A 57,671-nucleotide genomic window follows, 5' to 3' on the forward strand; every position below is an offset into this window, starting at 1 on the left:
GTGCAAGCTACTGTGAACTGGCGTTTCAGTGTCACCGATGCACGGGTCAATCTCAAGGACTTATATCCCTGTGTTAACCTGTCATAATCTTTGTGGCGGACTACTAGATGCGGCTGGCTTTGCCGAACGAATTCGCCAGCACTGGCACATTGAAAATCGGCTGCATTGGTCTAAAGACGCGGTTCTCCAGGAGGATGAGGCTCCTTTGTGCGATGGCTATGCCCCTGCTAATTTCGCCATTGTGCGGACAATCGTACTGAATTTGTTTCGTCAAGCGGGTTTCCCTTCTATCACTAAAGGGCTTCGACATTTATCTCATGATGTACATCGTTTATTTTCCTTTTTTCAATGAATCAGCCCTGCCCGCAGGCAGGGGAAAGGTAAAGAAAAACTTTTTTTCATGGGGAAGTAGAATTTCAGGATTTCGCCTTCCCCATACCCCCTCTATTCCCTCGCAAGTGGAGGAAGATAAGGAATAAATTTTGTTCACGAGGGTTGAGGTGGAGTTCTGAACTACGGTGTATTAATTTCTCAATATGGCTAAAGCAAATTTTAATTTTTACGCAGAATTGAATGATTTCTTGCCACGAAAAAAGCGGGACGTAACCATTACTCATGTTTTTGAGGAACGAGCCTCGATTAAGGACACGATCGAATCTTTTGGCGTCCCTCATCCGGAAGTGGATTATATCGAAGTTAACGGTAAACCCGTCGATTTTTCCTATATTGTGGCTGATAGCGATCGCATCCATGTTTATCCAATTTCTGCGGCGACTGAAAAGACATCTAGCGTCTCTCTCGTTCGTCCTCAACCGCTACAATTTCCTCGTTTCGTTCTCGATATTCATTTAGGGAAACTAGCAACATCTTTACGAATGTTGGGTTTTGATACCCTGTATCGAAATGACTATGACGATCTAGAGTTAGCCCAAATTTCGGCATCTGAAGAACGAATTCTCTTGACTCGCGATAAGGGTCTATTGATGCGTAGTTTGGTAACACATGGATATTATGTCAGAGAAACTAATCCAGAGCGACAGGTGGACGAGATAATGGGACGCTTTGCTCTAATTGAATTCGTCAAACCATTGCAACGATGTTTGCGTTGCAATGGTTTATTAGAACCTGTGGATAAGGAATCGATTCTTGACCAAGTGCCACCCAATATCCAACAATCTATTGATGAATTTAGCCGCTGTCGTGAATGCGCTCATGTTTATTGGAAAGGCACGCATTATGAACAAATGCAGCAATTTATCCAAGGAATAATCTTCTCGAAGCCAGTTGAATCGAATTGGGTATAAAAGCTGGCTTTTTGCGATTCGCATTGATTATTTTAAGGCAAATTTTAACAATTTATTTCATTTTTTAAATAATTATTTCTTGGGTATTTGTGCCTAAAAATATATTTTGAACATACATTATTCTAGACTGCGATACAACAATTAAACTTTTGTATGTGTTAAAATCAATAAACATAATAACTGTTTGATAAATGAGTTGTACTGACTATTTTTTTCGCCTGATCTCCCGCCGAGATTACAGTGCTTACGAACTTTTAAAGAAAGGACAATTAAAGGGGTTTGATCCAAATGAAATCTCCGAGGCTATCAATTATTTGCAAGAGAGAGACTATCAATCCGACACGCGCTTAGTCGCCAACTTGATTGCCTACTCTCAAGGCAAATATGGGAAATCTATGGTAAGGCGCAAATGTATGGAAAAAGGGATTTCCTCCGAGGTATTCGAGCAAGTTTGGAACGAACAAATCGAAGCAGAGGGAAGTGAGGAAACGGACGCTCTGGATGGTTTAAAGACAAAGATCATGCGAAAGTATAAAATTGATGATTTTCAAATTATCGACCAAAAAACCAAAGCCAAGCTATTAAATTACTTGCAATATAGAGGTTTTAATGCTTTTGAAGTTTTGAAGCAATGGCAGAGACAACAAGTAGAAAATGAGTAACGGAGCGGTTTGGTAATTTGGTATTGCTAGATTATCTTAAAAACTTTTAATTTGCATTTTTTTATCACCTTTAGTTTGTATCTACTATGAAAGATATTGTCACCTTGTTTTTTGGGTTGGGTATGGTGTTTAACGCCAGCTTATTTATTCCACAAGCCTTAAGGATTGTTCAAACGAAGAGTTCTAAAAATTTGTCTTTAATTACTTTTCTCGGTTTTAATTTTATTCAGCTTAATGGGGTTCTCTATGGGTATTATCGAAACGATTTGGTTTTGATGTATGGAAACTTAATTAGTTTTATGAGTTGTGCAAGCGTAACAATTTTGGCAATTATATACCGAGGTAAGGAACCTAGGTAAAAAGTAAAGAGTAGGGGTGTAGAATTCTACACCCCTACATTCGGGTTCATTTATATTCAGCTCTGGAGACAAGCAATATTTAGTAGAGACGCGATGAATCGCATCTCTACATTTCGGTGTTAATCGCCAGAGAATTTATCTCCTAGCGGGTATGGAAGACTTCGCTGCCAATATGTAGGCAACAGCAAGAGGTGTTAATTTCTCTGTAACTGTGGTCATAATAGAGCGGTCTTCCGGCGTCCAAACTCTAGGCTGACCAAAGACACAAGGTTGCAGAATTCCCCACAACAAATTATCTTGGCACAGGTGAGCGTGAACTAATGCTCGATGTCCAAATTCTTTTTGTTCAAAAGCTTTGTTAACGACTTCCGGATTCGCTGTCTCTACATCTTCGACAAAGACAGAAGGTTTTGTATGCAGTGCCGCAGCAAAGAGTGGATCTTCTTTTGGCAAAGATTCTGGTTCTTTCTTCCAGTCAGCGTCAAGAATGTTGGGATATTCTTGAGTGCGACGCCAACAGTAAGGAACTTTCCCGATGGATGTATGCGGATCGCGCAGGTAGAGAAAAATGCGATCGCACTGCAACACTTCACCCAAAGCTGGCAGCAAGGCGGAAAAGACAGTATCAGGTGTACTGTCCTCGCTGAAAATTTTATCGAGAATTGGTGGTATTGGGTTGTTCATACGCTTATTTTCTCAGCCGTCTGTTCGTTTCACTACAAAAGTAGCGATTTTCCAGGGCTGGATGCTGGCTATTTGCCCAGAAGCGAACATTTCGGGTGCATCGATGGGACGCTCTAACAAATCAACTGGGTGCGCGATCGCTAAATCCAAGTCGCTATTCAACTGCATCTGTGCCTCTTCCCCGTGACACTCATAACAGCGCAAAATCCACTGCCGCAAGTTATCTTCTGACTGCTTCAATGCGATCAGAATTAGATTTTCAGCATGTAAGTCTAACAATTGACCCACGGGGGGTAAGGACGCCATATTTCTCGCATCGGGTTCTTCCACCCCCCTTTTTAAGGGGGGTAAGGGGGGATCGAGACTCTTTGGGGGAGAGATTAACCGAGAAGTATTGGGTAAGGACGAATTCTGTTCGCCGACCGAAGGCAGCAGCATCACTTGTAGCGGTAAATTTAGCTCGTAGCCTCGGCGCACAGTATGCGCTGACTGCCAGCCACATTGATGAGGATAGAGGGCATAGGTGAATTGATGCCAACCTTGGTCTGCATCTGGATCGGGCCAAGTAGAACCTCGTAACAGGGTGAGGCGTAATTGAGAAGGTTCGGCATCGTAACCGTATTTACAATCATTTAGCAAACTAACGCCATAGCCATTGTCAGCTAAATCTGCCCAGTGCAAGGCAGGAACTTCCCATTTGGCGGTTTCTGCGGGTGTTTGAGGCTGAGTAGTTCGCTCGTTAGCGTCGCGTGTGCTTCGCACAATCGCGCCGCAAGGAATTTCGTAAGTAGCAGAATCCGCCGTCAAGGTAAGCGGGAAAGCGGCTTTTACGAGTACGTGGCGTTCTTGCCAGTCTACAGTCGTGACGATTTTCAGTAGCGGCGAATCTGCTTGCAGGACGTAATCTTGGCAAAATTTCGACTCGCCTAGCTGCCGCACAACGCGCAGACGAGTTTGCACCGCCCCCTGTTCTACCCATTCAATTGACTTTAGCTGGGTGGGAGGTAAGGGGTGTTGGGCATAGTTGGGGTCAATGTTCCAAGCATCCCAATATTGACCGCTATCTTGGAAGGCTTGGAGTTGATTTCCTCCGACTTGAGAGAGGATCTCTCGATGATTAATTTTGTCAAAAACACTGCTTAAATCGCCTGTTTGAGAATCAACGATTACCCGCAGTAAGTCATTTTCTAAAATGCAATTTTTTTCGCTAAATCTGATATTATCTCGATTATGTGCATTAGAATCCGGAAAGCTAGTGCTATGCTGCCCGTGTTCTTGCCTTTTTGAGGGTAATTCCTCTTGAGGATCTAGGTTTTGAGGATATAGCCAGAAGAGACGATAACCCACTGATGGGATATTCTCAGCGAGAAATAACAGCGTCGTGCCTTCAGAAAGCTGGGATGGTAGCAGTTTCCCTTCTAAGTTGTAAACTTGCCAGTGATGTTTAGACGCCGGTAAGGGAACGGCAACGACTTCCGAGCGTTGCCAGTTCAGGGAGTTGAAGACGATAACCGGGAGGGCGTCTGGTTGCGGCGGTGGGGGAAGGGCAATAGAAGTTGCGATCGCTCTTAAGGCTTGCTGTACGATTTCCGAACCCACTTGTTCCACCTCTTGCCAAGCTCGATTCGCATCTACAAAAACTTGGGGAATGGAGGAACCGGGGAGAATATCGTGAAATTGATTAAATAGCACCTTTTTCCACGCAGATTCTAAGGCTTGCTTGGGATAAGGCGCACCGATGCTGATACTCGCCAAGGAAGCGAAAAGTTCTGCTTGGTACAATAAGCCTTCACTGCGACGCTGAAAGCGCTTTTGATCGGCGTGGGTGGTGTAGCAACCCCGATGGAATTCTAGATAGAGTTCATCGTCCCAAACCGGGAACAGTCTTGAGTTTTGAGTTTCGTTGGAGTTGGGATTTTGAGTGCTAATCTGCTGCAAATAACGCTCAGATGTCGTGAATTCTAGACGAGGAAAGAAGGGGGATTTTTCCCAACGATGGGCGACTTCCAACATATCGCGGGTAGGGCCACCGCCATGATCCCCCACACCTGGAAGCCAGAGGCATTCTTTTAAACTGGTTTGGGTTTCCCAATCACAGGCATAAGACGCCATCTTCATCGGGTCAATGCCTTCACCAATCGGAGCAGACATGAGGCTGAAGATTTGGGAACCATCGGGCGATCGCCACCAAAATGCTTCATAGGGAAACTTGGTGGTATCGTTCCAGCGCAATTTTTGGGTGACAAAGTATTCAATCCCGCCAGATTTCAGAAATTGGGGCAACGTGGCACAAAAGCCAAAACTATCTGGCAACCAGGCAACTGTACTCAATTGCCCAAATTTTTCTAAGACGTAACGCTGACCGTAGAGCAACTGGCGGATAATCGATTCGCCATTAATAATATTTAGTTCCGGTTCCACCCACATTCCGCCGACAACTTCCCAGCGTCCAGCCGCAACTTGTTGTTGAATGGCGGCAAATAAATCCGGGCGATGTTGCTCAATCCAAGCATAAAGTGCGGGTGTAGAATGGCAAAAAATCAGCTTGGGAAATTCTTGCAAGAGTTTCAGAACCGATTCAAAAGTGCGTTGAGCAGCTTCCCAGGTATCGCTGACAGGCCATAGCCAAGCTAAGTCTAAGTGAGCATGACCGAGCAAACAGATTTGAGATTTGAGATTTTGGATTTTAGATTCTGTTGACCCTAGCGTGTCGAGCAGATTTTCACGGAGGGCGGAAAGCGATCGCTCAAACTTTTGTCCATCAGGCAGCGCTGTCCAGTCAATCTCAGCTACAGCAGATGCCAAAATATCCAGTTTTTCCGGTTCAAAGGTTTTTAAATACCGCTGTAAGACAGCTAACTCATCAGCAACAAAACCGGGTTCAATCCGCTCGTCGGTGGTAAATTCGTATACGCAGAGCGATCGCACTAACGCCCCATCATCATGTCCGGGACTTACCAGGCGCAAGGCAACGGTAATCTCCTCACCCGGCGTGACAGCGGGACTCAGCAGTACCCTCGTTGAGCAATCGAATAAATCTCCCGCTTGCACTTTGACGCCATTGACAAAAATTTGCGCGTCTTCTGCCCACCAAGTTAGCACCAGCCGCAACGCCAACCCTGATAAAGGATACAGGTGTAAATCTTGGGGAATAATCAATTTTTGACTAAGCCATAACACCTTTTGCCCCGCTTCCCAAGCAATATGTCCCCTCGCATTCAACTCCACAGATAACCAATCAGTCCCGAAATCAGATTGGCGAACTGTATCTGCTGTCAGGTCTGCGGCACAGTAGCGCCAGCGGGTCTGAACGTTAACCTGAGTCATCGCGGAGAGTTTTTCAATCGCTTCGCTCAGGAGGCTGGATGAGGGCGTTACAAAAGGTGTCTTGGAATCGGTCATCTTTTCGATAAAATCAGGGCATCTACTATTTTTAGCAATTAGCAATTAACATTTAGCATTTAGCAAAATGTCCTCCCCTCCCAATGGTCGGTATAAAAGCAAATTATTTAATTTCCTCTCCCGAAAATCTCGCCAGTTGAAGGATGAGAGCGATCGCGCTGTGCGAAATCTGAAAGTCGCAGCGGTTTGGGGAGCGCAAATCCTCCTCTATCCGGTGTATCTGCTGGCTCAAACTTCCCAATTAGCTGGGCGTCAGTTACAACAAGCGACGCAAGAAAAATTCCCACAATTACATTCTGGTAAAAAAGACCGAACAAAACGTCCTAACTCGCCGCCAACGCCGCCACCGACAGACGCGCCAATTCAGGAAGTGCTACGAGCGATCGCGGGTCAGGAAGAATCAGAATTCGCTTTAAATCCATCGGCAAATTCTGTTGCTGCTGCTAGTAACAAAGCAGGAATTTTCAGTCAAGTTGCAGATGCGATTAATCGTGTCTCTACGACATATTTTGGATTCCAATTTTTCGATCGTAGCGCTGCGGGCGGATCGAGTCATTCAATCTCCTCAAATTTAACCCTTCCCCCGCTCAATCTCCCGGAAACTGTTGTCGTGCAAACGCTACAGCCCAAAGCGGCGGCGGGAACCAGCAACGGACAATCCTTAGCGGCGGCATTACGCAATCAAATTGTCGTTCGGGGAGTTGCGACACAACTCGCTACCCGTTCCGTGGTACTCGTCACCGCTGACAATCAAATTTTAGATATTCTTACCCCTGAACAACAGCAAAAATTACAACAGCGAATTCGTTGGGAATTGGCAAACTACTGGCGTCAGTGGCGGTTAGTGCAAGCGTCGGCGAAAGGAATTGCAGCACAACTTCGCCCTCCTGTCAATCAGCGCCATCTGTTACCACCCGTGCGTCTGTTCTGGGGAGTCATCGCCTGGGTGCAACAAGGGCCGGTTGCGATCGCTGCCAATCTCTTCCAAGAGTCAACGCTGGTGCAAGGGCAAGAAACAACCGGAGAAGCGGAAATTGGAAGGCGATTGAGCGCATCTAGAGAAGAAATTGGAACCATCCCGCATCCTTCTTCATCCCTCCTGCTTCAGCCATTAATCTTCCTCGATCGGACGATGGTTGCAATCGAAGTCCGGCAAAAAGACTTTTTAGCGAAGCTAACGCCCCGTTCTGGGGAAATGGAGGTCGTTGCGCGATCGCCTTTACAACGGATACAAGCTGTATTCAGCCAACCAATGCGACAACCGGCGTCTCCCGATGTTACAGACGCTCAAGCACCCAATATTCAAGCGCTGATTCAGGCAGCAATTGACTACTTTTTTGGCAGGCGCAATGGAAAATTACCTTGGGAATCTACCCCAGAAATTGATTCTGATTCCTACAGCCAAACAAATCGGATATCAGGTGGCGCTTCTGCCTCCTTAGCCTCTGCTCAAAGGAAGAATCCCGCATTAAGCGCAACAGGTGTTGCAGATCCCTGGCTGACCATGAATGATTTATTCGGTCAGCCAGATGCACCCACCAGCAAGCAGCCAACGCGAACCGCCCCTCATCGCCCTTTACCAAGGGTGGCAGGCAAAGCGCAACCGTCAGCTCATCTGCCGGGAAAGAAGACCCGGACTGCCCTCCCCGGAGCCAACCAGCCGGATATGCCTGCTGAGAATTCTGTTTGGAAGTCGATTAAGCTTCGCCTGAGTTTCAAACAAACGATTTTGACGCCCCGCAAACCCACTGCGCCTGAGCCAATGGCGGCGCGTCCAACACCAACTCCTTCTACAACCAAAAAATCTCGCAAAAAAGACGGCAAAATTACCAAAGCGCCTACTTTCCAGACGCCAAGAGTGGAAGCCGAAGGGACGCTTTCAAATCTATCGCCAGCGATCGCGCAAAGCAATCGGACAAGCTTTGCCACCCATTCGCCCGACTGGATTGAGGCTGAGGTGACTCCAGCCGGATACGTCAAACACCCCCTAGAATATTTGCTGGAATGGCTGGATAAGGCGATGCTATGGCTGGAGAATTTCTTCGTGAAAGTGTGGCACTGGGTGAAAAAATTCTAAGGGTTATAGAGGCGGAATCTTAGCGTCCCTACTCTGTGCGTGCCCCTCTCCTACGGTCTAAATTGGCAAATTAGATGCTTCGCATTTTTCCGAAGCAAGTGCCAAATTATTTTGGATTGTCGCCCATTCGTCGGGACTCGCTTCGCGGGTATAGATTTCCGATGCTTGCCTGTAACACGCGATCGCTCGTTCTAGATTATCAGCGCGATTTCCCCGTATCCGGTCGCGGTAAGCATTTCCGAGATTATTTTGCGTCATTGCCCAATCTTGGGGAAAGGCTTGGCGGGTATAAATTTGTAATGCCTGTTCGTAACACGCGATCGCTCGTTCCAGACGATCGGCGCGTACCGCCATATCTTTGTCAGCGAAATCGTCCTGTATCCGATTGCGGTAGGCATTACCGAGATTATTTTGAGTCGTTGCCCATTCCTCGGGACTCGCTTCGCGGGTAAAAACTGTAACCACGATTTCGTAGCCAGAGATAGCAATCTCCGAGTTGTTCGCCTTGTCTCCCTGCGGAAATTGCGCCATCAGGTTGCTGAATCCGCCGATAGTCGCCGCAATAAATTTTGCTTCTTGGGGTTCAACTTGCGGCAGAATTCCCATTGCCCAACGGTGCAATATCTCAGCCAGTTTCTCATTCAGTTGGTCGAGATTTGCTTGTAACAGCGGATACACGACTTTGCGATCGCCATTGCTATCTGCGGTTGCTTGCAATACCTCAGTTAAGAATTCTAGAGGCGATGCGGGAATCCTCTTAACAACGGTGGGTGCCGATAATAACCCCATTTCTGTAACCATCGGCGCTGCTACATTCCGCAACCACTCCGCCGCGTCTCCATCGCCCCGATCTGCCAGCATTGCGGCTACGGCTTCCATGGTCTGCACCAACCCGGCATCAATGAGCGCTTGGTTCGTCTGCAAAATCTCCATTTCCTCGCCGCTGGAAGAACTGAGTAGCACTTGAATGAGATTGAGATAGGCTTCGAGACGTTCTTCTCTCATAGAGCGATTCATCTATCAATAGATGGATTTATTGTTGCCTAATTCTCCTCTGCACTGCCACATAAAAATCGGTTCTTTTTGGGGGTTAATGCTAAAAATACAGGTAAATCCGCACAATATCTTGAATTTTCAGGCTTTACAAATCTTGTACTATGTCAGCAAAGCTATATATAGCGGTTCGCACTTGCAAAATAGGAACCTCACCCCTGCCTTTCATCAAGAATTGCTAGATTAATTTGTTAGAAAACAAAAAAAACCAGGTTTTTTAAAACCCGGTTTCTCAAAAATTCGATTTTTCTCAATCAGCAACCCACTTAAGGTTCCTGAAACGTTTCCACCTTGCCATCGGGGCCAAGAACTACCCGGATGTGGGCGTTGCGCTCGCCTTCGATGGGAGAAACAAACGGTTTCCCCGGTACTGGCATCCCCGTACGGTCAATATACTTGACTGACGCTTCTCCTAGGGGTTGAATGCGCTCGATGGAGCCATCTGGATTCAGCCGGAGATAGTATTGCAGTGTTTGGGTCAAATCGGCGGGTGGTTTCCATTGCTGTTGAAAATAGTCCCGCACTTGTGCGACTTGGGGAATCGTGTCAAATAGCCGGTCATTCCGGGCGCGATCGCTACTGGTTTGGGCGCGATCGCTTCCAGATTCGCTCCCGCGTTTCGCCGCGGGTGGGGCAACGCTGCCGCGAGTCGCACCGGGACTCAGTTCGCGGTTATTTGCCGCCTCGCTTTCCGCAGGAAGGCTGGCAAGCGACGGCAGATTTGGAAGCGGAGGAGGCGCGGCAGGAATGCCGGGGGCATTGGGGGATGCAGACTGGTTTGCACCCTCAGAACTGGAGGCGATGGAACCGGGAGCCGGTTGTCCGGTTCGGGGCGCTGTCACCCCGCCGCTACTGGGGATCGGCTCGAAGGGAAGATTGTTGCGAATCGCCTGTCTTGGCTGTTCAGCCGGGGGTTTCGGGATGGGAGGGAAGTTACTGGGAGGAGGGGGCTGGAAAACAGCTCTTCCCTCTGGGGCAGAACGTTGTTGAATCGGGGGCAGATTGCTGAAAACGGGGCTGGAATTTCCAGGAGGATTCCGAGGAACAACGACGACCCCTGGGCTTGTGGCATTGAAAGGCGTCGGCGTACTCAGAGGAGTCGGAGATAACAAAATGGACGAAGGAGACCCCGTCGGCGTCGGCGACGCAGAGGACAAAGGAGGAGGCGTCGGCACTCCCGTCGTTGGGGTTGGTGTTGTCGGCACCGGCAACACCTCGGTGGAACCGGGCACGGGTGCCGGGGTGGTGGGCAATGGCGTGGGTGCCGGTGCAGAGGAGATGACAGTCGGACTCGGCTGGTTTAACAGCTTGAGCGTGGCTGCTGTTATACCCACCCCCAACAGAAAGATGGCTGCCGTCCGAGTCCAGATGGGTGGATTTTTCAACCACTGGGTGCGGCTCAAGGGAGGCAATGCCACCAATTCCGCCTTGTATTCATCCAAAGCCGTGGCTAAGTCGAAGAGTTGCAGCGCACTCAGCGTTACCACGGGTCCCGTTTCTTCAGTCGCCAAATGCCCCAAAAATAGGTCATGGGACAAAAGTCCCCTCGGTTGCAGATAAGGGACAAAGGTTTGAGGATGGGGAGATTCGGGCGGGGAAAGAATGGTTGCCGCTTGGGCGGGGGCAGCAGCCGCGACCATCGGCTCGCCTACGGGCATTTGATGTGCCACCGGCTGCGATCGCGGGGATTGCTGAAGGAAGTCCTGCACGTAAATGCTAACGGTTTCGCACAGGCTTTCTAATTGAGCGCGATTTCCGCCGATCGTCACTCGTCGATCTTCTGGCTGTCGCGGATCGTCAAAGCTTAGCTCAAATCGTAGATGCTTCAGCACGGGTTGGCCTGCCCAGCGAGACAGGGGCGAATCTTTCGCCTGGATTTCCAACGTGCAAGTAGGGGGTGTATAGCGACGCAAAACCATTTTGCTAATTGAGAGGATTGCTAATTGCTAAGTGTGAATTGCTAGCGGGCGCGATCCAAAAGTGCTAACCAGAGACGCCGATGACCATTGGGGCTACTGTAGAACAGGAGATCGATGAGAAGTTTCAAAGCCAAGTGGCTCAGAGCGTCGGACGATACATTTTCTTCTTCGTCCATGCGTTCCTGGTAAGTGTTGCTGAAGGCATCAAGATAATCTCCCAGTAAAGAAGCTTCGTGGGGTTCCCGGTTTTGCTCGGCTAGCTGTTCGAGCAAGGCAACGGCACGTCGGATTAGCTCTTGCTGCTGTCCGGCAAGGTGACAGATGATTAAAACAAGCGATCGCGCTTCCTCCACATCTAACTTTTTCCGCCCTCCCGAACTCTTCCGCATGGGGTTGGACTGGCGCAATCGCCACAAAGCCACCCGATCTGCCACCATTGACTCTAAATTCAATTGTGCTGCGGCTTGGAGTATCGCGTCGGAACCGATGCCTGCCAATGCTTCGAGTGCCAATAAAATTAAATCCAGTTGGGCTTTGATATTGTCCAACTGTACGGGATCTGGCGCGGAAGCAAGAGGTAAATCCTCCCAGTGGGGGGTTGGCGTCGTTGGTGTCTTCACGATGGAGGGCATATTTTTAGCTTAGGTGACGCAACTGGTTATAACTTCGCCGTTACGAGTCTTGAAACCAGACTATCGCGGTTTTGAGTAAGTTTCCGGTCGTCGCTCATGGCGAATGGCTGACTGTTTTTAAACAATAAACCATTAGTAATTCGCTACTTAATATAGGCGATTGTGACCCCCGTGCCACCTTCTGGAGTGCCAGCTAATTCAAAACGCTCGATGAGAGGATGCTGTTTCAAGAATTCATGAACCCCTTCTCGCAGCCGTCCAGTTCCCTTGCCGTGGATAATCCAGACACATCCCGCATCCATTGCTTGGGCGATCGCTTTTTCTAATGCCATCTCGGCATCAGGCACTCGACTCCCCCGAATATCGACGGTATTTTTGGAGGTGCGAATCGTGGGTTGGGGTTTGGGGGGTGCGGGTGGCTCTTTTGGAGTCGCCGCCGGTTTGGCTTTGGCGATGGGATCGGGTTTTTGACCGTCCAAAGATTCGATATCTTCCAGGGAGACGGTCATTTTCATTAACCCAAATCGCACGCTCATCTGACCCTCTTCGTCTGGATTGCTCAGCACTTCGGCGGTTTGTCCCAAGCGGGGAATCCGGACGCGATCGCCCATTTTTGGTTTAAATCCCGGCTTGGGTTTCGGCGGCGGCGAGGGCAAATAACGTTCGGCAATTTCATTCAAGGCGTTGGTTGCACTTTGGGCATCTTGAGCGGTGGCTGAGCCTTGCTGTAACCGCCGAATGACTTGGGCGATTTCTCCTTTGGCTTGAATTAAGGCTTCCTGTACAGCGCGTTCTTGGGACAGTTTGAGCTGCTGTTCCCGTTCCTGCAAAGCGGCAGCTTTTCTGGACACCTCCTGATAAAAACGCTCGGCTTGCTGCAACAACTGACTCGCTTGGGCGGCTTTGGTTTCTTGATTGCGCCGTTGTGCTTCGAGTCCAGCAATCACTTGGTTGATGTCTTCTGAAGCACCTCCCACATAAGTTTGCGCTTGTTCGACAATTTCCCCCTTCAATCCCAAGCGTCGCGCAATCGTCAGGGCGTTAGAACGTCCCGGAATTCCCCACAACAGTCGATAAGTGGGGCTGAGGGTTCGATCGTCAAATTCTACCGAGGCATTTTCAAACCGCTCGTCTTCATATTTGAGCGCTTTGAGTTCGCCGAAGTGAGTGGTTGCAATGCTGAGATTGGCATGGTCTGCCAGATATTGTAAAAGCGCGATCGCTAAAGCACTCCCTTCTGCCGGATCGGTTCCCGCTCCCACTTCATCTAGCAAAACTAGGGAATTTGGGGTCATTCCCTCGGTAATTCGGCTGATGCGACGAATATGCCCAGAAAAAGTCGATAAACTCTGCTCTAAAGATTGCTCATCCCCAATATCTGCCAGCACCAAATCAAACCAAGGCAATTCTACCGGCTCCCGCGCCGGGACAAATAACCCCACCTTTGCCATCAGTGCGGCTAATCCCAGCGTTTTTAGGGTAACGGTTTTGCCGCCGGTATTCGGCCCTGTTATCGTTACGACCCGAATCTCCGGCTGAATCAGTAAATCTACGGGTACGACTGCCCCTCCGTTTTCGTGTCGTTGTTGCCATACCAATAAAGGATGGCGCAACTGGCGCAGGGTGATAGAATTTTCGATTTTCGATTTTGAATTTTGAGTTGGGGATTCGCCATCCTCCTCTTCCCGGTTCCCCTGCCGCTCTGGGGGAGTGCGTTCGATAAATCTGGGAGGATTCGCTTCTAACCAATAGCTGTATCGTGCCCTAGCGGTTGCCAAATCCAAAGTGGTCGCCACTGCCAACAACTGCTCTAAATCGGGCTTCACGGCTGCTACTTGTGCCGTCAGCGCTTGGCGGATGGCTTCCTCTTCCACTTGTTCTTGACGGCGCAACTGCCGCAATTGATTGCCCAATTGCACGATCGCATTCGGTTCGATAAATAGCGTCGCGCCGCTACTGGAAGTATCGTGGACGATGCCGGGAATAGCGTCTTTTTGCGGTGCTTTGACGGGAATCACGAAGCGATCGCCCCGTTGTTTGATCGTCTGTTCCTGCACTGCATTGGCTTGGCGCTGCAAGATCCCCTGCAATATCTGATAAATGCGACCGCGCAGCTGCCGCAGTTGGATGCGAATCCCGCCCAGCTTGGCACTTGCCCTATCGGCTACGTCTCCCCGCTCATCGATACAATGGTTAATTTCCTGCTCTAATTCTGGATAGGTGCGGATATCGGCAACCAGCGCTTCCAGCACTGGCACGTCTTCTTGATCGTCAATAATGCGCCGCAGACGCCTGACTCCAGCCAGGGTGGTCGCGATCGCGAGCAACTCTTCCCCTGCTAAAATTCCCTGAAGTTCTGCCCGCTCCAAAGAATCTCCGATATCCTGAATTCCTTCAAAACTCAACCCTGGAGAAATACGATTCTCCAACTGGTAAACTTCCTGAGTTTGGGCGATCAGTTGCAGGCTCTCTGGCTGAGTCGCTGGGATTTGCAGATGATTGGCAGCGATCGCGCCCAACTTAGTGGCAGCAAAGGTAGACAAATGCTGACACAGGCGGGGCCATTCGAGTAATTCTAAGGTCTCAGATTGAATCAAAGCTTAAAAGCTATATCTAAATATTCAAGTGCTTATCTATATTAATTTTAAGCTCTGATTAACTGACCGCGCGAGAACTGACCGCGCAAGAACAAACATCCGCCAGCACCGCTTTGTTTACGCAAGGGCACCTTCCAACTCATACTGGCTTTCGGGAAGTGTCACCCACCCGGTTTCCTCCCAAGGTTCCAAAAATCCGGCTGACTCTAAGGGAGCGATCGCATCCAAGTGCATCAGCTCCTCTGTGTCAAAATCATCAAATATGTCAGTAAGTGCTTGCAAATCGCGCTGCCTCATCGGCATTTGCATCACTGTGAAATAGCAAGCCAGAGTTGACTTGTTCGTAGATGCAGACATTTGCGTTCCTGATGAAGATAGTTGTTTCAACCTAAAACAGGCTTTAGCGACCCGCCTCTATCCCGTTACTGAAGTTTATTGCTTTCAACATCTTTCTTTAGAGGGATGTTATTTATAGATTATTTGAATTTAGACCCTAAAATTCTCTTCTTAGAGAATACAAATTAAACAAAGTTATCGTTTTTCCGGTTTTTCTGGAATTGCGGCTAGGCTGGTGATGTTTTATCTCAGTTCACCCAATGTGCAACTTTAAGAAAGCTGTTTGATCAAGGCTAGGGATTACCCAGATTAGGTGAAACCTACAGTTTCAGCTTCAGGCAGACTGAGCCAATGAGTGAGCCAACAACTGAGCCAACAACTGAGCTGAATCGCCAATACCGCTCTGAGATGATCGAAGTGCAGTCAGTTTAATTAATCAATGAAGCGCAAAGACGAACTTCTCCATTAAGGACTTTCCTCCGTAAGTCTTGAAACGATGGAATTTCTAACTCAACTCAATTAAGGACACTAGGCATTCATGCTGTTTAATTCAGCCAACCTACCCTACTGGATGTTGCTAGGGATGGGAGTCCTTTTATTCCTATTGGTGATTGTTTCCGGTGGAGGAGACTCCGACATAGATGCCGATATAGACGCTGACATAGATACCGACGTAGATGTTATAGACGTAGACACCGACACGGATGGTAGCTTCAACTCTTTGGAAATTTTGGGATGGTTAGGCATTGGCAAAGCGCCGCTAATCCTATTATTAGGAACTGACTTTAGTCTCTGGGGTGTCATCGGCTGGATGCTTAATGTCTGGGTTGGCAGCCTCACAGGTGGCATCCCCTATCGTTTTTTTGGGTTAGGGGGAGTGGTGTTATTAAGTTCAATGGCGATCAGCCTATTTCTAGGGGGGTTGATTGCTCGACCTCTAGGTAAAATCTTTGCCGCCTTTGGGGAAGATGCCAGTAGCGATCGCTTAATTGGTTGCTTCGGCACCGTGAGTTCTGCCTTTATTCCCCATAAACACAGAGGCAAAATTGGTCAGGTAGATGTCATCGATTCAGCGCGAAATCTTGTCACCATCAGCGCCACTTTACCTGATTGGGCAACGGTTCTCCCGCGTCGCAATGAAAAAGTCTTAGTCATTGAACGTTTGGAACACCATTATTTAGTCGTCGCCAAAGATAGTCTCGACCAAGAACATTGGCTAGAAAATGCATACAAAATTAAGTAATCAATCCCTGAAGAATAAAATTCACCGCTATACAAACAAAGTCCGCCTATGCGCTTACGCGCACGCGACGCTAACGCCGATAGAAGTTCAACCTGTGTAGGTAGGTTTCCTGTGTATAGCCGCGACTTCCAAACGCCAGAAAAACTAACAACTAACCAACTACTTCTTCAAAATCATGCTATTTTGGCTTACATTCATTCAATCCTTACCGATTGCCACCACATCTGAACTTTCTCAGAAACAATGGCAAAGTGAGACAAATTTATCCAAAAATGAGTCTACTTTAATCGCTCAAACACTGCCATCCCCAGTACAACCAACGGTTGCCCAACTGGGAAGTGGGATTGTCTTCCCTGGAATTATTGGTGCTTTGGTTTTATTACTGCTATTTAGCATTTGGGCGTATACGCGAGTTTATGTTGTTACACCCAACAACGAAGCTTTTGTGAGAACTGGCGGCGTTTTCATTAAAAGTAAATCCGTCATACTCTATGGCGGTTGCGTTGTACTACCAGGATTTCATCAGCTTACCCGCGTCCCTTTGCGAGAAATTTCTATTGATGTTGAACGTACAGGGAAGTTGGCAGTTCGTACTCAAGATTACCTGCGGGCAAATATGCGGGTGACATTCTATGTCTGCATCAATGCTGATGAACAAGATGTTTTAACGGCGGCAGCTAGGCTATCTAGAGCTGGGAAAATTACGCCGGAAGATATTAAAGATGCTTTGGAAAAACGGGCGGATGATGCGATTCGGGCAGCGGCGAAAAATAAGAGTCTAGCCGAGATTGATTCAGACAAGATTGGGTTTGCTGATGCTGTTTTAAATTTAGTTCAGCAAGATTTGAAGAAAGTAGGTTTGACGCTAAACAATATTGCCATTTCAGAAATTGAAGAAAGCGATACCTACGATACGAATAACTTTTTCGATGCTCAAGGTGTGCGACTGCGGACTGAAACGATTCAACGCTCGATTCAACAAAAACGAGAAGTTGAATTAACCACTCAAGTTACCATTGAGCAAAAAGAACTGGATGCCCAAAAGCGATCGCTCCAAATTGAGCAAGAGAAAGAAAACGCCAAACAAGAGCAACAGTTACAAGTAGAAGCACTCAAAGCTCAAAAACAGCGGGAAATACAAGAATCGAAAGACAGAGAAGCCGCCACGGTGCAGCGTACCAAGATTTTGCAGCTTAAATCCGTTGAAGAAGAAGAAATTCGCAAGAAATTGGGAGTACAACAAAGCCAAATTGAGGCAGATATTTCCCTAGAGGAACGCAATAAACAGCTCAAGGTGGCGCAAGCACTGCAAAAACAAGAAGCGGAAGTTGCGGAAATAACCCGCCAACGCATCATTCAAGAGGAAGAAATTAACAAAAAACTGGCAGTACAACAAAGCCAAATTGAGGCAGATATTTCCCTAGAGGAACGCAATAAACAATTCAAGGTGGCGCAAACACTGCAAAAACAAGAAGCAGAAATGGCGGAAATTATTCGTCTACAGACAGTAGAATCCTCGAAATTGCAAGCGCAAGTGCAGGTAGCGGAGTCAGAAAAACTGTCAAGAATTGCCCAAGAAGAGGTAGCGATCGCAGTCGCGAACAAAAAACGGGAAAGCTTTGTCGCGGAGGCACAACAAGCGAGAGCAGAATCATCTGTGACAACGGCAAGTGCTGTTGAGAAAGCCGAACGGGACAAACAGCTTTCCATTATTGCTGCCGAACGAGAAGCCCAAGAGAAGAGTATTAGCGATCGCAACGTTGTCGAAATTGACGCTTTCCGACGCAGAAGGCAAGCCGAAATCGCCCAACAAGCAGCAGAACTAGAAGCCGAAGCAATTCGTACCCTAGCCGATGCCAACCGCGACAGAGCTTTAGCCGAAGCTGAAGGGATTCAAGCCCAAATTAGTGCCCAAAATACGATTAGCGACGCTAACCTCACTGCCAAGATTATCACCACAGTTTGGCCCGATCTAGCAGATAAACTGCCAGAAATTGTCAAGGCATTGGCACCTCAACCAGGAGTTATCGGCGATGCCCGAATTTACTCCTTCCCCGGTGCAAATGGCAGCAACGGCAACGGTGCCGGTGACATCAACAAAATGTTACTATCCACCAGCGGTTTAGCCTTAATTAACACCTTGCTAGAAGATGGCAAATTAGGCTCATTAATTGGTCAAGTTAGTAATCTGGTTCGTAGCAACAACGGTAGTATTCCCACTGAGGTGATAACAGGCGATTCCTCCCAAAAACCAACGCCTAGTATTCCCCAGACACCCCCTAAAAAAGAGCCATCAGTCCAAACGCTGGTAACAATGCCAACGCCTCCCCCACCGCTACCCAAGCCTCTAGGGAATTTAGAAACTGGAAAAGACGATCGCAAAAACAGCGGAAATTAGATTGTCGGTTGAGTAGAGCCGGAACCCCACCCCGCCATCGCCTGTGGCTCCGGCTCCCCTCCCCGCAAGCGGGGAGGGGTTGGGGGTGGGGTTCCTTGCAACAACCCAAGCAAGGCGAATACTGCTCTACTTTGGGAAGATGCCACTCACGAACGGCTGAGCCAAGTTTGAATAGAATTTTACCCAGGCGAATCCAGCCACACGACAATGAGACGGTTAATGCTCCCCCTAATTGGGTTGCTGGCGCTTTTCACCTCTAGCTGTAGTTCTGAGCGTGTGGCAGCTACCCCAGAACAAGTTGTACGCCAAAACAACCTCTGTCCCTCTCCCACAACCCACGCTCAGGACTTCCGCGTACTGGGTACCCGCCAATGGTCGCAGGGTGTAGTGGTACTCTATAGCGCCATCTGCCCGAACAGCGATCGCAAGCAAGCGCCGCCACAGATATTTGGTCACAGCGTGCTTGTGCGTAAAGGAAGTGGCTGGGAACAGATTGGGAATGGCAGTGCTGAATTCTTTCTGGATCGCCCACCGTTACCGCCAGAGGAGCTGGTGTGGTATGGAGGCAGCAACTACTCGAACGATAAAGGTGAGACTTACTCCCTCTCTTACGGTAAGGTACTCTCACCAGAAGTCGCTGCTGTCGAAATAACTTTTGATAACGGGAAGATTCTGCACGACGAAGCTACTAACGGTGTTTTTGTCCTCATATCACCAGGCGCTAATCATTCTTGCCAAATGCGGGTACTAGGGAAAAATGACAAAATACTGCGGCGCATTAATGATGTGAACTTTGTACAAAATAATCGGTGCTGAGCGCTTTTTTGGGAATGCGATCGCCTCCTACCAGTCTCGCCTTGCGCGGACGAAAGTTTGTGTAGCCGCGATCGCGATCGCCCAACCTAACTTGACCACCCGCCCCAAACAAATTCCCCATTGAATTTGATACTCTAACTTAAATAGTCTTGGGAACGGGAAGTTAAGAGTGGATATTCAAATTGGGCGGGGTAAGACAGCTCGCCGAGCTTATGGCATCGATGAAATCGCGCTAGTGCCTGGAAATCGGACACTAGACCCCAGTTTGGCAGATACCCGCTGGCGCATCGGCGGCATTGAGCGAGAAATACCGATTATTGCCAGTGCGATGGATGGGGTAGTAGATGTCCGCATGGCAGTTTTACTCTCTCAACTGGGGGCGTTAGGCGTCCTCAATTTAGAAGGAATTCAAACTCGCTATGAAAACCCAGAGCCGATTTTAGATCGCATCGCCTCCGTGGGTAAAGAAGAGTTTGTGGCGCTAATGCAAGAACTCTATGCAGAACCCGTTAAGGAAGAATTAATCGAACGACGGATTCAAGAAATTAAACAACAAGGCGGCATCGCAGCCGTCAGCGCCACACCAGCGGGAGCGACAAAGTACGGCTCGGCGGTGGCAAAAGCGGGTGCTGACTTGTTCTTTGTACAAGCGACGGTGGTTTCTACCGCTCACCTCTCGCCTGAGTCTGTAACGCCTTTGGATTTGGCTCAATTCTGTCAAGAAATGCCCATCCCGGTCATTTTAGGGAACTGCGTCACCTACGATGTGACGCTGAACTTAATGAAGGCGGGTGCTGCTGGCGTGCTGGTGGGGATTGGTCCCGGTGCCGCTTGTACCTCTCGCGGTGTTTTGGGCGTAGGGATTCCCCAAGCAACCGCGGTTGCCGACTGTGCAGCCGCTCGCGATGACTATTTCCACGAAACGGGCAACTATGTCCCCGTGATTGCCGATGGCGGTTTAATCACTGGCGGCGATATCTGCAAGTCCCTCGCCTGCGGTGCTGACGGCGTGATGATTGGTTCTCCATTTGCCAGAGCCAAAGAAGCACCCGGACGGGGGTATCATTGGGGGATGGCAACCCCTAGCCCTGTTCTCCCCCGTGGTACTCGCATTCGCGTCGGCACGACGGGGACGTGCGAACAAATCCTGCGCGGTCCCGCTGGTCTGGATGATGGCACCCATAACCTGCTCGGAGCCTTGAGAACCAGTATGGGCACCCTGGGAGCGAAAGATATCAAGGAGATGCAGCAAGTTGAAGTCGTTATAGCACCCTCTTTGCTGACCGAAGGGAAGGTTTACCAAAAAGCACAGCAGTTGGGAATGGGTAAATAGACCCACTGCCTCATTTGCTTCCTTAAAAAATTCCGGACTCCTGCTCAAAGGACTGGAAAATCTAAAGCTGTCGCTTAGAATAGAGAAAGCGGAGACGAATGTTTCCGTTCACTCCTCACACCACACTCCGCCCGGACTACTGTTCGGGCGGTTCCTTATTTGTGGTTAAAATAATCGCCAGCCAGTCAGCAGTTAAACCCACTGATTCGTCAATTATGTCTAAATGTATACCTTTTGAGTCAGAAGATGTCTGTTTTGCCTATGGTAGAATTTGCTAAAAATTAGAAACAGTTACGCTAAGGATTTCTAGGCATGTCATCAGCCGCACAAGTTACAGACGCTTCGTTTAAACAAGAAGTACTTGACAGTGAAGTTCCCGTTCTAGTAGATTTCTGGGCACCCTGGTGCGGACCTTGCCGGATGGTTGCGCCTGTAGTGGATGAAATTGCCCAGCAGTACGACGGTCAAATAAAAGTAGTCAAACTCAATACTGATGAAAACCCTAACGTTGCCAGCCAGTATGGGATTCGCAGCATTCCCACGCTCATGATTTTCAAAGGCGGTCAACGGGTGGATATGGTGGTGGGTGCGGTTCCCAAAACCACTTTGGCAAATACTTTGGAAAAGTATCTCTAACCTCTTTTTCCAAGCAAGATTTTCCAAGCAAGAATGGATAAGCCGTCAAAATAGTTACCGATTTTTGGGATAACTACCCGCTCATTAACCCAGACGCTCTGTTCTGGCTGGGGAGTTATGCTTATCGTTTGTCTTTTTTACTCGCCTTCTTGAACCATTCAGTCGGTTGTTTTAAATCACGAAAGATATGCACGCTCTGAAAAAACCCGTTTTCTTATAGAAAACGGGTTTTTTTTAGGAGTTCTGCCCCATTAATGGAAACTTTAACCTTTCTGTTAGACAGGCGTTGAAAGCCGGTTGGGGAGAAAATCGTATAGGATGATACCAGTAGCGGCGATGCTGGGGCGAATCTCGTTAGAATAAAGTGCCGCTGGTGCTTGCATAATATTATGACCATCACACCTTCTTCTAATGCCCTTGAGTCCCTGCAATCAGACGTAGCCGAGCTAATTCACCAGCTGCCAAACCTGAAACATGGAAAATGGATACAACGGGCGCTGTCAGTACTGGTACGGCTAGCTGGAGAGGAGATCGACCGGCTGGACTGGAAAATCTTGAGCGCTTCTTTGCAAGATATGGAGCGGGCATTTCAGGTTTTTTATCCTTATCGGCACGTCCGCAAAGTAACGATTTTTGGTTCGGCTCGCCTTGCGACTGATAGTCCCGAATACCTGATGGCGGCTGAGTTTGCTCGTCGTGTCACCCAGCTGGGTTATATGGTGATGACGGGTGCCGGTGGGGGGATTATGCAGGCGGGAAACGAAGGCGCGGGAGCTGAAAAATCGTTTGGTTTGAATATTCAGCTACCTTTTGAGCAGGGAGCAAACCCGTTTATTGAAGGCGACCCCAAGCTGATTCCGTTTAAGTATTTTTTCACTCGGAAGCTGTTTTTCCTGCGAGAAAGCGATGCGATCGCGCTGTTTCCAGGTGGGTTTGGCACCCAGGATGAAGCTTTGGAGTGTTTGACGCTTTGCCAGACGGGAAGATATGGTCCTGTGCCGATGGTATTAATTGACCGTCCTGGCGGCGATTACTGGTCGTCCTGGGATGCTTATGTTCGCAAGCATTTAGTCGAACCCGGTTTAGTGAGTCATGACGATCCCAACCTGTATACCATTACAGATAACTTAGATGTCGCTTGTGAAGCGATCAATCGCTTTTATCGGGTTTATCACTCCAGCCGCTATGTTGAGGATAAATTTGTCCTCCGTCTTAAGTCTGAAATATCGGATGCAGCGGTTGAACAGCTGAATGCAGACTTCAGCGACATCTTGGTGAAGGGAAGAATTGAAAAGACTCAGGCATTACCCCAAGAGGCGGTGGATGAAACATTGGATTTGCCTCGTCTGGTTTTGTACTTCAACCAACGGGATTTGGGGCGCTTGTACCAAATGATTTCTACGATCAACCAGATGGTGACTCCTCCACCTTCTGTGGCAGCGCATCCAGAGCGCAAGTAACAAGTCAAGTAACAAGTTCAGTCAACCCAAATGTTGATTACTTGTGGATGCTACCATCGGGCATTCTAGTATTTGTCAGGTCAGTCTGATGCAGCTTAGTCTGGTTTAAGTTGGCACGGCTCAAGTTGGTCTGTTTTAGGTTAGCGTAACTCAGGTCAGCATACTCCAAGTTCGCTTGGCTGAGGTTCGCCTGACTCAGATTAACTTGGTTGAGATTGGCACCCCTCAGATTAGACTGCGTCAGAGTGGCATAACTCAAATTAGCAAACTTTAGGTTGGCGCGGCTGAGGTTTGAGCTACTCATCTTAGCAAAACTCAAATCAGCCGACTCTAGGTTTACACCGATTAAAGTGGCACCGCCGAGGTTGACTTCGCTCAGATTAGCTGTACTGAGGTTGGCATGACTAAGATTGGCATCTGTAAGGTTGGCACCACTGAGGTTGGCACCATATAAGCTGGCACCCACTAAAGCTGCATCATTGAGATTGGCACTACTTAAGTTAGCGCTTCTTAAGTTGGCACCGCCTAAGTCAGCACCGCTCAAGTTAGCATCTATGAGGCTGGCACTGCCTAGATTAGCAGTCTGGAGACGCACCAGCTTCAGAGTTGCTCCTCTCAAATTGCCATGCCTCAGGTCAACTCCTGTTAAATCTGCACTGCCGAGTTCGGCACTGCTCAGGTTGGCATTGTATAGGGAGGCACATCCCAGATTGGCCTTACTTAAGTTAGCTTGGCTCAGGTTGGCATCTTTAAAATCGGCACAATCACTCCAACTTGACTGCACTTCAGCTAAACTGGCTCCCCTGAGGTCAGCACTGCTTAGGGATACACCTGCGAGGTTAGCCTGATTCAACTTTGCATTTCTGAGTTCAGCACCCTTCAGGTTTGCTTTGATCAACTTGGCTTCGCTTAAGTCGGCACCATTCAGACTTGCTCCAGCTAAGTTGGCACCGCTTAAGTCGCATCCTCGACACTGTTTTGTTTTGAGCAACTGCCGAAGGTGCTGTTTTCTCAACTGCGTGATTTGGTGTTCTTGGAATAGACGAGTCACGGTGTTGAGAGTGACAAAACTTAGGGTCAGTAATGCTACAGCTGCGAGTACACTTTGTTTTGTAGGACGCAGGAGAATCTTGGGAATTGTGGCACGGCGGACTACATCAATCGGCTTGAGTGCTTCCAGAGCAGTGACCGCATTAGGATAGCGATTTTTGCAGTTGGGTGCCGTCATTTTTTCCAACCAGCCGCTAAACTGTGGATTCAGATGCCGCACCCTGGGCTTAAAATTGATCCGAAAAGCTTCATCAACTAAATTGCCAATTTCAGTGGATTTGGTTTGGGTGAGCAAGCAAATCAGCGTCGCACCGAGACTATATAAGTCAGATGCTTGGGTGAGTTGGCGATTGAATACCTGTTCTGGCGGCATAAATCCCAACGTGCCTTTGACGGTGCTGCTGGCGGCGACTTCCCCACCTCCGATACGAGCCAAGCCAAAATCTACCAGGTAAACCTTCAGTTGTTCATCCACTAAGATATTTTCCGGCTTAATATCCCGATGGATAATCGGGGGATTTTGCTGTTGTAAGTAAACTAAAACTTCTAATAGGGAAACGGCGATTCGCTTCACTTCCTGTGGGGTAAAGTGACGTGACGCAGACAGGGAGGAAGCGGGTTTATATTCTTGAACTAGGCAAAAGCCACTTGGGGTTTCAAAGGAATCGAGGTATTGGGGAATACTGGGATGATTCAGACAGCGCAGTAGCTGAATTTCTTGCTCGTAAGCATCATAATCTGACCAGCTGGTACCAGATTGGGCAAACTGAAATTGCTTAATCACAACGTGCTGCTGGGTTTTGGCACTCGTTGCCAGGTAAGTGACTCGACCCCCGGCGCGATTTTGTCCTAGCTCTCGTTCTACTTGATAGCCTTGGCTAGAAAAGTCTGCTAAATTACCCATGAGCCTACCTATCGATAGATGTCGGGGATGAGTCTTTTATAACAGATGGTTGCAAAAGTAACGGATGCGATCGCTCTGCTCTTACGATTAGCGCATCCATATCGCTCATTGAGAAACCCACTTGCAGGGAGCTATCGATGAATCGAGCCATCGGGCATGATAGTGTCGGTCAGCTTGGCTCCGGTTATCGTGACACCCTCTAAGTTGGCATTTTTGAGGTTCGCACCCCGGAGGTCGGCACCCGTGAGGTCGGCACCCTCCAGGTCAGCCCCTGCCAAATTGGCACCCTTGAGTTTGACCCCTCTGAGGTCGGCACTCCCCAAGAAAGCGTCTCGGAGGTCGGCACCTTTGAGGTTGGCACCCCTGAAGTTAACAATGGTTAAATCGGCAACTACCAGGTAAGCATTCCGGAGGTCAGCACCCGTCAAGTCGGCACCGATGAGATTCGCACCCCTAAGATAGGCTTCCCGAAGGTTGGCACCCGTTAGATAGGCGTTACTCAAATCGGCTCGACTCAGATGAGCATGGCTTAAGTCGCATCTGTCACAGTGGTTAGTTTCCAACAACTGCCTGACGAGATCCGCTTTGACTAAACTGGGTCTGTCTTTGACCGTGGCAAACCCCAGAGATGTTACTAATAACCCGGCTGCCAGAATCTTGGTTTTTGCAGGACGGTCTAGCGTTCCGAATGTCGTGGCATAGCGGACAATATCTATTGGCTTGAGTACGTGGCGATGAACATCAATCGACTTCAGAGCTTCTAGAGCATCCGCTGCACGCTCGAAGCGATTTTTGAGGCTGGGTGCCGTCATTTTTGAGAGCCAGTCCAGAAATTGCCGACTTAGATGCGGCACCATTTGCTTAAAATTAATCCGATAAGCTTCATCAATTAAATTGCCAATCTCCGTAGATTTAGTTTGGGTGAGCAAGCAAATCAGCGTTGCACCGAGACTATATAAGTCAGATGCTTGGGTTAGCTGGCGATTGAATACCTGTTCTGGCGGCATAAATCCCAACGTACCTTTGACGGTGCTGCTGGCGGCGACTTCCCCACCTCCGATGCGAGCCAAGCCAAAATCTACCAGGTAAACCTTCAGTTGTTCATCGACTAAGATATTTTCCGGCTTAATATCTCGATGGATAATCGGGGGATTTTGCTGTTGTAAGTAGACTAAAACTTCTAATAGGGAAACGGCAATTTGCTGAATTTCCTCTGGGGTCAAGTGACGGGATGTAGAGACAGAGGAAGCGGGTTTATATTCTTGAACCAGGCAAAAGCCACTTGGGGTTTCAAAGGAATCAAGGTACTGGGGAATGCTGGGTGAGTTCAGCTGCTGTAGCACCTTAATTTCTTGCTCGTAAGCTTGGTAGTCTGACCAACGGGCACCCGAATGGGCAAACTGAAATTGCTTGATAACGACGCGCTGCTGTGTACTGCTACGGCTTGCCAGGTAAGTCACTCGACCCCCGCAAGGGTTGTGCCCTAGCTGCTTTTCGACTTGATAGCCTAAATCGGAAAAATCTGGGAATTCGCTCATGATGGTTAGGCGGCGAGAACCCCTACAAGTATCGCTACACGGTAAGCGCAGCGTTCTGTAGGCATTGGCACTTTTCTCACTATAGCTGCCTGGAAAAGCAGATGATGGGACATCGCTCCGGCTTACTGGCGGCAGCATCTAATAAAGCAATAGAAACTTCTTTCCTTGGCTGAGTTCCCCAGCGCCTGCTTATGCCATCCGTAAAAACACGGAGAGTTGATAGTTAATGCGGTAGAATCTGGATTTGCTCTTGCGATCGCTATAAAAGAAAATTTTGCTTTTATGCTGTAATCCAGTCCGATGAAGGGAGAGAGGCTTGCTGGGAGCTTTACGAAAACTCTAAGAATAGTTTCCGGAATCTGCATTATCTTCACCTTATCTTGATACTTTGTCCAAAAGAATTGTTTAAAATAAGCGTTTATACGGATAATTTTTTTCGCAAGTTCCCTTGTCTACGAGGTTATCCAAGTATTTTTACGTAGACAAAAATCAAAGAATTCATCCCTCTAAGGGCTGAAAAAGTAAAATAACGGATTGGCAAAGAGTACCTAGCTTTTATGGCTTAGGTAGAAAGTTGCATTGCGGAATAACAAATAACTTAACTTTATACAGCTTAGGAGATGCTTTGCGCGATGAAATTTAGCATCGTAATTACGACCTATAATCGTTTACCCTTGCTGCGACGGGCGATTGAATCGGCGTTGGCGCAGACTTTGCCCTGCGAAGTGGTAGTAGCAGATGACTGTTCCTCGGATGGGACAGAAGAATACGTCCGCAGCTTGGGCGATCGCGTGGTTTACTACCGCAACCCAGTCAATAGCGGTCACTCTGCGACGGTGAATGCTGGGGTTGGTGTGGCAACGGGAGACTGGATCAAACCGCTGGATGATGATGACTATCTGGCACCCAACTGCGTCTGGGAAATGGTAAAAGCGATCGCGCAACGCCCCCAAGCAGCAATTTGTTCGTGCCAAGCCGTTCAAGTTGATGTCAACGGTGAAGAAGTTACCCGCACCAAGCCGAGCGGTCCTGGCAAATTATTTTACGTGAAACAAGAGGACATCCACTACGGAATGTTGATGGAAGTGGTTCCTTTTGGGACACCCGTTCAAGTTGCTTTCAAAAAAGATGCCTTTCTCAAGTCAGGTGGTTGGGATTCAGCTTTAGATGGCAACTGCGACGACATCGACTCTTGGGTGAAAATTGCCCAATATGGGGATGCTGCATTTGTTAATCAGTATCTGACCTTCCGGACATTATGGCCGGGTGGATGCAATCAGAAGTTTTCACTGCAAAAACGGTTAGAAACAAATATTTTAATTAAGGAAAGAATCTACCCGTTAGTGCATGAAAAATATCGCTCATCCATTCCGAAACTTGAGGAAATCAAGGCATTTCTTAAACTCCATTGGAGTTTAGTCGGACTGAAGCAAGGAAAAATCTTAACGGCAGTGAAGATGGCATATCCAGCCATTTTTTCACCTGCCGCTTGGAGTTCTTTAGCCAGAGTTACTTATTCCAAAAAAATCAATTCTCTGGCTCCGTGTGTTCCCCAAGAAAATGCAACATACATGACAGCTTCTACCTAATGTCCACGGTAGCTAAAAAAGGGGGGATACCCGAGAAGGATGCGCTCTGTTTGCGGGGTTTAAGCGTCTTGATTATGGCTTTTTAGACCTTCTCTTAGGAATCAAGAGGGGAAATTGATTGGAATTAGGATGCAGATTCACTTACTTAATAAAGTCTGGCAAGAGAGTAAGAAGCAAATAGAAGCCGATCGCGCTATCCTCTTCTTGAATGGCGGAACTGTATTAGTATTGCTGGTGCTGTCAGTTTACGCCAAATTTTTCGGGAAAGGTCAAGGAATTGAATTTCTTTTTGCCGATCCCTTCTCTATCCGGCGACCCTACTACGGCTTATTAACTAGTGTCTCTGAAGTGTTATGGTGCCTTTCAGGTACAGTTTGTTTGTTTAGCTTTACCTTGCTAAACACAATTTATCCCAACCGCAAAGCAAATCTATTTGTCTTATGCTCTGCGATTGGGATTTTTGTTTTATTAGCCGATGATTTATTTCGGATTACCTTAATTTTGAGAGATGTGGCTAGGATACCCAAAGGAGTGATGTACTTAGTGTACGGTACTGGTGCGATCGCTTATGGTTTATGCTTCTGGCGCAAACTCTTATCGACACCTTATGTTTTGCTGATAGTTGCGAGTATCTTATTTGGCATTTCTGGTCTTGTGGACACCTTACACATCCAAGGTCATGGCGCTCCGGTAATGCTAGAAGATGGAACGAAGTTATTGGGAATCCTCAATATCGCCTTTTACTTTTGGCACGTTTGTCGCCAGGAAATTATCAAGAGGAAGTATGGCATCAGTTGAGCAGCAGTAAGTCTGGCATTAAATAATTACCTCATGTAGAGCCTTCAACAACTCTTCTGTCGTGTATGGTTTTGACAAAAAGTTTTTGACCCCAGTGCGAGCTAGGTCATTTACCCTATCGTTCGATAAGAGTCCGCTAACCGCAATAATTTTAACTTGCGGGTTAATTTTTTGTAGTGTGCGAATCGTTGTTGGCCCGTCCATAGATGGCATCATCATATCGAGGAGTACAACACTAATTTCCTGTTTGTGCTGGGCATACAGTACGACTGCCTCAATCCCATCGCTAGCAGTTAAAACTTTATAACCATAGGTTTCTAGAGAAGCTTGGGTCACTTGAGAAATTGAAGCTTCATCATCAACAACCAGAATACACTCGCCGTTTCCAGTCAACAGATTAGATTTATTTTCTATAACTTGTGGGGTTGATTTTCCCTCGACTGCTGGCAAGTAAACCTTAAATTCTGTGCCTTTTCCGACTTCGCTATAGACATTCAAAAAACCACCGTGGCTTTTGATGATGCCAAGCACAGTTGAAAGACCTAGACCCGTCCCTTTGCCAATTTCTTTAGTGGTGAAAAATGGCTCAAAGATTCTATCAAGCATCTCAGAAGGCATTCCCACTCCACTATCAGAGACACTAATTACAATATGGGAACCCACGTTTGCAGATGGGGTCATCCTGGCATAGTTTTCATCAATGACTGTATTGTTCGCAGAAATCTGCAACGTCCCGCCCTCTGGCATGGCATCACGAGCATTGACGCAAAGATTTATGAGTACCTGATGGAGTTGTGTGGCATCGCCAGAAACGGTCCAAAGTTCTCTTGTCTGGATATCAGTGTGAATCTCAATTGATTTAGGAAAGGTTTCATTGGCGATCTTCGCAATTTCAACTATCAGGTGCCCAACTTGGAGATTTGTGCGTTCCCCTTCCATGCCCCGTGCAAATGAAAGCACTTGTTTAACTAAATCAGCTCCGCGTTTGGCATTCGTTTCGAGGATGGAAAGGAGCTGTTGACCCTGAGGATCTCGGATCTTGATTTGCAGAAGTTGAACTGACATCAAGATAGGCGCTAGCACGTTGTTTAGATCGTGGGCAATGCCGCTAGCCAGCGTTCCTAAACTCTCCATTCGCTGAGCGCGGAGAAACTGCCTTTCCAGTTGTTTTTTTTCGGTAATATTGGTGTTAACAATCAGAATGGCTTTTGGTTTTTCCGCCTCATCGCGCACAAGCGTCCAGCGACTTTCAACGATGATTTCCCGACCAGATTGGGTGATTTGATACAACTCCCCATACCACTCTCCTTCTTCAATGAGAGTTTTTTGGGCGACTTGAAGTTTTAGTGAAATTTGCTTATGCAACAGCTCAGCAGTGTTCTTGCCGAGGGCTTCTTCTTGCTTCCAGCCATAGAGACGTTCCGCACCTTGGTTCCAAAATAAGATTTGGTTGTCTAGATTTTGAACCAGAATTGCGTCTGTGCCGATATCTAGTAGAGCCGCTTGCTCGCGAATTTTTTGTTCCGAGTCCTTGCGCTCGGTGATGTCCATGTTGATGCCGTTCATACGGATGGGTTTGCCGGTATGGTCGTAATAAACTTGACCTTTGCTGGCTATCCAATGAACGCTACCATCCGACCAAATAATCCGGTATTCGATATCATAGGTCGCCCCTTCTTCCACGGTGCGTACCAAAGCTTGAGTGACTAATTCTAGGTCTTGAGGATGGATTTTGGTGAGGAAGCTTTGATAGGTGCCATCAAAGGAACCTGGGGGAAGACCAAAATTCGCTTCTGCCGTCGTGGAGAAAACAACTTTGCCGCTATGGATGTTCCAGTCCCAGGTGCCCATGTGGGCAGCTTCTAGGGCTAACCTTAGTCGCTCCTCGCTCAGTTGCGCCCGCTCAGTTTGCTGTCGCAATTCCTCTGTTGCTTGGCTAGCTTGGAGGACACGACGCACGCGCTGGCGTAGGACAGCCCAGTGAATTGGCTTGGTAATGTAATCGATGGCACCCGCCTCAAATGCTTGATCGACCGATTCTTGATCTTCAAGAGCCGTAATCATCAATACGGGTGTATTCCGCAATCCTCCAGAGGGGCGACTTTTTTCAGCAGTTCCCGTCGCTGTACCAGAATCGCCAAACTTCTCTGCACGAGAATCCCCCTCTGGAAGTGTACGCAATAGATGACAGCAGGTAAAACCATCCATCACTGGCATCATGGCATCCAGCAGCACAATATCTGGGTGTAGGCGCGTGTAGGCAGCTAAACCCTCTTCTCCGTCGCTTGCTTCTGCTACCTCGTATCCGGCTTGTTCCATCGCTCGACGAAGTTGAAGCCGCATGAATTTGTCGTCATCTACGACGAGGATGAGGGGAGTATGTTGATCAGCGTCGGTGGTGTTCATAGCTAATTTGGCTGGCGTTGAGATTGCAAATCCGCCTTAACTCGTTCATACTCAGCTTCAAGCTGCGGCAATTTGTCTAATGCATTTTGAATATTTCCAGTCCGAGCCATGATTTCTAACTCTTTACAGAGTTGGGCGAGGGTTGTGGCACCTAGGGTGGCACTGCTTGACTTGAGGGTGTGAGCGGTGCGTTGCAACTGGGGTGCATTTGCTTGGGCAACTGCGATCGCGATCGCTTTCAAGAGTTTGGGCGTATCGTCGAGATAGCAATCGATCATCTCGGCTAAAATCGCCTCGGCATCTTCACCGATCATTTTGCGAAATGATTGCAACACTTTGGCATCAACGGAAGTGCTGAGGACGGAGGGCTGAGGACTGAGTTGGGGAGTCGGAAGGGAGGGGTGAGGGGGTGACGGGATGACGGGGGGAATTCTTCTATTGTCTATTTCTTCCTCAGTCTGCACTAAGGCGCGATCGCTCTTGGCTTCGCTAACGTGCTGCTTCCCTAACAATCCTGGTTCCTCAACCTCGCTTAAGGGCTGACACTTGCTCAAAGCTTGGATGAGTTCCTCGGTTCGGATCGGTTTGCTCAGGTAGTCATCCATGCCTGCCTTGAGACATTCTTCCCGATCTCCTTGCATCGCATTCGCTGTCATGGCAACGATCCGGGGACGAGAAGCAGGCAACCATTCCCCAATGATGCGGCGAGTCGCTGTCAATCCATCCATTTCTGGCATCTGCACATCCATCAGTACCACGTCATAGGATTGGCGATGTAAAGCTTCTAGCACTTCTAATCCATTACTGGCAATATCTGCTTGATAGCCCATCTGTGATAGTAAATACAAGGCTACCTTTTGATTCACGATATTGTCTTCTGCTAACAGAATCCGCAGGGGAAATTGTGCCGCTCGTTGGGGATTTATTTCCGGTATATTTGGGCGCGAGGGCTTTACCGGGATCGGCTGTTCGCCCAAGATATGGCTCAAGACATTATAGAGATGGGATTGTTTAACGGGTTTGGTGAGGAATGCCGCGAAATCGACAGCTTGGACATCATGACTCCTTTCTGGTCTGTCGATGGAGGTCAACACAATTAAGGGTAATTTTTCGTAGTTACGCATCTGACGGATTTTAGCCGCTAAAGTCAGACCATCCATGTGTGGCATTTGCATATCTAGAATGGCGATATCAAACGGTTCCCCTAAGTTCAACCAGTCGAGGGCTTCAGAACCAGATTCAGCGGCCCAAGTCAGCATTCCCCAAGATTGGGCTTGTAGCGTCAATATTTGGCGATTTGTAGCGTTATCATCCACGATTAGGAGCCGCTTTTCATCTAACTGAGGTTGAGGATTTTGAGAAGCGATCGCAGAGACATTGGGAGCTGATGCCGCAACAATGGTGAAATAAAAAGTAGAGCCTACGTCTGGATGAAGGCTGTTAGCGACCGAAAGCGTAGCAGGGGATGTAGGCCCTAGCGGCTTTGCCGCCGCAACGCTTTCGCCTTCTTGAAGGGGGGGAGGAAGGGGAGAATAAAATTCAGGGTTGCTCCTTGCACCCGGATCTTTTTTGATTGTAGGTTGCCAGTTAGAAGGAGGATTTCCCGCGATCGCTCCCAGGCTCTCGACCCACATCTGACCGCCCATCATTTCGCTCAGATGATTGCTAATCGCGAGTCCTAACCCGGTTCCTCCATACTGGCGAGTTGTAGAAGCATCGACCTGGCTGAAAGATTTGAACAGGCGGTCTATCCGGTTGGCGGGAATCCCAATGCCGGTGTCTTTAACCGCAAATTGGATTTGGTAATCGGGTAATGAGTGGGTTGGCTCATGACCGATTTCCGATTCTTCCTGAGCGATCGCCTCTTTTGCACTGACCGATACAATCACTTCGCCAGTTTGAGTAAACTTGACCGCATTACTGAGCAAATTCACTAAAATTTGGCGCAACCGGCTGGCATCTCCCACAATCGAGAGTGGGGTTCCTGGATGAATTAAATATGCTAATTCCAGATTTTTTTCGGCTGCTTTGAAAGCTAATAAATCCAGGGCTTCTTCAACACAAACTCGCAAATTAAAAGAATGCTTTTCTAATTCCAGCTTGCCTGACTCAATTTTAGAAAGGTCAAGAATATCGTTGATCAGCGTTAGCAATGCATCGCCACTACTTTGGGTTGTTTCCACAAAATCTCGCTGCTGAGGAGTTAACTCAGTATTGAGTAGCAGTCCCGTCATGCCGATAATTGCATTCATCGGGGTGCGGATTTCGTGGCTCATATTGGCGAGGAATTGGCTCTTAATGCGAGTCGCTGCTTCAGCAGCTGCTTTTGCCTTTTCCAGTTCCAGATTCGCCTGGGATAATTCCTGAGTACGCTCGACAAGCGCCACTTGAGCGAAATACCGCTCGGTAATATCATCGAATATCCAGAGGCGACCGGGCACGTCGTGTACCCGCGTCGCCGTGCTAGAGATACTCAGCGTTTTTGGCGTGTCGCCTTTGAACACCCAGATCCAGTTGCGAATAACTGCTTGGGGTTGGGAAAAAAACTTTGCTGCCTGCGCCACGATTTCCTGTTGATTATCAGCGCTAGTGCGTAGCAATGCCATCGCCTGAGCTAGGACGGGGGGTTCTACAGCCCCTGGGGTGAGTCCCAGTTGCTCGGCAGCGGCTTGATTGATCCATCCTTGCTCCCCACTTTCATCTACGAATACCACTCCCTGATGGATTGTCTCTAACATGGCACCAAAGCGGGCTTGTAGATTCTCCAGCCGTAAGGTGATATCGCTGAACTGTAGAAGGGTGCGTAACTCGCCAAGTAGCGACTCAATAAATTGACGCAGACGTGGGGAGATATTTATCTGGCGATGCCAGATCAGCAAAATTGCACCGCTATGGGGTGCTGATAAGGTCGTGCCCCTACCGGGATACTGAAATGGAAGGATGGCGAGGGATTGAGTCCCTTTGGCGACCAAGACATGAGAAGCACCGGGAGTCGCGGGATAGTTTGGATAGTAGAGACAGCGATTTTGAGCGATCGCTTTCTCAAACAAGGTGGGCGTTGTCAGTTGATCTGGCAGCGCCTGCTGGGGAATACACACCAAGGCTTCAGCGGTGACATCATCAAGTTGGCGTAGCGCGATCGCTGCGTCGGCACAAACAAACTCCCGCAGTAAAATCAGGGCTTGCCGGATCGGTATATCGGGAGAATTTCTGGTATCGGTATTGGTAAGAGTACTCAGCACCGATTGGGACGCCAACCGCCACTCGATTCCCCGCAGGAAAGAGCCTACAAGCGTTCCGAACACAGCCACACTGCCCAGCTCAAGTGACTGGCGGGTTAGCCGCCAATCACCATGTAGCAGTCCCAAGAACAGAATGCAAAGCCCTGCGGCGGGTGCGACTTGCACCGCTGGTAGGGGCAGAAGCGTGCATATTATCAAAATGACTGGGGCGACCATCTGCATAGGCTTCCATCCATCCAGCACGCCCAGTCCAATGAAAAAGAGGGTTAGCCAGATTAGGACAGCTCTAAATGTCGGTAGTCGGTCAGGAGGACAAAGCAGCAACCGCGATCGAAGAAGATTTAAGTTTAAGCGGCGATACATTGGGCAATTGCACTCGTTACCACGTCGGGGGCACTGATATGCGGTAAGTGTCCTCTAGCAGCGATATTCATCAGCTTACCTTGAGGAATTTTATCTGCCATGTACTGACCAACCTGAGGCGGTACGGCAATATCATCACTTGCCTGTAAAATCACAGTCGGTACATTCAATCGCGGTAAATCATCTCGGTGATCGGACTGGAAAATCACTTTAGCGACCGCTTGTGCGATATCCGGACGGATGGCGGCTAGCGTATTGGCAAACTCTGCTGCCAATTCAGGGTTATCCTGAGTAGCCATTGCGATCGGCGCAAAACCGCTTGCCCAAGCATAGTAATTAGTTGACATAGCTGCGTAGAGTGCATCTAGGTCAGACTGCTCGAAGCCACCAACATATCCGACATCGTTGAGATAACGGGGGGACGCATCTAGAAAGATCAGTTGGCTAAAACAATCAGGCTCAACTAAGGCTGCCAGTAAACTAACCATCCCGCTGACCGAGTGCCCCACCAAGATGCTCTTGGTTAACTTTAACTCGGCACATAAATCCAGCAAATCCTCAGCATAGCTGTATAAACTGCTGTAGCGGCGAGGACTATAGGCAGAAAAATCTGACTTACCTCCCCCTACATGGTCGAACAGTACAATGCGAAAATTAGGCGCGAAGGCTGCTACCTGATGTCGCCAAGCCGTCTGATCCGAGCCAAAACCGTGGGCAAAGATGATTGTCTGGCTGCCATCACCCAGCATCTGGACATTATTACGCTGCATGATGCTCGTTGCCATAGGTAGTTACTCCTTCTCTTTATTACCTTAATCTAAGACAACAACTGTACCGAAACAAAACTAAAAGACTTACCTCATTGAGGTTATATTTTAGCGTTCCCTAAAAGCTCAGACATGTAACGCCAGTCATCCAAGAAGCTGTCAGTTACTGCGCCGACTTTCTGAACGCGGTTCCCAAGCCGGAGCTAAAGACAATAACCTCATGACCCTTTAAATATTTTAGGTTGAGTCACACTAAGCCTCATGCAAAAATAAACAGTAACGATAAAACAAACATGAATTAAGCTGACGCAATTACTAGATTACAGGATTCTGTTTGATTGTATACCAAACCCTTTGTAGCTTCAACTCTTTTTAGCTGCTCAAGCTATCTATTCGTGTGCTGCATTCGTTGAAGTACAGAAAGCTTCAATTTGGGGATATATCATTGATTTATCCACGGTTTCCTAGACTTGCTTACTCAATGTTATTTATACTCAAATACATAAAAACGTACGAAAAAAATTAAGTGGTTAAGATTTTTATTTTTTTAATATGGAATTAATAGAAGAAGATCAAATAAAAATGCAGAATTCTCAAATAAAAAAATCTAGCAATACATCAAAAATCAAATCCTATAAGACCGCTCCGTTCTCATTTTTAATGGTCTAGTGCTGTTACTGTTTCTGGCAATGGTAGCCTATGTGAAACTTGCAGGAACCTATTACGGGTCAGACTATTATTCTAGAGTGTAGGTTCATAGAACGTCTATTCGCTGAACCGTTCCCTAAGTATCAACCTTACCTTAGTCTTTTCACACACTTTTCAGAAATCCTCTGGTGCATCGCGTTAACAATCTGTTTATTTAGCTTTACCTTACTGAAAAGAATTCGTCATAGTCATAAAGGCGATCCATTTATCTTCTTCTCTGCGATCGCTAAGAGCGCACCCGTCCAAATTTCACGTTTAGCTTGGACACAAAAAAAAGCTGCTATTAGCAACAATAAGACAAAATGAGTTGAATTACCCTCTCGCAAGTTGTAATAGAGAGGGCCATTGATCGCAAATAATCCGAGCAGTGCGATTTTTTGTTTTCAGGTTGTTAATTTGCTGAGCTTGATTAATAAATAGTAAGCCGCAAGAATCGCAATGCCACTTAAAAACATCAGCAAAACGTGGGCGTTTTGCTGACTCAATAATGAAAAAGGAGTAAGTAAATAGGCGATTATTGGACTATTTACAAAAGTCCCAGCCGGACAATCAGGTTTCCCTAAGCAAGTTTTATCTGGTAGATATAAATCGGCGGGATTTTCTAGGGTCAGACGACCCGCTGGGTAATAAGCTTTGTCAAAGTCAGCAAATAAATTTTCTGCGGGTGGATTAGCAATATTTCATAAAAATAGCATCATCAGTAAGGCAGGGAATCCATAGCCCAACCATAAATTCCATCCTTTTTTTAAGTATTTATCAGCAAGGCTATTTAGCCCGACTGCCCCTAAGATTAAAAGAATAAAAATCAAGTAATTTTTCATAGAAAACCTGATTTAACTCCTATAAAAGGTTCTGAATATAAGATTAGACGAATGATATCTCAGCTCGTGAAGACATTAAGTTGAGGATTATGGCGCTTATTGAGCCTTTGGTTATTTCCCAAATGTGTCTTTGATTTTATAAACCTGAAGGAAATTTAAGCTTTTCTCAAAGGTCGAATATTAATGTCAGTCACTTCAGCGGTTCGGGGCAAACTGAGGGCATTGAGGACTGCGTTTGCTACATCTTCTGGTTGCAGCAAACGCTCTGGATGATATGTCTTGCCTTCTGTCTCGACAATCGCTGCTTGCATGGGACTAGCAGTCCGTCCGGGATAGATGCTGAGAACACGCACGCCATCGGCGTTGACTTCTTCTCGCAGACTGTCAGCGATCGCCTTCAGTGCGTGCTTGGTTGCAGCATATTGTCCCACACCGCCTCTAGCGTTCAAACCCGCAGTCGAATTGATGAACGCGATTTGACCCTGACGAACTGTTAGCATCGGCAACAAGGCTTGTGTCAGCGCATAAGGAGCGCGAACATTGACACGGTACTGCCAGTCAAAGTCTTCTAGAGAGGCGGTTTTCATCTGCCCTAAGGTGATGACACCAGCACTATGAATGAGCAGATCAACCGCCCCTAAATCTTGCTCAAGACGAGTTTTTAGCTGCTGAATGTCTTCGTCTACGGTGAGGTCAATTTGATAAAGCAGAACTTGGGATGCGGTAGCGCGAGCAATTTCGGCGACTGTCTCTAGCGCTTCTAAATTACGTGCCACCAGGCAAAGCGTGACTCCTTGTGCTGCCAAACTGAGAGCGATCGCTTTCCCAATGCCACTACTAGCGCCTGTGACAACCACAACTTGGTCGGTTAACGCTGCCATAATTACAGTTGAGTCCCCAGCTTAGTTGACTAACTAACCTAGGATTATATTTGATTTTACTGTAACAACATATTTTCGTATTCATTAAATACATTAATCCACCGCAGCAAAGTATCTAAATTCACCCCCCGCACTTCCGGAAGCGAACAGAGCCTTTCCAGATAAAAAAGCTTTCTATATACTTGAGCTGAAGGAATTAAGCTATCGGCAATGTCAGGTGCTTTCCCCGTAAGGCTCGACTGGAGAGACAACATTGCTTTATTCATCTCCGGAGCCAAATTATCAAGTTTAGATCCAAAAAACAAGGGTGCCAGACAATAGTGATAAAAATCGAACAATACGCTTCGATTTGCAAAGAACTCCCAGTCGATTATTTTGATTCCTTGTTTTACTTCCAAAACGTGTATATCTTTAAAATCTCCATGAGACATCACTAAATGAACCTGAAAATCCCTATATGTATCTAGTTCGCTAATTATAGAGTTCAAGAAATTATTAACAATATTTATTTTTATAGCATCTCTTTTATAATTGGAAAAGTACCTCGTCACAGGCTCTACAAGATTATCGACATAATCTAATAAATTCATCGTTTCTGAGCCTTGAAGCACGATCATGCTTTCAATACACGGAGCTACATACTGGTAATAAGATTTAAAAAAGTTTGCTGCGGATGTTCTAATTGGGCAGCCATTTACATAAGATTCTTCATACCATTGCTCCTCCAAACTCCAACGCTGAACAGAAGGAGCAAAATCATATAAGCCAATCTGCCTGGATCGTTCTATTTCTCGCTCTACAATCGCTGGATCAACCTTAGATTTAAATTTTTTAATAACAATTTCTTTTGATAAATCAAAGATTTTATATCCGTTGTTCACCTCAAAGCAAAAATTTCCTGGGAATGGCAATTCCAATATTAAATCTTTACTGGGCGAAACAAGTTGATTTTTAATAAACCTCAATTGTAAATACAAGAACCGCATTGTTATTATTACGGTTTCCCTTAAATTCTTACCTTTTAAGTTAAAAAAGCTATTCTCGTAAGAAAGAGGTTTTCCTTTAAGGTATATTAACCAAACCAAAAACACAAAATTCTGTTCTAAACCTAAATATAAACCTTTTTGAATTTTTAAATATTTATACTGCTGCGCCATATTTCTATTAATAAATACAACAAGATTTTTGTATCCACACTGAAAATCTCAGGAAATATTCAGCTACCGTTTGTGATTATCATTGCTTCAGTAATGGCTAAAAAAATTATTGGATTTTTCAAAAGTTTTTTCCTAAAATATTGGTCAAATTGTGACGTCCTCTTTTGCGGCTTCCACAAACAACCTTTAAGACAGAGGTTTTACGCCAGTTATCCTGGTGTCAAATTCCAGTTGAACAATCAGCTATTTTATTTTAACCGATTCTTAAATAAAGCATAACCTGAATGAGACACAAGCGCTAGCAGGATGGCTAGCATCTGTTTTAGTGTTGGATATCCTTGGACTTACCACCAAAGCCATCCAAATCTGGGGATAAAAAGACTCTTTTCCCTCTAAATTTGGGGAGTAGGGGAGATAGTGTGCGAGTTCCGCTTTTTTAGTTAGCTCCTAGATTGCGCTCTCTCAACTAGCAAAATGGGACTTGTTAAGTAGACGTATCCGGAAATTAGGTTTTGACGGTTGTTTTATAAAACTTCTTAGTTAATTCGCGATTAAGCCTAGCATAGATAGAGGGGCAAGCTGAAACCCTTGCTTAATCTAGGCTTGAAAATTAGGCAACCCAATAGAATACAGGCAATCGGTTAGGTTATCTGTATTCTTTAAGAGTATTGTCAATATTCCTTAGCCCTTGGTTTGTTGCTCCTGACTAATGGCTAATGACTCAGTAGGCGGCATTAATTATTTGTAGGATAGGTTAGCGATCGCTAACTTATGCAGGTGTTGGATTTCCTCGTGTTTTCCCAACCTACAAAAATCTAACTAATGACCAAGGATTCATGAGAGAGAAATTATTGATTAGCAACTACCGTTGCCATTATCTCATCACTCAATTTAGAGAGCGATATAAAAACCCTTTTTTTGCTTGCATCTATGGTTGAGAACAGGGCTTATTCGATACTTTCTTTCAATAAATCGTGTTCTAGTAAAGCATCGGCTGCTCTTTTAATCTCATCAAATGCTAAACCCGACCTGTTTGCTATGTCTAGCAAGGTATGATTGCCATCGGCTAAATTCAAAACCCACAAAATTGCCATTTCATTCAGTGCCCCTTCTTTCTGTCCGCCAATGCCTTTATATAGACCCCTTTTCCCCAATCTTGGCTCACATTTAGGATTTTGATTTAAGTAAGTCCGATCGCCTTCTAAAATGTGGAAAATCGACAAGCATTTAGAGAAAGAATCAGCCAGATATTGCGGTTGCACAAAATCCAGATTATCTGCCGATGTGTGGTATTCGGGAAACTCACCGTGCTGCGATCGCATAAAACAACCCACAGCTAGATTGAACCCAGGCGAACAATACTGCCGCTCATCATAGCCATAGGGGAAGAAATCAATAATTTCATGATCTTGCCCTGAATGCTTTAAAATGTGAAGGCTAGCTCTATCGATTTGGGCATCACCTTGGCGGCTTTTCTTATAAGTAACTTTGCCCGGATCTCCCACACACGTTACGACCAATCCGTGTTTAATTTTTTGGGCTTGGGCTTCATTTAAATACAGCCAAGTAATAGAACCAATCGTTCCCGGAATAAACAAAAATCGGTAAGAGTATCTCAGGGAAATCGAGCTGAGATGTTTTGCTAAATAGGTACTCAGAGCAATTCCTGATAGATTATCGTCACAGAGAGATGGGTGACAAGCATGGCAGGAGATTAAAACTTCGTCTGAGCTTTCTCCTTTGATGTAATACTCACCATAAGTTAGGCTTCCTGGTTCTAAAGAGGAATCAATGCAGACTTCATACTCTTCATCTTGCAGTTCTAAAAATTGCTTATGGCTCAAACAAAAGCCCCAAGTTTCTTTGTAATAAGAAGTCCGATAAGGAATCCACTCAGGAGTATCTGGTAGGGTAAACAGGTGTTCTTTGAGTTCCTGAAAGGGCATTTTTTTCCGAACCGGCACGCTGTAATTAACAACATGCAAGTTAGATTTTTGGAAGTCTACGACTCGCTCACCCTGGGAATTTTTGATGTAGGCATCTTTAATATTCCACTCCTTCGGAACTGTCCAGTCGAACACTTCCATTCCCGTTGGTACTTCGTGAATTTCTAAAGGAATGAGTTCTTGAATAATTTTGAGGGTTTCTCGAAAGCCATTTCCCGTAATACTGCGGCAAATCGGATATAGCTTTGAGATCACCTGGTACATCTCCTTGCTAATATCATCAGGGTTAAGAACTCTTTTCAGCTCGGTGAGGTTCATAGCTTTAAGCCTCTTTTGCAAAAATTAATGGCAATTTGAACGTTTTTAATACTAAGTTCAGCTCTCGGAGATCCCCCCAGGATTGGGGGGATCTCCTTAACCGAAAAGGATGGCATCCGATGGAAGTATTAGCTGAATGCTCGTTAACTCAAGTACGAATAGAGTTTAAAACTTCCTCCGGAGGTTGGAACAAAAGCCCCTCCTCATTGGGTGGTGGCTCGTTGTCATAGAGCGCAATGATCTCATCAGGAATATAGGCGCGATCGCTCCCCCGCATCAGTTCTCTGAGTGTAGTGCCCTGAGGAGCCGAGTCGAGATTCGGTGCGCCGCCCTTGGCGGTAACATCGTCGAGGTGTACGGTTCTAAAGTCGATGCTAAAGCGCGTGCGTCCGGAGGTGTTGGGGACTGTCCAATGTAGATGTGCGCCAGAGAAGAGGATGATTGCGCCTGGTTTGGTAACGACTCGGATCTGTGGATCGAGATCGATGTGTTCTTCTGGACGGGGCTGCTTTCGGGTATCTTTTTTGATGTGCTGGGCGGCGTTTTTCCGAGCCTCCCGGTTCCACTCATAGTGGTTGTACTCACTGGAGCCATTTTTTACCGGCTGGCTCCAGTAGCGGGGCTGAAATGCCATTGAACTGTCGGATTCATAGTCGTAGAGAGGAAGCCACCAGTTCATCTGACAGAGGGGGGCAGCGTACCAAGTGTCACGATGCGGGTGCAGGGGATAACCAACCCCTGCGTTGAGGTAGGTGCCATGACACACCACCCTCATGCGCGGAACGTCGAAATAGGTTTTATCCATCTCGCAGCCCATATCCTCTAACAGTTCCTGAATCAGCTGCTTTGACTTGGGGTGATGGATAAATCTGGGCTTGAGTGGAGCGACAATTTCTACAAACTTCTCGACAGGGAGGCTAAATTGTGCCTCTCTTGGATCTAAAGAACCAAACGCTTCTTGGGTGAGTTCGCGAGCTAAGTCGCACAGAGCGATTGAACTGGGGCGGGGTGAGAAGACGAAAATCTGTCCGTTGAAGACGTGCTTTCGCCTCATCTCATCCTTTGCATCAGAATCGAAAAAGATTGTATTCATGCTGCTTCCTCATGGGTTGTAGCGCTCAAGTCACGCTACATTTTCCAAAAAATGAGCGAGTCATTCTGTATCGAACGACTCGCTCAATCTCCGATAAAAATTATGCCCCAACAAGAACATAAGAGCTGAACAAAGGCCAGGATAAATCTTTTTCGGAAATTTCGCTGACGGGTAAAGGCCATTCAATCCCCAGGATGGGGTCGTCATAGTGCAGTCCGCGTTCATACCCCGGTGTGTAGAAGTCACTCATCTGATATACCACTTCAGCGTCATCGGTTAGGGTTTGGAAACCGTGGGCAAACATTTCTGGGATATACAGGGCACGTCGGTTTTCAGCGGTTAGCTCTACGCCAATATGACACAGATAAGTAGGAGACTCAGGACGCAGATCGACGATTGCATCGTATATAGCACCACGGGTACAACGAACCAATTTTGTTTCGCTGACAGGGGCTGCTTGATAATGCATACCCCGCAACGTCCCTTTTCTGTAGTTTACCGATAGGTTGCATTGGGCAACGTTTGGCTTTAATCCCCGATCTGCAAATTCATTAGCACAGAACGTCCGAGCAAATAATCCCCGATTATCTTCTCGTTGCTCTATGTCAAGAATATAAGCACCTTTGAGTTTGGTTTCGGTAAAAATCATAGATAAACTTGCACTTCTGGAATTGGGACTACAAATTTGCCTCCCCACTCGCGAATAAATGCCATCTGCTGCATAATCTCCTCTTTGAGGTTCCAAGGCAAAATTAGCAGGTAGTCAGGCTGTCTTTCGCGGATTTCGTCGGGGTTGAGGACGGGGATATGAGTGCCGGGTAGAAAGGTGCCTTGCTTGTGAGGGCTGCGATCTACCGTAAAATCAACAAAGTCTGTGCGAACGCCGCAATAATTTAGGAGGGTGTTCCCTTTAGCTGGGGCACCATACCCCGCGATCGCTTTCCCCTGTTCTTTCGCCTCAATCAAAAAAGTCAGTAGCTTGCGCTTCGTTTCTTTGACTTTTTCTCCAAAGGTCAGATAGGTGTCTATCTTATCTAAGCCTGCCTGGATTTCCTTGGACTTTAACTGATTGACGCGATCGCTCATGGCTGGATCAGCCGCAATGTCATGCTTGCCGTAAATTCGCAGCGAACCGCCGTGAGTCGGGATTTCTTCGACATCAAATAAGGTCAAACCGTGAGCTGCAAAGATTTTCTCGACGGTTAAGAAGGAAAAGTAGGAAAAATGCTCGTGATAAATCGTGTCAAACTGATTTTGCTGCATCAGCTGTAACAAATGGGGAAATTCCATTGTCAAGATGCCATCTGGTTTCAGGGCTATCTTCATTCCCGCTACAAAATCATTCACATCCGGAACGTGGGCGAGGACGTTGTTGCCCAACAACAGATTGGCTTGTTTCCCCGCTGCTGCCAGTTCCTTAGCAGTTTCCACCCCAAAGAATTTAACTAAACTGGGAATTCCTTTTTCCTCTGCGACTTTTGCTACGTTTGCCGCTGGTTCGATTCCTAAAACCGGGATTCCCTTTTCATGGAAATACTGCAACAGGTAGCCGTCATTACTGGCAATTTCAATGACTTGATGATTTTTGTCAAACCCAAACCTTTCGACCATCAAGCCCGTGTAAGCTTTGGCATGACGCAACCAACTGTCTGAGTAAGAAGAAAAGTAAGCGTAATCACCATCCCCAAAGATATGATCGGGAGATTCAAACTCTTCTAGCTGCACCAAAAGACAACTTTCGCAAACATAGGCATGAAGTGGGTAAGTTTTTTCTGCCCGACCCAGATGTTCTGGTGTTAGGTAGTCATTGGCAATGGGTGACATCCCCAGATCGGCAAAGGTGTGCTTGCTGGGTTTGCTACAAAAACGACAATTAGCGATCGCCATGATTTATACCTCCTTACTCCAGAAAAAGTCTTGATCGATTTGTTGGGTGCGAATTAAGTACTCTAGTTGCTTCAAGCGAGTGAACCCTCTGAATAAGAAGATATCTTCAGTCATATCAATTTGCTTAAACAAATCGAATAACTGCTGGGCACCCCGCTGGGCATCCCATTCACACTTGAATCCCGGTAGGGTTTTGTTAATCTTCTCGAAAGAAACTCGATAGCTGCGGTTATCCGAGCCATTTTCTCCAAAGGTTAACTGGCATCCTTGGAAGACGGAGGCAATAATTTCCGCAATTTCTTTAACTCGATAGTTATGAGCGGTGTCCCCGACGTTGAAAATTTGGTTGTGAACAATGTCGCGGGGTGCTTCTAGGGTGCAGATAATTGCCTTACAGATATCAAGGGCGTGAACCAGCGGACGCCAGGGAGTTCCGTCGCTGATCATCTTGATTTCTTTCGTTGTCCAAGCTAAGCCCGCCAAATTGTTTAAAACAATATCAAAACGCATTCTCGGAGATGCCCCAAAAGCGGTGGCATTTCGTAGAAAGGTCGGAGAAAAATTGTCATCAGCGAGTGGTTTGACATCTCTTTCTACGAAGGTTTTACATTCTGCATAAGCAGTTTGGGGATTGACGGGAGATTCTTCCGTCACATCATCTTTTGTGGCGACGCCGTAGACGCTGCAAGAAGACATATAAACGAAGCGCCGCACGCCCCCTGCCTTCGCTAGATTGGCAAGGCGAACTGAACCTTTATGGTTGATGTCGTAGGTGATATTCGGTGAGAGTTGTCCGGCGGGATCGTTAGAAAGTTCTGCCATGTGAACGATTGCCTCGACCCCCGCTAAGTCTTCTGGGGTGATGTGCCGCAAATCTTTGTTGAGGGTTTTGGCAGTTAAATCGGTGGCGTTATACAGCCAACCTACTTTATAGAAGCCAGTGTCTACCCCAATCACTTCGTGTCCGCGTTTCATCAAGAGGGGGGCAAGTAACGAGCCGAGATAGCCTTCTGTTCCGGTTACTAATACTTTCATTCGTTCAATTCCTAAACGCTAACAGTTGTTTGTAGGGGTTGGGGTTCCGGAATTTGCTCTACGATTGCTTTGCCAATTTCCAGGGAAGAGGTAGCAGCGGGGGAAGGCGCATTGCAAACGTGGACGGAGCGATCGCCTTTGACAATTAAAAAGTCGTCCACTAACTTGCCATCGTTCATCAAAGCTTGAGCGCGAACCCCGGCGTGGGTGGGAATTAGGTCATCCGATTGCACTTCCGGAATCAGCCTTTGCAAGCTACGCACAAAGGCGGCTTTACTGAAGGAGCGAATGATTTCCTGAATGCCTTCGTCGGCGTGTTTTGCTGCCAATTTCCAGAAACCGGGATAAGTCATCACTTCCGCAAAATCACGCAGATTAAAGTCTGTCTTTTTGTAGCCTTCTCGTTTGAGGCTGAGAACGGCATTGGGCCCTGCGTGGACGCTTCCATCAATCATCCGAGTGAAATGAACACCCAGGAAGGGGAAATCTGGGTTAGGAACCGGATAAATCAGGGTTTTGACGAGATAGCGTTTTTCTGGCGTGAGTTCGTAGTATTCTCCCCGAAAAGGGACAATTTTCGCTTTTGGATCGACGTTTCCTAATTTGGCAACGCGATCGCTATGCAGTCCGGCACAATTAATCACAAAGCGCGTTTTAAACGTGCCGTTATTTGTCTCAAGTACCTGATTCTCACCCGTTCCCACAATTTTCTCAACTTTGGTATTGAGGCGAAGCTCTCCACCTTGGGCTTCAACTAGCTCGGCATATTTCCGAGCCACCTGCTTGTAATCGGCAATCCCAGTTGCGTACACCCGAATTCCTGCAATACAGGCGACATGAGGTTCAATTTCTTTGACTTCTTCTGCACAAATCTTGCTAATCTTTAACCCATTTTCCAAGCCGCGTTGATAGAGGCTTTCTAAGCGTGGCAGCTCTTTTTCCTCAGTTGCCACAATTACTTTGCCGCAGACTTCGTGTGCAATGCCATGCTCTCGGCAGAATTCCACCATCGAGCGGCTTCCTTGCCCGCAAAATTTAGCTTTGAAACTTCCTGGTTTGTAATAAATCCCAGCGTGAATCACTCCACTGTTATTGCCTGTTTGATGATAAGCACACTGGCTCTCTTTTTCCAGCACTACTATACGGGCAGAGGGATAGCGTTTGCCCAAGGTCATTGCCGTCGAAAGCCCAACAATCCCGCCGCCAATAATTGCAAAATCATACATAAGAATTCTTGCCCCTGAGACTGAAATGGATGAGTATTTATCCTAAGAATTTGTTACCAAACTTTCCAAGGAGCATTCCCACTCTTCCAAAGTTCTTCTAGGTAATTTTTGTCTCGTAAAGTATCCATCGGTTGCCAAAAGCCGGGATGTCTGTAAGCAGCCAACTGTTCCTTTTGAGATAATTTTTTCAAGGGTTCTTGCTCCCAAACGGTAGAGTCGTCGGCAATATAATCAATGACTTCCGGTTCTAGAACAAAGTAACCCCCATTAATCCAAGCCCCATCCCCTTCAGGCTTTTCACGAAAAGTGGTAATTTTACTTTGATCGGGTTCTAAAGAAATCGCTCCAAAGCGTCCCGGTGGCTGAGTTGCAGTCAGTGTTGCCAAACACTTTTGCTCTCGATGAAAGTCTATTAGTTTTTGAATATTTACATTCGCTACACCATCTCCGTAGGTAAAGCAAAAGGTTTGATTCCCAATATGATCTCTAACTCGCTTTAAGCGTCCTCCGGTCATCGTTTGATCTCCGGTATCTACCAACGTGACTCGCCAGGGTTCAGCATAGCCACAATGCACATTCATTTGGTTAAACCGCATATCAAATGTGACATCAGACATATGTAAGAAGTAATTGGCAAAATACTCCTTAATTACGTAGCCTTTATAACCACAGCAGATAATGAAATCGTTGATTCCATAAGCTGAGTAAATTTTCATAATATGCCACAGCACGGGTCGCCCACCTATTTCCACCATCGGCTTCGGTTTGATTGTGGTTTCTTCCGTGAGTCGAGTTCCAAGCCCTCCAGCCAGTATCACTGCTTTCATGCGATCGCCTCATTTTTTATGAAGATGAATCTATATCTTTAGATAGATTCATGTATAATGGGAATGTATTCTTAGTTTGCAGAATTTATTTTTTCTAATTAAATATTCTAAGCGGAAAATTCTAAGATATCTGTAAAGATACGGTAAACAAATAGAGGAACTTTATTAAAACTTTAAAAAGTTGAGCCTCTAGTAGTTTTAGACTTTAAACTGATAAAAACAGCAAAAAAATCGCAAAATTGGCTGGTTTTGCGATTAGATTTTATAGACTAGAGCAGTTACCCAGAAGATTGCCGATAGGATACTAACGATAACTATGCGATCGATAACTAAGTGATTGAAGATAATCTGCCAAAAGCGATCGCGCAAATTCCACTGAGCATCAATCCCACTCCTACCCAATCAACCGGGGAAACTTTCTCTTTGAGAATCACTGCCCCGGCAATCGTCGTCGCCACCACCGTTAAGCCAATCACTACTGGATAAGCAACTGACAAATTAAACTTCCCCAAAACTAAAATATAGAAAACTGTACTGAGACCGTAAACTAAAATCCCACCCAGCAAATAAACATTTAAGGGATTCTGACCGGCTCCCAATTTCAAAAATGTTTGTGCAAGAGTATTTAAGCCAACGGTCAGCAGAATTAAAACAGGAAACAAAAGATTAGCTAACATAAATAAAGGCAATTTTTCGGATATTCAGCTGGCTTAAGCTAGAATCGCTTAATAAAAAGAATCAAAATCCCAAAGCTCACGCTCGTTAGGCCACGGCGTTTGGACTCGTTTTCCCAAGAGTTTTTCCCACCATCGAAAGGGATGAGGAAGTGTGGCAACTTGGATGCTAGCACAGCCGCTTAGCCACGCCCCCAACACATCTGTATGACGGCTATCACCAATAACGACAACTTGTTTCGGTTTAAGCCGCATATACTTGATAGCTTTACGGAAGGCGAAAGGGAAGGGTTTTTTGGCTGGGTTAATCGCTGGAATCTCTAAACGATGTGACCAAGCCTTTACCCGATACCGGCGCTTGCCATTCGAGAGAATGAAAAATTGAAATCCTTGTAATTTTGCCTGTTCAATCCAAGCTTCGGCACCAGGAGACACGTAGCGATCGTCTTCAGAAACAATGGTATTGTCTAAATCGATAATAATCCCTTGAATTCCGCAAAGCTTTAGCCAGTCAAGCTCTATCGCTGCCAAGCTGTACGCTTCTCGCGGAAAACTGTAAAGTCCTGGGTTGACAGCCGGTTTTTTGGATTTCTGTTTAACAGGGCGGGAAAAAAACAGAGCCATTCGGTTTAACATTTGGTCGCTTCACTCACAGCCAAAACAAGTTCGGAGACTAACAAACCAAAAATTACTCGATTAGCCCTTGACGTTTCAGGAAGAGAATGACAAAGCTGGTAATAATCCAAGAAAGTACCGTCAGGAGAATCGGCAAGTCTTTTAATAAAATTTCCTCCGGACGCTCAGTCTGCCCTCCTTCATCATCGATATCGCTTTTCCGAGCGATTTCTTGCGGATCGCTCAGTAGCTGATAGCGAAAAACCCCGTATAAAACAAAGGGTAATGTAACTAACATCCAAGGTGTTGATGCTCCACGGACTTGAGGCCCGGAACTCCAGATGGCGTAGGTCATGACTGCGCCGGTTGTCACCGTATTTTCCATGCGGCTGAGTAGAGGCAACGAGTAGCGCTTTAGTACCGACCGAGTCTTGCCTCCTCTAATTGACAATAGTCGCAGTTCTGCTTTGCGCTTTTCCACACCCAGAAACAAAGCCAGCATAGCAGTACACAGGAGAAACCAGGGGGATAAAACAATGTTTGTTGCAGCAGCACCTGCATAGGCTCGCAAGACAAAACCCATTGCGATCGCAATAATATCCAAAATCACAGTCCGCTTCAGCCGCAGGTTATAGGCGATTTGCAGTAGTGCGTATGCGGTGATGGTTGCTCCCAAGTAGGGCGATCGCAACCAGCCGACAATTAAACCAGTAGCCAACAAACAAACTGCCATTATCATCGCCGCGGGCACACTGACTAAGCCTGCGGCAATAGGTCGCTTACTCTTGACTGGATGTAGACGGTCAGCTTCTACATCTGCAATGTCATTGAGTAGATAGAAACTACTCGAAGTCAAACAGAACAAAGCAAACGCCAGTAAAGAGCCTAGTAAGGATTCCAGATTAATACTGAAAGCAAACAAGGGCGCTGCAAAAACAATCAGATTTTTAGTCCACTGGCGTGGTCTTAAAGCTTTAATATAAGGAAATTTTATAGGACTAGCCGCTAGCTCAGTTGAACTTTGCTTAAAACTGGGAGAGCGGGGCATTTTCATTTGCTTTTAAACCTCTATTTATGATAAAAATCAATTTTTGGAAGGTAGATTCACTGCAAAACTTAGCTTTAAGTACCCTGGCTTGTCGTAAACACTAAAGTCAACAACGCCACTGTTTAAATGGCTCTTACTTCCAAGCTATGGATGCATCTGCAAGGTAGTCAATGATTTTCGATTTTAGAATCTCAATACTCACTCTACTCAGCCACTTACCAAGCCCTTCAGAAAGCAGGCAAACCGGGTTATTTTTAGGCAATCACCTCAGAATTCTCATTAAGAGTAGCTTTTTGTCTAAGTACACTCGTGTGAGCCGAGAGATAAGAAAAAGTTTAATCGCTTCTTCCGTAACGATTTTAGTCGGAAAAGCATCAATTGCCTATCAAGATTCCGTAAATATACAGTTTTTTATATAAAGACTTCGCAAAGAAGGCAATTTCTTACCTGAATGCCTATTGTGGGAGAGCATCTGAGGACAGCACGGAAGTAAGCCGCTCAACCGTATAATCATCAGTATGTTAACTAGGCTCTGATAATTTAAAAGGCTATTTGCGGCACATCACCGCTTATCGTTGCTAATCAATAACTACGTGATGTTATTTGGAAAGTTATCCTTACTCTCTTTTGTCTCGGTGGTAATAATTATGTAGTGAAAAGGTAAATATAGCGGTTCTTATACGAGTGAGGTACACCAAAAACCAGTATTATCAAGCTTTCCAGTCTTGAGACTGTATCTCACACGACCGAGAACCGCTATATATAAACTAAAAATACTTTCATTTTTAGACTTTGCTGTGGTTATTTATTTGCATCGGCAAGTAGTTATCTTAACAGTTAGCATAATCTTTAATTGAAATCGATTTTTAGAGTCTATCTCATATTAAATGCTATAAATTTTAAAAAATATCAAAACTTTTAGTAATTATGCTTACTTCTAGACCTGACTGCCCTCGTTGTGGTTCTAACCATATTGTTAATAATGGCAGAATTCACAATAAAAAACCTAAAGAGAAATGTCAAAATTGTGGTAGGAAATTTATTGAAAGCCCTAACAACAAGATCATTGATAAGCATACGTTAGATTATATTTACAAAATGTTGCTGGAAAACATTCCTTTAGCAGGAATTGCGAGGGTGACTAGCGTTTCTAAAAAATGGCTTCAAAATTACGTTAATACTAAATATGCTTCAGTTCCTCAACAGGCAAAGGTTTCAAGCAAACATATATATAAATTAAATATCGAATGTGATGTACGCGAAGCGTTGCCGAAGGCTAACTTGGTCATTCGTTAATCATCAAGGTAATAAGCAGTGGATTTGGTTAGCATTGGATAAAAAAACCAGGGAAATTGTCGGTTGTTATATTGGCGACCGCAGTGAACAAGGGGCTAGAGGATTATGGAATTCTCTCCCATCAATTTATCGGCAATGTGCTGTTTGTTATACAGATTATTGGGCGGCTTATGAGCAAGTTATTCCAAGCAAACGGCATAAAGCCGTGGGTAAAAACAGTGGGATGACCAACCATATTGAGAGATTTAATAATACGATACGTCAAAGAATTTCTCGATTAGTTAGGAAAAGTTTGTCTTTTTCTAAAAAGTTAGAAAATCACATCGGGGCTATATGGTATTTTATCCATCATTATAATGCGTTGCTATCTATGTAAGAATTCTTTCACTACATATTTACCACTACCAATTAAAGATTATGCTAACTGTTAAGATAACCACTTGTCGAGGCAAATAAATAACCACAGCAAAGTCTAAAAATGAAAGTATTTTTAGTTTGTACATTTACCTTTTTATCACATATTTATCACCACCCGATTAAGTAATTTAACATCCTATACAATTTGACACTCATTCTTTTGGCAAGTCATCTTCAACTTTATCTAAAATTTTGGTCACAACTTCTTGATATCGAGTTAGGCTAAAAGTTTTCAACGTCTTCAGGCGAGTCTCTTCCCAGTCCACAGTAGGGGCTGTACCATTAATGATTGCAAGAATTGCTTGAGCTATCGATTCACCTGTCGGTTCGCAAGTCCAAAAGTCTACTTCTGGGTTAAAGAATTCTTTTATACCAGGAGAACTCATATTCAAAGTTGGGATTCCCATTGCTAGGGATTCGACTAGTTTGTTGGGGGTTGCACTATTACGCGCCCTTTCGTTATCACCAAATAGACCCAAGGCTAAGTCGCAGTTTTCTACTAAATATTTAGGGAGGGATTCATCAGAAAACTTTAAATCTTTTCTAAGAAAAACGCGATCGCTTAGTTCATTTTGCTTAATTTTTTTTTCGTAGGCATGAAAGCGTTCTGTATATCCCGAACCATCGGCACCAAATAAATTACAGGTAAAGGGTATTTCTTTTTCCTTCAAAATTTTCATAGCGTGTAATATATTATCTACTCCGTGCAGAGGAAGAAGTGTTCCCCACCAACAGATATTTAAAATACCATCCTGCATGAATTGTCTTTTAAGGGTTTGTTTGGCTTCGGTAAATAAAGGAGCAATAAAAACTTTATTTGGATCGAGTTCAATGTCTAAAACTTTTGCCCAGTAGGCAAGTTCATAAGTGGATAGATGAATAAGATAATCTGTTTTAGTAAACGCTAATCTATCTTTTTTTAATATTTTTTTGGCTGCGTTACTTCCTTCCTGGATATCATCCTTATTTCTTACATAAGTGTCATACATTGATATATAAGGTTCTATGACAAGTTTATTTTTAAAGAGTCTTGACATCCACAAAGCACTTTGAATAAAATTAGCACTCATGGGCAATACGTAGATTACGTCTGCCAAAGCAGCTTTTACAAAAAGCTCTATGATATAAAATTTGGAGAAAACTTTGCGAATAAATTGAGTAAAAAATGTTTGTTTTCCTCTTCCTCGGAGATAAAAGTCTGGATAGACGAAGGAAACATAGTATCCAGAATCCAACAAAAATTTAATTAAATTTTCGCACCGATAAGCTCCATGTACATTTCCATAGAGCAAAACCTTTATTTTCTGCTGCTTAAAAATTGCCATTGTTGATGCGGCTACCCTTTTCTAAATACAGTTCGGCTAGGTAAAAATTGGCACGTCTATGCCAATTTCAGTTCAATAGTCATTCTTATGAGCAATTGAGCCTGGTTAAAAGTAGTTAAATGTAAATGAGGCTTAGCTTAATAAAATTATTAAACAGAAGTTCCCCGAACTACTTAGTTACCGAAGTTGACATCCCTACTGATTTTTCCAGGTTAAAAATTTTATTTTGCATACTCTTTTTCAAGAAATAAAAGGGACTCACTAAACTGCTCAAGAAAAATTCCATTTCGCAGGCAGCAACTAGGTCAGTTTTCAACTTGCCTCTATATTTAATCAATTGAAGAATCGCTCGACGCAGATTTCCTAAAAGAATTCTGGTAATAATCACAGGCTTTTGCCAATTATTAGCATTAATCATTCGGAGCTGACAAATACTTAAGCCTACCCCCCGAATCAGGGTGATTAAATAATCTTTCTCTAGCCGCCACTTGGGAATTTGATGATAAATACACATTTCGGGGTTGTACCAAATTTCCCACCCAGCACGTCCGATGTAGAGTAGTGCTTCAAAATCTTCTCCTTTTGCTGCCAAAGATGACCCAACTGGCCCCTGGAGAGAAAGTTGAGCGGGAACGGTGTCTAGCCAAACTTGTTTTTGGACAACTAATCCGGCTCCTGGAGGAAGGCTTAAACTTTCCGGATCGTATAGATTAGCTTTTGAACCCCGTTCTTTCAGTGCCAAAAAAGATTGTATTCTTTCAAAATTTTGTGGCGGATAAACTTCAAATTCTCCTTTGATCTGCCCTCCAAAAGCACCCGCCTTGGGATGAGATTTTCCGAAGGAGTAGGCTGCTGCTACCCAATTAGGGTTCGGAAAATTATCATCATCCAAAAAACCAATAAAAGTACCTCTGGCTTCCTGAATAGCGCGTAATCTTGCAAACACTGCGCCTTGCTTTGGCTCAAAGTAATAGATGAGCGGATATGCTTGAGGCCAATTAGATTGATATTCTTGAATGATTTTAGCGGTGTTGTCAGTGCTATTGTTATCGACAACAACAATTTCCCAAAAAATCTGCTCGGTGCCCGTCTGCGATCGCAATCGCTCCAAAACAGTTGGTAGAAGCTTTTCTCCGTTGTAAGTGCGAATTGCTACAGTAAAGTCCACGTTAGACATATTTACAAACCCTGATTGGAGTGCGGAAGTTTCCCTCACTGTAGCCGTGGATTAAGCTATCATCAACCCCACGGCTAAATTTTGTATCCAGTCCGATTTCAAATTTAACCTTCCTGACTTATGGAGCGGTAGATACTTTTTTATCTACCAGTCCTGGTAAGGCATTCATGTCTTCTCTCAAGCCAAATATTTTAGCTTGCCCAATTTCTAAGTATTTATTTTTTAAAAGGAAAAAGGGACTAATCAAACTAGATAACAGTAGTTCCCATTCGCAAGCCGCAATCAAATCTCTTTGGCGATCTCCTCGATATTTAATCAGGTGAAGCATCAGCCTGCGGAGATCGTTGAACAGGTAAGCTGGAAAAGCGACAGGTCTTTGCCAGGTCTTAAGACCAAGCATCCGAATGTGATACCGGCTTAAACCCACGCAACGCATGAGAGAAATCAGGTAATCTTTTTCCAATCGCCAGCGGGGAATTTGATGATAAACACGCATTTCGGGGTTATACCAAATTTCCCAACCCGCCCGCTGAATATGCAATGTGGCTTCTAAATCTTCACTAGCTAATTTAGCTTCTCTGCCCTTGTGATTGAGGACGAGACGCTGGGGAACGTTCTCCAGCCAAGTTTGTCTGCGAACCACTAATCCAGCTCCTGGAGGTAGGATTCTCTTGCGCGGTTCGTAGCGGCTAGCGTTCGCGCCTCGATCTACTAATGCCAAGAAACAAGCGATTTTTTTAAAATTCTTTGGTGGCTCAATTTCAAAATTTCCCTGGATTCGGCTACCGTATGCACCTGCTTCGGGATGCGCTTGACCAAAGGCATAAGCAGCCGCAACCCAGTTAGAGTCAGGCAGGTTGTCATCATCTAAAAAGCCTATCAAAGTGCCTCTAGCTTCTTCAACAGCCCGTTGTCGTGCAAATGCTGCACCCTGCTCAGCTTCCAATGTGTAGTGTAACGGAGCCGTTTCTGACCAGTTGGCTTGATAGGCTTGAACAATTTTTGCTGTCTTGTCGGTGCTGTTGTTATCAACAACAAGAATTTCCCAAGAAAAGTGTTCGGTATTGATCTGCTCTCTAAGACGATCGAGAACTTCAGGTAAACGCTTTTCACTATTAAAGGTGGGAATGGCTACTGTAACGTCAACCATAAGTTTTGACCGTTTTTTTGAGAGATAGATGCCGATGTTGTATTAGTACTTGAGGTTTAAAAACACCAACTTCAAAACGAGGCAGGTTGCTAACGCTACCTACCGCTTTGGCGCTTTCTGCCGAATTGCGTGGGGGACATCAAGCGTCTGAGGATGCCTTTAATTCTTCTCCGTGATACTACTTAAGTAGACTCGCAATAGAGCGGTTGCTTCGTTGAGCGATCGCTCTTTTATGGTGGTCAACCTCAGTTACCTTGGTTAAACTACAGGATTAACTCAGGGTTTTTACGGAAAAGTTTATTGAATATTTCTGAAATCTTACCCGATCCTTCCGGATTTATCTCTGCAAGGGTAAGTAATTTTACGCGATCTTTAAATTAATGGGGTTTTACAGGAACTCCTGTGAAGCTTAGATAAAGTTAGTCTAAAAACGCCTTGATTTCCACTCAAATTTTTTAGAAATATACGTACGTAATATCATCAGTCTTAGGAAATAAGTATAATTTTTTAATTGAGGGTTTTCGAGGAGATTTGTATATTCCAGAATGGCGAGTGAGCGGATCAACTGGCTAAATTCTCGTGGTCTTGGCGGTGGCCTTCAGCCATCGTCTGGCAGTGAGGATGCGATCGGGCTGAGCTGGTGATGTGCATCACCAGGCACGACTTAATTCCCTCGTTCCGCTAAAATATTTGGAATAAGTAAATGCTTAATGTCTTTGAGTTGGAGGGTGCGGCTTCTCCCCTCAAAATGTGCTGAGTGTCGAGCCTTTATTAGGATTCACTCAGTTCTCAATCCCGAACAAACTGGGGTGTAGGTCGCGCAAGTATTTGATGAATTCACAAGACCACCAATTTACACCAGAACAATCTCAGTCACCGCCAGAACCCGTGCCGCAGCTCAAGCGCACCGTTCATCCAGACAGCCTGAAATTTATGAATATGGCAAAAGAGATTCTCGATAGCCCAGCCGTTCAACAAGCTGTTGAGGGTGAAAAGCAAAAAGCCAAAGATGGGAACTCATAGGTGATTGAAGAAAAGTAGGGACATAGGCATTGCCTGTGTCCCTACGAGGACTGACGATTGACGATTCCCCATTACCAAGCCCTGGATAATGGGTAATTTGTATCTGAGATTCAGTGGTTCAGTACCCAGTTGACGAGAGTGCGGACACCATAACCCGTAGCACCGGAATTGTTGACCCCGTTCTCTTTATCCGCCCAGACGGGACCCGCAATGTCGAGGTGCGCCCAAGGTGTCTCTTGGATAAACTGTTTCAAAAAGAGGGCAGCCGTAATCGAACCACCCGGACGAGGGCCGGTATTTTTCAGATCGGCAATCGGGGACTTGATGCCTTCAAAGTATTTCTCTTCCATCGGCATCCGCCACAGCTTTTCACCTGCCTTTTCCGATGCTTGCAGCAACTCTTGAGCAACTGTGTCATCAGGGGTAAACAACCCAGCGATATCATCGCCTAGGGCAATGACACAAGCACCCGTCAGTGTGGCTAAATCGACAATGGCATCAACGCCGAGTTTTTCCGCAAATACCAGCGCATCGGCTAAAGTCAATCGACCTTCCGCATCCGTGTTGTTCACTTCAATCGTTTTGCCGTTGGATGCCTTGAGGATGTCGCCTGGGTGCATGGCGTGACCGCTGATCATATTCTCAGTCACTGCTGAGATAAAGTGAACTTCGACATCTGGTTTGAGTTGACCAATCGCGTTCGCCGCACCGAGGGTAGCCGCAGCACCCCCCATGTCCATTTTCATGGTTTCGATGCCGCTACCCGCGCCCTTAATGTTCAGTCCACCCGAATCGAAGGTCAGACCCTTGCCGATGATTGCCAATTTACGGCGGGGCGTGCCTTCCGGCTTGTAGGTGAGATGGATAAACTTCGGCGGCATATCGGAAGCTTTGGCAACACCAAGGAACGCCCCCATGCCCAATTGTTCGCACTCTTCTTGTTCCAGAATTTCCAACTGGAGGTTGTGATTAGAAGCGATCGCTTGTGCCGTTTGAGCCATCGTTATCGGAGTGCATTCATTCGGCGGTGCAGCAACCAGTTCCCGCGCCAGAATCACGCCCGAAGCTAGGAATTGAGCGCGAGTAATAGCTTCTTCCTGACCTGCCAATCCGAGTAAATCCACCCGCTCTAGCAGTGGCTCCTTATCCTCCGGTTCTGACTTAAAGCGATTATCCTTATGAAGAGCCAGTAATATCCCTTCAGCGATCGCCCCAGCCGTTGCATCAGGAGCCTGATTCCACACCGGCAGGCTAATCCCCAGGATTTTACTCTTTTCCTTCTTCGCTAACCGCGCGATCGCTGCACCGATTCGCCGCAGAGTGTCCGGTTGAAAAGCCTCTGCTTTCCCCAGTCCTACCAGAATAATTTTCCGAACCGGGCTACCGGCACCCACGCGGGTGACAGCACTACTTCCTTCTTTTCCCTTAAATTCAGTTTCTGCAATCAGTTCGTTCAGCGTACCGGACAACTTCTCATCC

43 protein-coding genes and 1 pseudogene (1 of these 44 running past the window's edge) are annotated in these 57,671 nt (G+C 46.2%); 15 read left to right on the top strand and 29 right to left on the bottom strand.

Annotated features, from left to right (window positions below; translation table 11 throughout):
• Nucleotides 1–70 precede the first annotated feature (70 nt).
• The 3 genes from H6H02_RS21355 (at nucleotide 71) to H6H02_RS21365 (ending at nucleotide 1,966) form a co-directional block, all read left to right on the top strand.
• Nucleotides 71–352 (top strand): transposase, encoded by a 282-nt coding sequence (locus H6H02_RS21355; protein WP_190821507.1) that lies wholly within the window; start codon nucleotides 71–73, stop codon nucleotides 350–352.
• A 184-nt stretch (nucleotides 353–536) separates the two neighbouring features.
• Entirely contained in the window at nucleotides 537–1,304 is a 768-nt protein-coding gene (locus H6H02_RS21360) for a Mut7-C RNAse domain-containing protein (protein WP_190821509.1), read from the top strand.
• A gap of 191 nt (nucleotides 1,305–1,495) precedes the next feature.
• The gene (locus H6H02_RS21365) at nucleotides 1,496–1,966 is read left to right on the top strand and encodes a regulatory protein RecX (RefSeq protein WP_190821510.1); all 471 of its coding nucleotides are present in this window, start codon (nucleotides 1,496–1,498) and stop codon (nucleotides 1,964–1,966) included.
• 494 nt (nucleotides 1,967–2,460) lie between these two features.
• On the opposite strand, the gene H6H02_RS21375 is transcribed toward H6H02_RS21365, so the two are convergent.
• On the bottom strand, nucleotides 2,461–3,009 hold the full coding sequence (locus H6H02_RS21375) for a GAF domain-containing protein (protein ID WP_190821512.1): 549 nt from the start codon (nucleotides 3,007–3,009) through the stop codon (nucleotides 2,461–2,463).
• A gap of 12 nt (nucleotides 3,010–3,021) precedes the next feature.
• The gene (locus tag H6H02_RS21380; protein ID WP_190821517.1) at nucleotides 3,022–6,411 is read right to left on the bottom strand and encodes an alpha-mannosidase; all 3,390 of its coding nucleotides are present in this window, start codon (nucleotides 6,409–6,411) and stop codon (nucleotides 3,022–3,024) included.
• A 67-nt stretch (nucleotides 6,412–6,478) separates the two neighbouring features.
• Here H6H02_RS21380 and H6H02_RS21385 point away from each other — a divergent pair, with 67 nt between their 5' ends.
• Nucleotides 6,479–8,488 carry a hypothetical protein gene (locus H6H02_RS21385; protein WP_190821518.1) on the top strand — a complete coding sequence of 670 codons (2,010 nt, stop codon included), beginning with the start codon at nucleotides 6,479–6,481 and terminating at the stop codon, nucleotides 8,486–8,488.
• Nucleotides 8,489–8,545: 57 nt separating this feature from the next.
• Here H6H02_RS21385 and H6H02_RS21390 read toward each other — a convergent pair whose 3' ends face one another.
• The 5 genes from H6H02_RS21390 to H6H02_RS21410 all read right to left on the bottom strand — a co-directional run bounded on the left by H6H02_RS21390 (nucleotide 8,546) and on the right by H6H02_RS21410 (nucleotide 15,046).
• Complete coding sequence (locus tag H6H02_RS21390; RefSeq protein WP_206757306.1) at nucleotides 8,546–9,505, bottom strand: tetratricopeptide repeat protein; 960 nt, start codon at nucleotides 9,503–9,505, stop codon at nucleotides 8,546–8,548.
• 302 nt (nucleotides 9,506–9,807) lie between these two features.
• Nucleotides 9,808–11,460 (bottom strand): DUF4335 domain-containing protein, encoded by a 1,653-nt coding sequence (locus tag H6H02_RS21395; RefSeq protein ID WP_190821520.1) that lies wholly within the window; start codon nucleotides 11,458–11,460, stop codon nucleotides 9,808–9,810.
• 41 nt (nucleotides 11,461–11,501) lie between these two features.
• Nucleotides 11,502–12,092, bottom strand: a complete 591-nt coding sequence (locus H6H02_RS21400) for a DUF3038 domain-containing protein (RefSeq protein ID WP_190821521.1) — start codon at nucleotides 12,090–12,092, stop codon at nucleotides 11,502–11,504.
• Nucleotides 12,093–12,235: 143 nt separating this feature from the next.
• The gene (locus H6H02_RS21405; protein ID WP_190821525.1) at nucleotides 12,236–14,689 is read right to left on the bottom strand and encodes an endonuclease MutS2; all 2,454 of its coding nucleotides are present in this window, start codon (nucleotides 14,687–14,689) and stop codon (nucleotides 12,236–12,238) included.
• Between the two features lie 117 nt (nucleotides 14,690–14,806).
• Nucleotides 14,807–15,046 carry a hypothetical protein gene (locus H6H02_RS21410; RefSeq protein ID WP_190821527.1) on the bottom strand — a complete coding sequence of 80 codons (240 nt, stop codon included), beginning with the start codon at nucleotides 15,044–15,046 and terminating at the stop codon, nucleotides 14,807–14,809.
• A 517-nt stretch (nucleotides 15,047–15,563) separates the two neighbouring features.
• Between H6H02_RS21410 and H6H02_RS21415 the strand changes: the two genes are divergently transcribed.
• The gene (locus H6H02_RS21415) at nucleotides 15,564–16,268 is read left to right on the top strand and encodes an OB-fold-containig protein (protein ID WP_190821528.1); all 705 of its coding nucleotides are present in this window, start codon (nucleotides 15,564–15,566) and stop codon (nucleotides 16,266–16,268) included.
• 175 nt (nucleotides 16,269–16,443) lie between these two features.
• Nucleotides 16,444–18,666, top strand: a complete 2,223-nt coding sequence (locus H6H02_RS21420) for a flotillin domain-containing protein (protein WP_190821534.1) — start codon at nucleotides 16,444–16,446, stop codon at nucleotides 18,664–18,666.
• On the opposite strand, the gene H6H02_RS21425 is transcribed toward H6H02_RS21420, so the two are convergent.
• Nucleotides 18,663–18,812 (bottom strand): hypothetical protein, encoded by a 150-nt coding sequence (locus tag H6H02_RS21425; protein WP_190821537.1) that lies wholly within the window; start codon nucleotides 18,810–18,812, stop codon nucleotides 18,663–18,665. The genes H6H02_RS21420 and H6H02_RS21425 overlap by 4 nt on opposite strands.
• Before the next feature lie 61 nt (nucleotides 18,813–18,873).
• Here H6H02_RS21425 and H6H02_RS21430 point away from each other — a divergent pair, with 61 nt between their 5' ends.
• From H6H02_RS21430 to H6H02_RS21450, 5 genes are all read left to right on the top strand, one after another.
• On the top strand, nucleotides 18,874–19,482 hold the full coding sequence (locus tag H6H02_RS21430; RefSeq protein ID WP_190821539.1) for a hypothetical protein: 609 nt from the start codon (nucleotides 18,874–18,876) through the stop codon (nucleotides 19,480–19,482).
• Complete coding sequence (locus H6H02_RS21435) at nucleotides 19,460–19,606, top strand: hypothetical protein (protein ID WP_190821541.1); 147 nt, start codon at nucleotides 19,460–19,462, stop codon at nucleotides 19,604–19,606. Before H6H02_RS21430 ends, H6H02_RS21435 begins: the two co-directional genes overlap by 23 nt.
• Before the next feature lie 45 nt (nucleotides 19,607–19,651).
• The gene (locus H6H02_RS21440) at nucleotides 19,652–20,815 is read left to right on the top strand and encodes a GuaB3 family IMP dehydrogenase-related protein (protein ID WP_190821543.1); all 1,164 of its coding nucleotides are present in this window, start codon (nucleotides 19,652–19,654) and stop codon (nucleotides 20,813–20,815) included.
• Nucleotides 20,816–21,127: 312 nt separating this feature from the next.
• Nucleotides 21,128–21,451, top strand: coding sequence for a thioredoxin (gene trxA / locus H6H02_RS21445; protein ID WP_190821545.1), 324 nt, complete (start codon nucleotides 21,128–21,130; stop codon nucleotides 21,449–21,451).
• Nucleotides 21,452–21,840: 389 nt separating this feature from the next.
• A complete protein-coding gene (locus tag H6H02_RS21450; RefSeq protein ID WP_190821546.1) occupies nucleotides 21,841–22,911 on the top strand; it encodes an LOG family protein in 1,071 nt (356 codons plus the stop codon).
• A 37-nt stretch (nucleotides 22,912–22,948) separates the two neighbouring features.
• On the opposite strand, the gene H6H02_RS21455 is transcribed toward H6H02_RS21450, so the two are convergent.
• Nucleotides 22,949–24,865, bottom strand: coding sequence for a pentapeptide repeat-containing protein (locus tag H6H02_RS21455; RefSeq protein WP_190821548.1), 1,917 nt, complete (start codon nucleotides 24,863–24,865; stop codon nucleotides 22,949–22,951).
• A 131-nt stretch (nucleotides 24,866–24,996) separates the two neighbouring features.
• Nucleotides 24,997–26,541, bottom strand: a complete 1,545-nt coding sequence (locus H6H02_RS21460) for a serine/threonine-protein kinase (protein ID WP_242040812.1) — start codon at nucleotides 26,539–26,541, stop codon at nucleotides 24,997–24,999.
• A 494-nt stretch (nucleotides 26,542–27,035) separates the two neighbouring features.
• Here H6H02_RS21460 and H6H02_RS21465 point away from each other — a divergent pair, with 494 nt between their 5' ends.
• Together H6H02_RS21465 and H6H02_RS21470 are read left to right on the top strand one after the other, a co-directional pair.
• Nucleotides 27,036–27,992, top strand: a complete 957-nt coding sequence (locus H6H02_RS21465; RefSeq protein WP_190821550.1) for a glycosyltransferase family 2 protein — start codon at nucleotides 27,036–27,038, stop codon at nucleotides 27,990–27,992.
• A gap of 129 nt (nucleotides 27,993–28,121) precedes the next feature.
• Nucleotides 28,122–28,790 carry a hypothetical protein gene (locus H6H02_RS21470; RefSeq protein ID WP_190821552.1) on the top strand — a complete coding sequence of 223 codons (669 nt, stop codon included), beginning with the start codon at nucleotides 28,122–28,124 and terminating at the stop codon, nucleotides 28,788–28,790.
• An 18-nt stretch (nucleotides 28,791–28,808) separates the two neighbouring features.
• Here the strand turns inward: H6H02_RS21470 and H6H02_RS21475 are convergent, their stop codons facing one another.
• From H6H02_RS21475 to H6H02_RS21545, 15 genes are all read right to left on the bottom strand, one after another.
• The gene (locus H6H02_RS21475; RefSeq protein ID WP_190821554.1) at nucleotides 28,809–31,196 is read right to left on the bottom strand and encodes a response regulator; all 2,388 of its coding nucleotides are present in this window, start codon (nucleotides 31,194–31,196) and stop codon (nucleotides 28,809–28,811) included.
• A gap of 2 nt (nucleotides 31,197–31,198) precedes the next feature.
• Nucleotides 31,199–34,801, bottom strand: coding sequence for a response regulator (locus H6H02_RS21480; RefSeq protein ID WP_190821557.1), 3,603 nt, complete (start codon nucleotides 34,799–34,801; stop codon nucleotides 31,199–31,201).
• Complete coding sequence (locus tag H6H02_RS21485; protein WP_190821559.1) at nucleotides 34,786–35,586, bottom strand: alpha/beta hydrolase; 801 nt, start codon at nucleotides 35,584–35,586, stop codon at nucleotides 34,786–34,788. Before H6H02_RS21485 ends, H6H02_RS21480 begins: the two co-directional genes overlap by 16 nt.
• Nucleotides 35,587–37,252: 1,666 nt before the next feature.
• The gene (locus tag H6H02_RS21490) at nucleotides 37,253–37,978 is read right to left on the bottom strand and encodes an SDR family oxidoreductase (RefSeq protein ID WP_190821562.1); all 726 of its coding nucleotides are present in this window, start codon (nucleotides 37,976–37,978) and stop codon (nucleotides 37,253–37,255) included.
• A gap of 56 nt (nucleotides 37,979–38,034) precedes the next feature.
• Nucleotides 38,035–39,135, bottom strand: a complete 1,101-nt coding sequence (locus H6H02_RS21495; protein ID WP_190821563.1) for a hypothetical protein — start codon at nucleotides 39,133–39,135, stop codon at nucleotides 38,035–38,037.
• A gap of 947 nt (nucleotides 39,136–40,082) precedes the next feature.
• A complete protein-coding gene (locus H6H02_RS21500) occupies nucleotides 40,083–41,399 on the bottom strand; it encodes a DUF4910 domain-containing protein (RefSeq protein ID WP_190821565.1) in 1,317 nt (438 codons plus the stop codon).
• 148 nt (nucleotides 41,400–41,547) lie between these two features.
• Nucleotides 41,548–42,492, bottom strand: coding sequence for a hypothetical protein (locus H6H02_RS21505; RefSeq protein WP_190821567.1), 945 nt, complete (start codon nucleotides 42,490–42,492; stop codon nucleotides 41,548–41,550).
• Between the two features lie 100 nt (nucleotides 42,493–42,592).
• Nucleotides 42,593–43,141, bottom strand: a complete 549-nt coding sequence (gene rfbC / locus H6H02_RS21510) for a dTDP-4-dehydrorhamnose 3,5-epimerase (protein WP_190821569.1) — start codon at nucleotides 43,139–43,141, stop codon at nucleotides 42,593–42,595.
• On the bottom strand, nucleotides 43,138–44,379 hold the full coding sequence (locus H6H02_RS21515; protein WP_190821572.1) for a class I SAM-dependent methyltransferase: 1,242 nt from the start codon (nucleotides 44,377–44,379) through the stop codon (nucleotides 43,138–43,140). Before H6H02_RS21515 ends, rfbC begins: the two co-directional genes overlap by 4 nt.
• Nucleotides 44,380–44,382: 3 nt before the next feature.
• On the bottom strand, nucleotides 44,383–45,414 hold the full coding sequence (locus tag H6H02_RS21520; RefSeq protein ID WP_190821574.1) for an SDR family oxidoreductase: 1,032 nt from the start codon (nucleotides 45,412–45,414) through the stop codon (nucleotides 44,383–44,385).
• Between the two features lie 11 nt (nucleotides 45,415–45,425).
• A complete protein-coding gene (gene lhgO, locus H6H02_RS21525; RefSeq protein WP_190821576.1) occupies nucleotides 45,426–46,640 on the bottom strand; it encodes an L-2-hydroxyglutarate oxidase in 1,215 nt (404 codons plus the stop codon).
• Nucleotides 46,641–46,693: 53 nt separating this feature from the next.
• Entirely contained in the window at nucleotides 46,694–47,467 is a 774-nt protein-coding gene (rfbF, locus tag H6H02_RS21530; protein ID WP_190821578.1) for a glucose-1-phosphate cytidylyltransferase, read from the bottom strand.
• 329 nt (nucleotides 47,468–47,796) lie between these two features.
• Entirely contained in the window at nucleotides 47,797–48,144 is a 348-nt protein-coding gene (locus H6H02_RS21535) for an SMR family transporter (RefSeq protein ID WP_190821580.1), read from the bottom strand.
• A 48-nt stretch (nucleotides 48,145–48,192) separates the two neighbouring features.
• The gene (locus tag H6H02_RS21540; RefSeq protein ID WP_190821582.1) at nucleotides 48,193–48,765 is read right to left on the bottom strand and encodes a YqeG family HAD IIIA-type phosphatase; all 573 of its coding nucleotides are present in this window, start codon (nucleotides 48,763–48,765) and stop codon (nucleotides 48,193–48,195) included.
• Between the two features lie 64 nt (nucleotides 48,766–48,829).
• Nucleotides 48,830–49,810, bottom strand: coding sequence for a decaprenyl-phosphate phosphoribosyltransferase (locus tag H6H02_RS21545; RefSeq protein ID WP_242040813.1), 981 nt, complete (start codon nucleotides 49,808–49,810; stop codon nucleotides 48,830–48,832).
• 921 nt (nucleotides 49,811–50,731) lie between these two features.
• Here H6H02_RS21545 and H6H02_RS21550 point away from each other — a divergent pair.
• Nucleotides 50,732–51,476 (top strand): annotated as a pseudogene (locus H6H02_RS21550) (IS1 family transposase).
• A gap of 193 nt (nucleotides 51,477–51,669) precedes the next feature.
• On the opposite strand, the gene H6H02_RS21555 reads toward H6H02_RS21550, so the two are convergent.
• The 3 genes from H6H02_RS21555 to hpsE (H6H02_RS21565) all read right to left on the bottom strand — a co-directional run bounded on the left by H6H02_RS21555 (nucleotide 51,670) and on the right by hpsE (H6H02_RS21565) (nucleotide 55,169).
• Nucleotides 51,670–52,842, bottom strand: coding sequence for a glycosyltransferase (locus tag H6H02_RS21555; RefSeq protein ID WP_190821584.1), 1,173 nt, complete (start codon nucleotides 52,840–52,842; stop codon nucleotides 51,670–51,672).
• Between the two features lie 169 nt (nucleotides 52,843–53,011).
• Nucleotides 53,012–54,019: a hormogonium polysaccharide biosynthesis glycosyltransferase HpsE gene (gene hpsE / locus H6H02_RS21560; RefSeq protein WP_190821586.1), complete on the bottom strand. Its 1,008-nt coding sequence runs from the start codon at nucleotides 54,017–54,019 to the stop codon at nucleotides 53,012–53,014.
• A gap of 118 nt (nucleotides 54,020–54,137) precedes the next feature.
• Entirely contained in the window at nucleotides 54,138–55,169 is a 1,032-nt protein-coding gene (gene hpsE / locus H6H02_RS21565) for a hormogonium polysaccharide biosynthesis glycosyltransferase HpsE (RefSeq protein ID WP_190821588.1), read from the bottom strand.
• Between the two features lie 831 nt (nucleotides 55,170–56,000).
• Between hpsE (H6H02_RS21565) and H6H02_RS21570 the strand changes: the two genes are divergently transcribed.
• The gene (locus H6H02_RS21570) at nucleotides 56,001–56,192 is read left to right on the top strand and encodes a hypothetical protein (RefSeq protein ID WP_190821590.1); all 192 of its coding nucleotides are present in this window, start codon (nucleotides 56,001–56,003) and stop codon (nucleotides 56,190–56,192) included.
• A gap of 110 nt (nucleotides 56,193–56,302) precedes the next feature.
• Here the strand turns inward: H6H02_RS21570 and H6H02_RS21575 are convergent, their stop codons facing one another.
• Nucleotides 56,303–57,671, bottom strand: partial view of a leucyl aminopeptidase gene (locus tag H6H02_RS21575; RefSeq protein WP_190821592.1) — the 3' portion only. The gene runs 107 nt beyond the window's last position; only the last 1,369 of its 1,476 coding nucleotides appear in the window; its start codon lies beyond the right edge, outside the window — the gene reads right to left on this strand; it ends in the stop codon at nucleotides 56,303–56,305.

Origin of the sequence: Coleofasciculus sp. FACHB-1120 (assembly GCF_014698845.1) — a bacterium.
In the GTDB taxonomy this organism is placed as follows: domain Bacteria; phylum Cyanobacteriota; class Cyanobacteriia; order Cyanobacteriales; family FACHB-T130; genus FACHB-T130.

What these genes read in the sequence shown, in the direction of transcription:
- H6H02_RS21360 (WP_190821509.1), top strand. Translation starts at nt 537, where the DNA reads ATGGCTAAAGCAAATTTTAATTTTTACGCAGAATTGAATGATTTCTTG.
- H6H02_RS21365 (WP_190821510.1), top strand. Translation starts at nt 1,496, where the DNA reads ATGAGTTGTACTGACTATTTTTTTCGCCTGATCTCCCGCCGAGATTAC.
- H6H02_RS21375 (WP_190821512.1), bottom strand. Translation starts at nt 3,009, where the DNA reads ATGAACAACCCAATACCACCAATTCTCGATAAAATTTTCAGCGAGGAC.
- H6H02_RS21380 (WP_190821517.1), bottom strand. Translation starts at nt 6,411, where the DNA reads ATGACCGATTCCAAGACACCTTTTGTAACGCCCTCATCCAGCCTCCTG.
- H6H02_RS21385 (WP_190821518.1), top strand. Translation starts at nt 6,479, where the DNA reads ATGTCCTCCCCTCCCAATGGTCGGTATAAAAGCAAATTATTTAATTTC.
- H6H02_RS21390 (WP_206757306.1), bottom strand. Translation starts at nt 9,505, where the DNA reads ATGAATCGCTCTATGAGAGAAGAACGTCTCGAAGCCTATCTCAATCTC.
- H6H02_RS21395 (WP_190821520.1), bottom strand. Translation starts at nt 11,460, where the DNA reads ATGGTTTTGCGTCGCTATACACCCCCTACTTGCACGTTGGAAATCCAG.
- H6H02_RS21400 (WP_190821521.1), bottom strand. Translation starts at nt 12,092, where the DNA reads ATGCCCTCCATCGTGAAGACACCAACGACGCCAACCCCCCACTGGGAG.
- H6H02_RS21410 (WP_190821527.1), bottom strand. Translation starts at nt 15,046, where the DNA reads ATGTCTGCATCTACGAACAAGTCAACTCTGGCTTGCTATTTCACAGTG.
- H6H02_RS21415 (WP_190821528.1), top strand. Translation starts at nt 15,564, where the DNA reads ATGCTGTTTAATTCAGCCAACCTACCCTACTGGATGTTGCTAGGGATG.
- H6H02_RS21420 (WP_190821534.1), top strand. Translation starts at nt 16,444, where the DNA reads ATGCTATTTTGGCTTACATTCATTCAATCCTTACCGATTGCCACCACA.
- H6H02_RS21430 (WP_190821539.1), top strand. Translation starts at nt 18,874, where the DNA reads ATGAGACGGTTAATGCTCCCCCTAATTGGGTTGCTGGCGCTTTTCACC.
- trxA (WP_190821545.1), top strand. Translation starts at nt 21,128, where the DNA reads ATGTCATCAGCCGCACAAGTTACAGACGCTTCGTTTAAACAAGAAGTA.
- H6H02_RS21450 (WP_190821546.1), top strand. Translation starts at nt 21,841, where the DNA reads ATGACCATCACACCTTCTTCTAATGCCCTTGAGTCCCTGCAATCAGAC.
- H6H02_RS21455 (WP_190821548.1), bottom strand. Translation starts at nt 24,865, where the DNA reads ATGGGTAATTTAGCAGACTTTTCTAGCCAAGGCTATCAAGTAGAACGA.
- H6H02_RS21460 (WP_242040812.1), bottom strand. Translation starts at nt 26,541, where the DNA reads ATGCTGCCGCCAGTAAGCCGGAGCGATGTCCCATCATCTGCTTTTCCA.
- H6H02_RS21465 (WP_190821550.1), top strand. Translation starts at nt 27,036, where the DNA reads ATGAAATTTAGCATCGTAATTACGACCTATAATCGTTTACCCTTGCTG.
- H6H02_RS21470 (WP_190821552.1), top strand. Translation starts at nt 28,122, where the DNA reads ATGCAGATTCACTTACTTAATAAAGTCTGGCAAGAGAGTAAGAAGCAA.
- H6H02_RS21475 (WP_190821554.1), bottom strand. Translation starts at nt 31,196, where the DNA reads ATGAACACCACCGACGCTGATCAACATACTCCCCTCATCCTCGTCGTA.
- H6H02_RS21480 (WP_190821557.1), bottom strand. Translation starts at nt 34,801, where the DNA reads ATGTATCGCCGCTTAAACTTAAATCTTCTTCGATCGCGGTTGCTGCTT.
- H6H02_RS21485 (WP_190821559.1), bottom strand. Translation starts at nt 35,586, where the DNA reads ATGGCAACGAGCATCATGCAGCGTAATAATGTCCAGATGCTGGGTGAT.
- H6H02_RS21490 (WP_190821562.1), bottom strand. Translation starts at nt 37,978, where the DNA reads ATGGCAGCGTTAACCGACCAAGTTGTGGTTGTCACAGGCGCTAGTAGT.
- H6H02_RS21495 (WP_190821563.1), bottom strand. Translation starts at nt 39,135, where the DNA reads ATGGCGCAGCAGTATAAATATTTAAAAATTCAAAAAGGTTTATATTTA.
- H6H02_RS21500 (WP_190821565.1), bottom strand. Translation starts at nt 41,399, where the DNA reads ATGAACCTCACCGAGCTGAAAAGAGTTCTTAACCCTGATGATATTAGC.
- H6H02_RS21505 (WP_190821567.1), bottom strand. Translation starts at nt 42,492, where the DNA reads ATGAATACAATCTTTTTCGATTCTGATGCAAAGGATGAGATGAGGCGA.
- rfbC (WP_190821569.1), bottom strand. Translation starts at nt 43,141, where the DNA reads ATGATTTTTACCGAAACCAAACTCAAAGGTGCTTATATTCTTGACATA.
- H6H02_RS21515 (WP_190821572.1), bottom strand. Translation starts at nt 44,379, where the DNA reads ATGGCGATCGCTAATTGTCGTTTTTGTAGCAAACCCAGCAAGCACACC.
- H6H02_RS21520 (WP_190821574.1), bottom strand. Translation starts at nt 45,414, where the DNA reads ATGAAAGTATTAGTAACCGGAACAGAAGGCTATCTCGGCTCGTTACTT.
- lhgO (WP_190821576.1), bottom strand. Translation starts at nt 46,640, where the DNA reads ATGTATGATTTTGCAATTATTGGCGGCGGGATTGTTGGGCTTTCGACG.
- rfbF (WP_190821578.1), bottom strand. Translation starts at nt 47,467, where the DNA reads ATGAAAGCAGTGATACTGGCTGGAGGGCTTGGAACTCGACTCACGGAA.
- H6H02_RS21535 (WP_190821580.1), bottom strand. Translation starts at nt 48,144, where the DNA reads ATGTTAGCTAATCTTTTGTTTCCTGTTTTAATTCTGCTGACCGTTGGC.
- H6H02_RS21540 (WP_190821582.1), bottom strand. Translation starts at nt 48,765, where the DNA reads ATGGCTCTGTTTTTTTCCCGCCCTGTTAAACAGAAATCCAAAAAACCG.
- H6H02_RS21545 (WP_242040813.1), bottom strand. Translation starts at nt 49,810, where the DNA reads ATGAAAATGCCCCGCTCTCCCAGTTTTAAGCAAAGTTCAACTGAGCTA.
- H6H02_RS21555 (WP_190821584.1), bottom strand. Translation starts at nt 52,842, where the DNA reads ATGGCAATTTTTAAGCAGCAGAAAATAAAGGTTTTGCTCTATGGAAAT.
- hpsE (WP_190821586.1), bottom strand. Translation starts at nt 54,019, where the DNA reads ATGTCTAACGTGGACTTTACTGTAGCAATTCGCACTTACAACGGAGAA.
- hpsE (WP_190821588.1), bottom strand. Translation starts at nt 55,169, where the DNA reads ATGGTTGACGTTACAGTAGCCATTCCCACCTTTAATAGTGAAAAGCGT.
- H6H02_RS21570 (WP_190821590.1), top strand. Translation starts at nt 56,001, where the DNA reads ATGAATTCACAAGACCACCAATTTACACCAGAACAATCTCAGTCACCG.